Consider the following 55022-nt stretch of genomic DNA (forward strand, 5'->3'; position numbering starts at 1 on the left):
GCCACCGATTCCGCCGGACCCCCCGGCACCGCCGTCGCCGATCAGACCGGCCGCGCCGCCGGTTCCCCCGGCCTGCCCCGGTGCGCCCGACCCGCCGTTGCCGCCGTTGCCCCACAGCAGCCCGCCGGCCGCGCCGGCCTGCCCGGTTCCTGGTGCTCCGTTGGCGCCGTCACCGATCAGCGGACGACCCAACACCGCGTTGGTGGGTGCATTGAGCACCCCCCACGCCTGTTGTTCGAGTGCCTGCAACGGCGAGGCTGCGGCCGCATCAGCGGTGGCATAAGAAAGTGAGGCCCCGGTCAACGCTTGGGCGAAGGAAGCCTGCAACGCTGCCACCTGCGCACTGAGCGCCTGGTACACGCGGCCGTGGCTGGAGAACAGCGCCGCGATCGCGGCCGACACCTCATCGCCGGCGGCGGCCAGCAACCCGGTGGTCGGCCCCGCGGCGACCAGATCAGCCGACCTCAGTGCCGAGCCGATACGTTCCACACCCGCCGCCGCGGCGCTCAAAGATTCCGGTACGGCGAGGACGTACGACATGGTGGCGCTCCCATTGTGAAACCCGACCAATTTGGCGGATCATAAATGTAATACGCGGTAGCTTCGCGGACTCGATAATTGATAAACAAGAATGGTATTCCAATATCTAATTGCCATCAGCGGGGCTGAACATGCTCAGCTACAACGTATTTCGAGCGCTGGCCGCCTGAGGCTTTCCGCTGCAGAAGTATCAGAAAACAATGTGGGAAACTAGAACGGAATTTCGTCCACAGCAGGTGGGTCCGGTTGGGGAGACAATGTCCCCATGATCGAGCTCGAGGTTCTGCAAGCCGACATCACCCAACTCGACGTCGACGCAATCGCCAACGCCGCCAACACCCAACTGCGCCACGGCGGCGGCGTCGCCGCGGCCATCGCGCGCGCCGGCGGCCCCGCCGTCCAGCGGGAATCCCACGAGAAAGCGCCGATCGGCCTGGGCGAGGCGATCGAAACCACGGCCGGTGACATGCCCGCCCGCTACGTGATCCACGCCGCGACAATGGAGCTCGGCGGTCCCACCTCAGCCGACATCATCAGCCGCGCAACAGCATCGACGCTGCGCAAGGCCGACGAACTGGGTTGCCGGTCGCTGGCGCTGGTCGCATTCGGCACCGGTGTCGGCGGCTTCCCGCTGCACGACGCGGCCCGCCTGATGGTCGACGCCGTCCGTCAGCACCAACCGAAAACCCTGCAACGCGTCGTGTTCGCCGTCCACGGCGACGCCGCGGCAGAGGCGTTCACCGCCGCCATCCAGGCTTAGCCGCCGGACAGGTACCGCTCGACCGACTCAACCTTCTGAGTCATTGCGTCGGTTGCCCCGGCGCGCATGTCGGCCTTGATCACGGTGCTCACCCGGGGTGCCCGCGCCGCCACCGCCTCCACCGCCCGCTGCACGACAGCCATTACTTCGGCCCAGCTGTCGCCTTCGATCACGGTGAACATGGAATCCGTCTTGTTGGGCAACCCCGATTCGCGAACCACCCGGACCGCCTCGGCGACGATCTCGCCGACGCCTTCCCCCACACCCATCGGGGTGACCGAAAACGCAACCAGCACAGACACCTCACGAGCCTACCGAGACCGGCATGGCAGCATCGACGGTCATGCGGGTGCTCGTGCAGCGGGTCTCTTCGGCGGCGGTGGTGGTCGACGACGAAGTGGTCGGCGCGATCCGCCCGGCGGGTCAGGGACTGCTCGCATTCGTCGGCGTCACCCACAGCGACGGACCCGATCAGGCCCGCCGCCTGGCCGAAAAGCTCTGGACGCTGAGGATTCTCGACGACGAGAAGTCCGCCTCCGACGTCGCCGCACCGATCCTGGTGGTCAGCCAGTTCACCCTTTACGCCAACACCGCCAAGGGCCGCCGCCCGTCCTGGAACGCGGCAGCACCCGGCGCGACAGCCGAGCCGTTAGTAGCGGCGTTCGCCGATGCGCTTCGTGCGCTGGGCGCACAGGTCGAGACGGGGACGTTCGGTGCCCACATGCAGGTAGAGCTGACCAACGACGGACCGGTGACCGTTTTGCTGGAGCTGTGACGGGTACGTTCGCTGTATGACGACACCCGCTTTTGGATCTCTCCGCTCCGACGACGACCAGTGGGACATCGTCAGCGGTGTCGGTTACACCGCCCTGCTGGTCGCGGGCTGGCGTGCGGTGCACGCGCTGAGCGAACGGCCGCTCGTGCGCGACGATTACGCGCAGCACTTCATCAACGCGACCGCGGACCCGTATCTGACCGGCCTGCTGCAGAACCCTGGCAGCTCAGCAGACGAGACCACCTTCCCGCGTCTGTACGGTGTGCAGACCAGGTTCTTCGACGACTTCTTCACCAACGCCGCGGAAACAGGCATCGTGCAGGCGGTGATCGTCGCCGCCGGGCTGGATTCCCGGGCCTATCGACTCGATTGGGCGCCGGGGACAACGGTTTTCGAAGTCGACCTGCCGAAGGTGCTGGAATTCAAAGCGCGGGTCCTCGACGACCTGGGTGCCCAACCCACGGCGCGTCGGGTCGAGTTCGCGGCGGATCTCCGCGGCGACTGGACCGCCGGACTCACCAAGGCCGGCTTCGACCCGCACGTCCCGACGGCCTGGTCGGTGGAGGGACTGCTGCCCTACCTGACCCGCGACGCCCAAGAAGCCCTGTTCGATCGGATACACGCGAACAGCGCATCAGACAGTCGGCTCGCCACCGGCGCATTGGGTTCCCGCCTCGACGCCGACCAGCTCGCCGAACTGGAACGGTCGCACCCCGGCGTCAACATGTCCGGCGATGTCGACTTTTCCGCGTTGACCTACGACAACCCGGCGGACCCGGCGCAATGGCTGCGGGACCACGGGTGGTCGGTGGAGCACGTCCGCAACACGCTGAATCTGCAGGCCGGCTACGGGCTGACCCCGCCGCCGGTCGACGTGAAGATCGACAGCTTCATGCGCTCGCAGTACGTCACGGCCACCCGGTAACCCGCTAGGAAGCGGCCACGTGGCGGCGGTAATAGCGGCGGCCGTGCCAGCGTTGGTAGTGCCACACCGCGAACGGCAGCGGCCCCCGCGGGTGCAACCAGAACCGGTGCGGCACAGCCGTACGAGGAGCACAACGCCCCACCGAAACGTCCGCCACCACAACCCCTTCACCGTCGGATAGCGAGGCCAGCACACTGCCGTCGGCGGCGACGATCATGGTGCCGCCCTCGAACCGGCCCGAATACCCCAACGGCAGCCACGGCATACGGCACCGCACGGTGCCCGCGTGCGCCGCATGCAGAACCGGGGCACCCACATAACCGGCGAAGCTCGCCGCCGCCTGCCAGGCCGTCGCCGCGTTGCGCTGTTCCATTCGGCGAAAAGCAGCCCGGGGCCACCAATCCGGGATCGACCACCAGCCCGAACCCGTCATCGCCAGGTCAATGCGACCGCGCAGGCGACGCACCGTCTGGGTGCGCATCAACTCCCAGCACACCGCCGCACCCACCGTCAGGTCGCCGGCCTCGATCACCCCGTCGTCGTTTCCGCCGACGTAGAAAGCGTTCTCCCACATCGTCGGAAGATCTTTGTCGTGGCGGCCCGCCACGCCGTTCGGCGTCACCACCAGATACGCATTGCGCACATCTCCGTCGGTGTCGCGGATCAGCAGCGAACCGCCGATCATCACCTCGTGCCGGCGCGCCAGCGCCAGCAGCAGTTCGGTGGCCTTACCCTCGGCCGGCAGCGCCGCACCGGCCAGTTCGGGCCAAAACCCGACGCCGGTGGTGAAGAACTCCGGCAGGGCAATGGTCCGCGCGCCCGCGGCGACGGCGTCTTCAACCAGACGTTCCACACTGGCCAGGTTGGCATCCACATCGGCCGGCACTGCCTCGAGTTGAATTGCGGCACAGCGCATGAAGGCCATGCTGCCACACGCGGCTACGGCGTCAACAGGATCTTCACGTCGTCGCCGGAACGCTCCGCGGCCCGCGCGTAGCCTTTGGCCGCCTCGTCGAGAGGAAGCGTGGCGGTGAATATGCCGTCGACGTCAAGGCGACCCGACTGCAGCAACGGAATCAACTCCGGCCAGGTGCGCTGCACCGGAGCGGTGGTCCAGCGCACGGTGATGCTGCGGATCAGGCACGCCAACGCCGGGAACGGGTATGGCTGCAGATTGTGCACGCCGACCACCGAGACGGTGCCGCCCGGCCGGACCGCGAACAGCGCGTCGGTCAGGGAGGCGTCGGTTGCGACCGCGTCGATCACCGCATCGGCGCCGCGCCCGCCGGTGGCGGCCAGGATCGACTCCACCGTCGACGAGGCCACCGGCGTGGCGCCCCAGTCAACGGCACGCTGCAGCCGCCCCGGCACCCGGTCGACCGCGAAAACCGTTGCGGCGCCTTGGGCGAACGCGCTGCGCAGCGCGCACAAGCCGACCGCTCCGAGTCCGATCACCGCCACCGTGCCACCTAACGGGATGTCGGCGCGCTGCGCCGCCGCCCAGCCGGTCGCCAGGTTGTCGGTGAGCAGCAAGGCCTGCTCGCTGCTGATGCCCTCGGGAATCCGGCGGACCTGGAAGTCGGCGGCATGCACGGCGAGCAGATCCGTCTGAGCCCCAGGAAGGGCACCTCCGCCAAAGATCTGCAGACCCGAGTGGCACATCACCGGGTCGTTGGTGGCGCATCCGGGGCAGGCCCCGCACCCGGCGACCGAGGACACCAGCACCTCGTCACCGACCTTGACCGACCGCACGTCGGGGCCGGCTTCGACGACGGTGCCGATGGCTTCATGGCCCAGCGGCACCGGCTCTGCCAGCGGATAATCGCCCTCGTAGAAGTGCAGATCGGAGCCGCAGATGCCGGCGGCGCGCACCGCGACGATCACGCCGTCCGGCCCAGTCAGCGCCGGGTCGGGCCGGGTGTCCACCCGAATGCTGGCGGGCCCGTCGATGACTACCGTGCGCATGGGCTCACTTCTCCTGTCGCATAACGAAATCCGACCAATCCGGTTCGCGCACCGCGGCCCAGTATTCGTTGAGGCGCCACGGGCTGACGGTGTGGATCTCGCCGTCGGCATTCTTGAAGTACGAATGCTTGACGGCCGGGTGTGACCAGACCATCTGCTTGATCTCGGCTTGGGTCCGCTGGTGCCACTTTTCGGCCGCCTCGGCGGTGGGCTCCAGCGCCACGATGTGTTCCTCGGTCATGTGCTGAAGACACTGATCGATATAGCGCATCTGCAATTCGGACTGGAAGATCAGGCTGCCGCCGTGTGCCAGGTGCGTGCCCGGCCCGTAGAGCAGAAACAGGTTTGGGAATCCGGGCACGGTGATGCCCAGGTGCGCGTACGGCCGACTGCCCCACAACTCGTGCAGGTCAATGCCGTTGCGGCCGGTGATCTTCAGCGGCCAGAGCACGTCGGTGTGCCGAAACCCGGTGGCGTATACGATGACGTCGACCTCATGTGTCACACCGCCGTCGGTGACGATGCCGCTCGGTGTGATGCGCTCGATCGGCGTTCGGACCAGCTCGACGTTGTCGCGTTGCAGTGTCCGCAGCCAACTTCCGTTGTCCTGCAGGGTGCGTTTGCCGGTGGCCGGGTAGTCCGGCAGCACCTTGGTCAACAACTCCGAGCCTTCCGGGACCTGGCTGGTGATCCACTGGCTGAACATCATCCGGGCGGCCGCGTTGATGTCGCTGACGGCGTAGTCCTGGTCGGCGTAGTTCGGGTCGCCGCGCGCCGCGTCCAGGCCCTTGTCGGCGCCCGGCCACAACAGCAGGAAGCGATACCACCGTCCGTAGTACGGCAGGTGCCGCATCGCCCAGCGCACGCCCTCGCCGACTTCGTCGTGATACATCGGGTTGGGGAACATCCACTGCGCGGTGCGCTGGAACACCGTCAAATGCGAGACCTCGCCCGCGATCGCCGGCGCGATCTGGAATCCGCTGGCGCCGGCGCCGACCAGGGCGACCCGCTTACCCGTCAGATCCACCGAGTGATCCCAGGCCGCGGAATGAAACGACGGTCCGGCGAAGGTGTCCGCTCCGGCGATGTCAGGGATATGCGGCCGATTCAACTGACCCACGGCGGTGATCACCGCTCGCGCGCGCGCCGTGCTGACGGTGCCGTCGGCGCCGCGCAGCGCCACGGTCCAGATACCGGCCTCGTCGTCCCAGTCGGCGCCCAGAACCTCGGTTTCCCAGCGAATCGTGCCGCCCAACTTGTGTTTGGCCACCACCGCGGTGAAGTAACTCTGCAACTCGGGCTGCTCGGCGAAGAAATGAGTCCACTCGTTGTTGGGTTCGAAGCTGTAACAATAGAAATGGTTCGCGACGTCCACCCGGGCGCCGGGATAGTTGTTCTCCCACCAGGTCCCGCCGGGGCCGGCGTTCTTCTCGACGATGGTGAACGGGATGTTGGCCTGTTTGAGCCGGATTCCGGCCAGGATGCCCGATTCGCCGCAGCCGATCACCAGGACCGGGAAGTCTGCCGTGTGGTCAACCGGCAAGGCCGCCGGACGGCGCGGGTCGATTCCCTCGAGGTCCATCTCCTCCCGGGCCAGTGGCAGGTAGTCGTCGGGAACGTGTTCGCACGCAGCCCAATCCATCATTTCCCGGATGAGGTCGTCGCTCAGCGGCGGTGGTTCGGGGCAGCCGCGGTCGCGGTAATCGGTGAGCACCGCCAGCGCTTCGGCACGCGCCCGGCTCTTGTCGTCCTCTGACATGAAGCCCTGCACTTCGTTGAGGAACAGACCCATCTGTTTGAAGTCGCGGATGAACCGGGGATCGCCGGTGATGTGTACCAGCGACAGCAGCAACGTCGGGATGCTGACGTCCTGCAGCGCGGCGGCGATCTCGGGTGTGGACGTGGTGAAGGGTTCTCCGGCGTACCGGCTGCGCATCGAGTGCGATCCTTTCGGTGGATGCAATTACGCTACGCTTCGGTTCGTAATTGGCAGCCCTACGCTACCCGCGCTGTTACGCGCTGATCAAGGGCTCGTTATGGCGGCCGGCGAAGTGCGAGGATCTGCCGGTGGGTAGACGCCGCTTCGAAGACACCGTCGCCAAGATCGCACTGCTCTGCGGCATCTGCGCGGGAGGTGCGGCGGCGGTGATCGCCCTGGCTCCCGCCAGCGCGCTGTGGACGGGGTTCTTCGTTTGTGGGAGCGGGCAGCAGCTGGCCTACGGCACCGCGAGGATGACCGACAGGTCCTGGCGGACGAACACCCGCGTGACATTCCAGTGCATCGGCGACGGGGGCGGAGTTGACGCCGACCTCTTCACGATCTACGTGCTACAGGCTGTACTGGTCGCGTTCGTACTGGGCGCCCTGCTGGCCGCCGTCCGGTTGGGCTACCGGTGGCGAGATGGTCGCTGAGCGCATTCGCGAACCCGTTCTCAGCTAGTGCCGACGCCCCCAGGCTGCGAAAGAATACGAGGGCTAGTTTTCCCGACGCGCCGGAAGGTAGACACGCGATGACACCGGTCCTGACGGCTTGTGGTGGGTTTCTGCTTGCCGTGCTGTGGATGGACCTGATGTTCGACGTGCAGGTGTTCGGGCACCCTGACACCGGCGCCCCCTTGCCCGAAGCCGTGCTGGCGTCGATCGCGGGCTACTACCGCCGCGCCACCACCACCTCCCAACCGATGGGTCGGCTGATCGCCCTGGTGATGCTGATCTTGTTGAGCGCATTGGGGTTTGAGGCGGCCTACGGTCGCGACCCGCTGTGGCTGCTGGTGGCATCGGGCGGTGCGGCAGCCATACCCGTGGTCCTGGCTCTAGTGCACACCGTCCCTAGTGCGGTCCGACTGGGCAGCCGCCTCGACCCGCCGGACGTGCAGAGTCACCTGGCGCGGGCCGTGTGCCGCGATCACCTCGTCTGCTTTGTCTGCATCCTCGGCTTCGTGGCGCTGCGGGTGGCCTACGGCCTGCAGATCTGAAGGAGCGTAGTTCGAACACAGCAGACCTGGCTGGCCTCGTCGGCCAGACTGGTATTAAACTAGAACACGTTTCAATTTTTGCGTCGGTTCCGCGCCCCACAGGAGTAGGCATGCACACCGCCCTATGTGATCAACTCGGTATCGAGTTCCCGATCTTCGCTTTCACCCATTGCCGCGATGTCGTCGTCGCTGTCAGTAAAGCCGGCGGGTTCGGTGTGCTGGGCGCTGTCGGCTTCACCCCTGAGCAGCTCGAGATCGAACTGAACTGGATCGACGAGAACATCGGTGACCACCCCTACGGTGTGGACATCGTCATCCCGAACAAGTACGAGGGCATGGACGCGCACCTGTCGGCCGAGGAGCTGGCGGACACGCTGCGCAAGATGGTGCCCCAGGAGCACCTGGACTTCGGCAAGAAGATCCTCGCCGACCACGGGGTTCCGGTCGAAGACAGCGACGGCGACAGCTTGCAGCTGCTGGGCTGGACCGAGGCCACCGCCACGCCCCAGGTGGAGGTGGCGCTCAAGCACCCGAAGGTGACCATGATCGCCAACGCGCTGGGCACTCCCCCGGCGGACATGATCAAGCACATCCACGCCGAGGGCCGCAAGGTGGCGGCGCTGTGTGGCTCGCCGTCGCAGGCCCGCAAGCACGCCGACGCCGGCGTCGACATCATCATCGCCCAGGGCGGCGAGGCCGGTGGTCACTGTGGCGAGGTCGGCTCAATTGTGTTGTGGCCGCAGGTCGTGAAGGAGGTGGCACCGGTTCCCGTCCTGGCCGCCGGTGGCATCGGCAGCGGCCAGCAGATCGCCGCGGCGCTGGCGCTGGGAGCCCAGGGCGCGTGGACCGGTTCGCAGTGGCTGATGGTCGAGGAATCCTCGAACACCCCGGTGCAGCAGGCCGCCTACATCAAGGCCGGCAGCCGCGACACCGTGCGCAGCCGCTCGTTCACCGGCAAGCCGGCCCGGATGCTGCGCAACGACTGGACCGAGGCCTGGGAACAGCCGGACAACCCCAAGCCGCTCGGAATGCCGTTGCAATACATGGTTTCCGGGATGGCGGTGCGGGCCACCAACCGGTATCCCAACGAGTCGGTTGACGTGGCGTTCAACCCGGTCGGTCAGGTGGTCGGTCAGTTCCAGAAGGTGGAAAAGACCTCCACCGTCATCGAGCGCTGGGTGCAGGAATACCTGGAGGCCACCACTCGGCTCGACGAGCTCAACGCCGCCGCCGCCATCTGAGAATCAGTCCAGGTCGTCGTCTTCCTTACCGGTGAAGACCTCTTTCACCCGGTCGACGGCGTGCGTGCCGATCTCGATGGAGTTCTGCACGATGCCGCTGGCGCCCCCGGCGATGTCGCCGCGAATGATGTCGCTGGCGTGCTCGACGATGTCCGACGCTTTCTCGACGGCGTTGGTGGCAATGTCGCGGACGGCGTCTACGGCATCTTTGGGATCGAAGGCCATGGCGAGTCTCCTATTCGGTGGCGATTCATTGGCGGACGTTGAGTATGACAGTAGGCGTCGGCGTCAGTAGTCGACGAGAGTGCGCCAGTAATCCTCGGGTATCTCGCCGCCGGAGCGCAGAACTCGTGCCAGCCCGGCGGCCATCGCGATGCCGAGCAAGCCGAGCCACAATCCGGCCAGCCCGATAACCCACCACAGCGCGGTGGTCACCGCCGGCCATGGTGACAGCACCGCCAGCACGGGTGCGAAGAAAAATCCGGTGCCGATGTACCACGCGGACCCGGCGCGGTCGGACGCCAGCACGAACCGCAACCATCGCGGAATCGGGGCGTCCGCCATCGGGTCAGTCGCTCAGATCAGGCGGGAAGAACCCGGCACCGGTGAACCAGCCCTCCTGCCAGCCCTGCGCGCCCAGGCACAGCATCGGCAGACCGGCCGGCGATTGCGCCGCCACCTTCGGCCCGGGGCACGGTGCCCCGATCTGCTGGACACCGCGAAGCGGGTAGGAGATCACCCAGTAGCCGGTCGTGGCCGCCGGGAACTGGTTGGGGGGCGGGAAGTGACAGGCCTCGGCCTGGCCGCTGGGGCCACGTCCGAAGATGAAGCGTTCGTAGTTGTCACACGGCGCACCGAGCGAAGCGTCGTAATTCATCCCGGGGACGTCGCCCTCCCAACGTCCGTTGTCGGCACTGGCGACCGGCGCCACCCCGATCATCGACCCCGAGATCGCGGCGGCGGCGAGTATTTCGCGAATCATGTCTTCGCTCGTCCTTTCCTGGCACCGGTGCCCTGTTTCTCAAGAAGCATATCGTTTGCTGCAGTCGCCACAAGGCAGTACCCGAAACCGCAAGGGACTACGCTGCCGAGGACCCGGCCACCGGTCTCGTTGACCGACGCATTGATGTGCCGAAAGCTGCGGCTGAACAACGCAGGCCACTCATTGCCTCCGCGTGCTGTGCGACGGCGAGGTGCATGTGGACGGGTTTGAAATCGGGCCGGCGACCACGGTGTGTATGTCGTGGCGGTGCGGGTGGGATGTCAACCGTTCCCCTTTGCTGAGCGTGCGAGCAGGGTGCCGTCGTATCCGTCAACCAGAGATGACTGTCATCTATGGTTGACAATTTAGCCTACGGCGGGTAATTTTTTGCATGCCGGAAGCTATTGCGGCCAACCGTGAGGCCGCGACCGGTTGTTTAACGATGTGCAAGTCACTGAAAGGATTAGCAGCGATGATTCCTGTAATCGAGCGAACTGGAAATATCACCTACGCGGGTCGGCTGACCATCGTCGACCACGGCGGGATGAACAGCGATTGTCACCCGGTATTGTGCATGCCCATAACCGGCACTCAGCAGCGGCCTTGAAAGATTGTTGGACTTTCCGCCGGGTGAGGCATGGCGTTACCCCGCTGTGCCCCACCGTCGGGAGATGATTTCGCCCAGAATTTTGTCCAAGTCGCGATCAGCCTGATTGTGACTGATTGTCGAGTTCGATAGCCTTGAAGATTACTGATGTGCTGAATTATATCGACCTAGGACGGCACTTCGAACGGCAATATGAAGGCCGAGAATAATGGTAGTAAAGATAGCGCCAGCAACCGTTCAGCCGAGCCCGGATTCGGACTACCAGCAGTGCGCTCCGGCACTTATCGACAGGCGACATCGCGAGGCGTTAGCCTTTCAAGCGCCGTATGTGATCGATCGCTTGGTTCATGATCGGGTGGTCCGCAACCCGTCGCAGGCTGAGGGCCTGTTCAGCGAGTTGAAGAAGTATTTTGTGTTGTGTGCGATCAGTGCTGACGGGCGACTCGGTATGCACTCGAGAATGGTTGACCAAGCCTGGCACACCTTCATCTTGTTTACTTCAGAATACGCTGACTACGGGTACCGTTACTTTGATAGATTCTTGCATCACGCACCGAATGTCGGCGCATCCCGCATGGACTGGCAACCAGCGGCTGATTCCTACGGTGTTGATCATTGCATTTCTGACTGGCGTACGTCGCGAAATCCTAGCTTCCGGGACTTCGGTGATCGGTATCAGCAATTATTCGGAGAATCATTGCCGGCCGTCTGGTACGATGAGCTTTTTCTCACACCCTCGAGTCGCGTGATCAATGATCGAGCTGGGCAACTCAGCACCAGGATTCACGCTGGCATCGTCGAGTTGTTCGATGTCATGCATGGCCGCATCCTGTCGATCAACGCACTTGGCGGGTCCGCGCTGAATTTCATTACAAAGCACCATGACTTTTATATTCGTGAACTGGGTGACACGCTCACCGACGACGAGAAACTTGGCCTGAGCCGGGCACTCATCGAAGCGGGCGTGTTGCGGATCGCCTTTTAGCCGTCTGGATGGAGAGAGATGCCCGTCCTATGCTCTGAACGGATACCTGGGCAGCGCATCATGCTGCGTCCCCCGCAGCTCGATGATGCTGCCGAGTTGTTCGAAGGGATCACGTGTGATCCCGAGGCGGCGCGGTACATGCGGTGGGAGCCCCACACCGACGTCGGCCAGACACGCCGGATGGTCGCGCAGCGTATGCATGCCAGTGAAGGCGACCAAACGTGGATCATCGCTCTGCAGACCAGTGGCGACGTGGTCGGCTTCATCAGATGCTCGCTTTCGACGCGCGACGCCGTCGAAATCGGGTGCTGTCTGGGTCGCCGATGGTGGGGAACGGGACTGATGTCCGAGGCGTTCGGTCTCATGCTTGCCGCGTTGGAGGCGGACGCCCACGTGAAAAGGGTCTGGGCCACGTGCGATGTCGACAATTCACGATCGGCGAGATTGCTTGAGCGCTGCGGTTTTGCGTTCGAGGGCAGGCTGGCGCGCTACGGCGTATTCCCGATGCTGGGCGCGGAACCGCGCGACTGTTTGCTCTATGCGAAGGGGCTGCGGTGATCGGCTTGGACCGACAAGTGAATCAATTCAACCCGGCGGGCCGATGCGACGGCGACAGTTGGGACCCGGCAACCAGCGTCGGCGTCACCGCGACGATGGTCGCTTTATGGCGGGCGCTTGCGTCCCGGCAACCCGACGCCCTTCTTGATGACCCGTTCGCCGAACCGCTTGTGCGGGCGGTCGGGCTGGAACCATTCGCCCGCGTTCTTGACGGTGAGGTCGTGGTCGGGGCCCTCGCGACAGAGCGGATCACCTCTCGGACAAGGTTTTTCGACGACTTCTTTGCTTCCGCCGGGACCGCGATACGCCAGGCGGTGATCGTGGCGGCCGGTCTCGACAGCAGGGCTTACAGATTGACATGGCCGCCGGGGACGGTGGTTTACGAGGTGGACCGACCACAGGTTCTCGATTTCAAGACCACGACGCTGGATGCTCTCGGAGCCGTCCCAACAGTCGATCGACGCCTCGTCGGCGTCGATCTGCGGGACGACTGGCAGGCCGCGTTGCTGGATGCCGATTTTGATCCGCATCAGCCGACGGCCTGGAGTGTCGAGGGCTTGTTGGTGTACATACCGCCAAGTGCCCAAAACCAATTATTCGACGCCATCACCGTTTTGAGCGCGCCAGGCAGTTTGCTCGCCACCGATGTTATCGCCGCTCCGGACAGCTTTTTTGACCACCGGGTGCCAAGTCTCACCGAACATTGGCGGCGCATCGGCCTAGACCTGGACATGTCCAAACTGGTTTATCGCGGCCAACGGGACAGTGTTGCCGACCATCTGACTTCCCGAGGCTGGCAGGTGAGCTCCCACCCCGCGCACGAGATATACGAGCGCAACGGCTTTTCTTTTCCCATGAACACACTTGCGGGGCTCGGTGAAATGGGCTTCGCGACGGCAATGCTTCCTGAGACGTCTGGCCTGGCGGCGGCGCGCGCAGATTGAGTCTGCAGCGTTCGGCGAGGACCTGACCCGACAGTCGACCACGGCAATCTGCGATGTCGACCTGCCGCTGCACATCCTGACCCGTCCCGGGCACGCCGAGAGCTGCCTCGTGCGCAGTTCGACAGCACCCGCCCGAGAACACGTTCCAGTTCAGCTTTGGCGTCTTTTGCTCCCAGGCTTCCCATGTGTGGTGTAGCAAGGAATTATTGGCACCGGACGACCCTGTGAACACGGTTACGAGGAGTAGGCAATTGTCAACGACGCCGACCGAACCGCAAGCAAAGCCCAACCTGCCGCCCGGGTTCGATTTCACCGACCCGGACGTCCACGCCGAGCGGCTGCCGGTAGAGGAGCTGGCCGAGCTACGCCGAACCGCACCGATCTGGTGGAACGAGCAGCCCTACGGGGCGGGTGGTTTCGACGACGGCGGTTTCTGGGTGGTGACCAAACACAAGGACGTCAAGGAGATCTCGCGGCGCAGCGACGTGTTCTCCAGCCTGGCTAAGACCGCGCTCCCCCGCTACAAGGACGGCACCGTCGGCGAGCAGATCGAGCGGGGCAAGTTTGTGCTGCTCAACCAGGACGCCCCACTGCACACCCACCTGCGCAAGATCATCTCCCGCGGGTTCACCCCACGTGCCGTCGAGCGCCTGCGCGACGACCTTGCCGAGCGTGCCCGGCGCATCGTGGAGGTCGCCGCTTCGCAGGGTTCCGGTGACTTCGTCGAGCAGGTGTCTTGCGAGTTGCCGTTGCAGGCCATCGCCGGACTGCTGGGCGTTCCGCAAGAGGACCGGATGAAGCTGTTCCACTGGTCCAACCAGATGGTCGGCGACCAGGATCCCGAATTCGCCTCCAATGACGCCATCACCGCCTCGGTGGAACTGATCATGTATGCCATGCAGATGGCCGCCGACCGGGCTCAGAACCCCGGCGAGGACATCGTGACCAAGCTGGTCCAGGCCGACGTCGACGGCCACAAATTGTCCGACGACGAGTTCGGCTTCTTCGTGATCCTGCTGGCGGTGGCCGGGAATGAGACCACCCGCAACTCCATCACCCAGGGGATGATGGCCTTCACCGATTTCCCGGATCAATGGGAGCTCTACAAGCGCGAGCGCCCGATCACCACGGCCGACGAAATCGTGCGGTGGGCCACGCCGGTCACCTCCTTCCAGCGCACCGCCCTGGAGGACTACGAGTTGTCCGGTGTGCAGATCAAGAAGGGCCAGCGAGTGGTGATGGTGTACCGCTCAGCCAATTTCGACGAGGACGTCTTCGACGACCCGTTCTCCTTCAACATCATGCGCGATCCCAACCCGCACGTCGGATTCGGTGGCACCGGCGCGCACTACTGCATAGGCGCCAACCTGGCTCGCATGACGATCGACCTGATGTTCAACGCGATCGCCGACGCCATGCCCAACCTGGAATCGGTCGGCAAACCCGAGCGGCTGCGATCGGGCTGGCTCAACGGAATCAAGCATTGGCAGGTGGACTACCACACCGCGGGGACCGCTTCCGGCCAGCAATGCCCGGTAACCCACTGACCGAACAGAGACAAACATGGCCACGCACCAGGCTGTTCACGTTCAATCCGCAGGCGCGCCCCTCGAGCTCGCCGACGTCGAGACATCACCGCCCGCTCGGGGCGAGGTGCGCATCGCGGTCACCGCCTGCGGCATCTGCGGCACCGACGCGCATTTCGTCAATGGCGGATTCCCGGACATGTCGTGGCCGCTGACGCCCGGCCACGAAATCGCCGGAACCATTGCCGAACTCGGGGACGGGGTCGAGGAATTCGCGATCGGTGATCGCGTCGCGGTCGGCTGGTTCGGCGGCAACTGCAACCACTGCGACCCATGCCGCAAGGGCATTCTGATCCACTGCGCCAACGGAAAGGTGCCGAGCTGGCAATATCCCGGTGGCTATGCGGAATCCGTGACGGTACCGGCTACCGCGCTCGCCCGCATCCCCGAGGGGCTCTCCGACATCGAAGCCGCCCCGATGGGTTGCGCCGGCGTCACCACCTACAACGCGCTGCGCCACACCAGGGCGCTGCCCGGTGACCGGGTTGCGGTCCTCGGCGTCGGTGGACTCGGCCACCTCGGAGTGCAATTCGCTCGCGCGATGGGCTTCGAGACCATCGCCATCGCACGTGGCACCGGCAAAGCCGAGGACGCGAAGAAACTCGGCGCCCATCACTACATCGACTCCACCAGCGTCAACGTCGCCGAAGCTCTGCGCACCCTGGGCGGCGCCGCGGTTGTGCTTGCCACGGCCGGCAATTCGAGGGCCATGGCCGACACGGTCGGCGGGCTGCTGCCCCAAGGCGAACTGGTCACCATCGGGGTGACGCCCGAGCCGCTTCCGATCAGTCCCGTTCAATTGATAACACCGGGACTCAGCATCATCGGCCACCCCTCGGGTACCGCGAAAGATATCGAGGAGACAATGCATTTCGCCCTTCTGTCGGGGGTTCGGGCGTGGATCGAGGAGCTGCCGCTGGCTCAGGCCGCCGAAGGTTACGCGGCTTTGGAACAGGGCCGGGCCCACTACCGCACCGTCCTGACGATCTGACCAATGGCCATCGACCAGGATGCCGTGTGGGAATTCGGTGCTGCCGACGGCGATTTGACTTTGCACACTGGGGTTGCCGGGCGCGCGGCCCGGATGGGTCACCGGCTCACCATCGCGATGACCCGTTGGCAGGCAAGCGTCAGTTGGGTTGCGGGTCAACCCGACTCGGCGACTCTGGTGGTCGAGGTGGACTCGCTCGAGGTATTGAAAGGCGAAGGCGGCGTCAAAGGCCTGTCCGGACCCGAAAAAATCCTGGTGCGCTCGAATGCGCTGAAGTCATTGTCGGCGAACAAGTTTCCCGAAATCCGCTTCAACGCCGACTCGATCGAGAAGACCGAGAGCGGCTACCGGCTCAGCGGGAAGCTGCAGATCCGGGGCGCCGAGCGCGAACATGCCGTCGATCTGCGCACCGCAGAACTCGCCGACTCCTGGCGCCTGTCGCTGCAGTCCACGGTGCGCCAGTCCGACTTCGGCGTCAAACCCTATTCACTGCTGATGGGGTCGCTGCAGGTGGCCGATGAGGTGACGGTCTCCTTCACCGCTACCCCGCCCAAGCCCTGACCGGCTATTCCGGTGGGCGGCCGGGCTCCGCATATGTACCGGGAATGTGTTCGAGGACCCGGCTGAGTCGCAACGGGACGTCGGCGGGGTCGGGTTCGGGCACAGCCGACGCGGGCGGGCCTTCCGGAGCTGATTCCTCGACCTGCCCACCGGAGGTGAGCCGTACCGGCTCCTGCTGTACCGGCGGTGGGACGGGAACCCCTTGCGCGGGACGCGGAACCGGTGCGGGCGCCACCTCGGCCATCGGGGGCGTGGACTTGTGCGCCGGCTGGGGCGGAGTCGAATCCTTGCCCGGAGCGAGCTGCAGACCCAGGGCCAGCGAGACCGACGCGACGAAGGTCACCGCGGCGGCCGCCAGCGTGGTCGCCGCCCCGGCGTACTGACGTGAATGCACGGGCGTGGCGGTGACAGGCACGGCGGCACTGGCCGCGACGAGTTCGGCGTCGGTGAATTCCGTGCTCTGGGCGGCCGCCAGTGCGGCTCCACGTGCGACGGTGACCTGCGCCATGGTCTGGGCGAAGACCGGGACCGGCAGCGCATTGTCCAGCTGCCAGGAGAAGTCGCTGACGTCGTCCTGAGAACCGACCACCACCACCCCACCCGGTCGCCAGGTGCTGCGGTCGAACATTCCGGTGAGCCACGACGTCAAACCGTCGTAGCCGCCACGGACGTGCTTCACGGCGGTCTGCGACTCTCCTTCGTGGGTGTCCACCATGACGACGGTCGCCCACTCGCGTTCCAGGATGCAGACCGCGGTCTGCTCGTAGCCGATCACCGGCGCGATGGCCTGCGCGAGCGTCTCGACGGCGTCCAGCTGGCGGACGGGCACGACGTTGTCGAACCCCGCGTCGGTGAGCGCCTCGAGCAGCAGCGCGGCCTGGGCTGCGGCCTCGTCGCTCCATGTCACGCCGACCACCCGCAACCGGTGATCGACGGCGTCGGCAGCTTCCCGGACCCGCAAGACTTCGGCGGTCACCTGCTGTGCGGTGCTCACGGCACGCACCCCGTGACTGTTGTGCGAGCCTTCCGTCAGCTGCACCTCACGGTGGTCAAGGATGGTGCCGTCAGCGCCATGCCCTTCAGCCAGGACCCACCCGACGGTGGACGGCGTCACCGATAGCCCGAGTACCGTATCCAAATTTTCGCACCTCAATCGGTCCCGGGACACACCGCGCTCCGACATGCCACGGGCACCAAGGGGCGAGGTGCTGTGGCGCGGGAGTGCCTGAATTGCCCGAGATAGCTTGTCTGCAGTCGGCTTGCTCGCAGCGAGCCTACGCGTTCATCGCCGGTTCGTCTTGGTCGGTGTTCAACTTGCCGGGAAACAAGCAGGTGACTCTCAACCACCGTTGACCTGCGCGGCCGTGCACCCGAAAACTGCCCCCGCCGGGGGCGGTAAACGCCGCACAGGTTGCTCGGCAAGCCTGGCAGCACTCCGGGCGCGCGGGGCCCGCAACGCTTGCGTGCTTGCGACTCCTCCCGATGTCAACTGCGTAACGCCTGCATAACGCCGCGGCGTGTGTCGCGCTCGGGCGTGTCGGCCGCGGGCTATAACGAATGCGGTGATCCGACGAGGGGTCCGGTAACACAGTTGCTGTATCCACGGTGGTAACCGATATGGAACTGAAATGTGATTGCGTCCGAATCGACATTCTGCCCAGTCACGCGGTAAGTTCTGCCGGGAACAAAAGACATAAGGACAAGGGGCACAGGTATGACAGACGTGAGCGGGAAGATACGGGCCTGGGGTCGCCGACTCTTGGTCGGTGCGGCTGCGGCCGCGACCCTGCCGGGCCTGATCGGACTCGCCGGCGGTGCGCCGACCGCGGGAGCGTTCTCCCGGCCAGGTCTGCCAGTCGAGTACCTCCAGGTGCCGTCAGCGGCGATGGGACGCAGCATCAAGGTGCAGTTCCAGAGCGGCGGCGACAACTCGCCTGCGCTGTACCTGCTCGACGGCCTGCGCGCCCAGGACGACTACAACGGCTGGGACATCAACACCCCGGCGTTCGAGTGGTACTACCAGTCGGGCATTTCCGTGGTCATGCCGGTCGGTGGCCAGTCCAGCTTCTACAGCGACTGGTACAGCCCCGCCTGCGGTAAGGCCGGCTGCTCCACCTACAAGTGGGAGACCTTCCTGACCAGCGAGCTGCCGTCGTATCTGCAGAGCAACCGCAGCGTCAAGCCGACCGGCAGCGCTGCCGTCGGTCTGTCGATGGCCGGTTCGTCCGCCATGATCCTGGCCGCCTACCACCCCGCCCAGTTCATCTACGCCGGGTCCCTGTCGGCGCTGCTGGACCCGTCCCAGGGCATGGGGCCGTCGCTGATCGGGCTCGCCATGGGTGACGCCGGCGGCTACAAGGCGGCCGACATGTGGGGCCCGTCCAGCGACCCCGCCTGGCAGCGCAACGACCCGACGCAGCAGATCCCGACGCTGGTCGCCAACAACACCCGCTTGTGGGTCTACTGCGGCAACGGCAAGCCCACCGAGCTCGGTGGCGCGAACCTGCCGGCCGAGTTCCTGGAGAACTTCGTCCGCAGCAGCAACATCAAGTTCCAGGACCAGTACACCGCGGCCGGTGGCCACAACGCCGTCTTCAACTTCCAGAACGACGGAACGCACAGCTGGGAGTACTGGGGCCAGCAGCTGCAGGCCATGAAGGGCGACCTGCAGGGTGCCCTGGGCGCTCGGGGCTGACCCGCACGACACCGCTACTACTGCGCTTGACGGCGACCGCCGTCAAGCGCAGTAGTGCGTTGTGGGGTATCTCCGAAGGTGGCTATCCGCGAATTTCGCCGGTGACGTCGACCCACCCCGTCGAGTCGGTGCGGTGATCGGAAGTGTTGCGGCATTCTCCGTACACCCGCGCCACACCCAGATTCGCGTTGTCGTCGTCGCGGTAGATGAGCGCGGTGACCGCGTTCTTCGACACCGATCTGCTGTACGGGTGGCCGCCGGGGGAAATCCGTCCTTCCACCCAGCCATCGGCGGCCAGCGCCTTGGCCACCGCCGGCAGATAGGCGTCGGCGCGGGTATCGGCGGGAATCGTGAACGTCAGGTACACCGCGCCCTGATACGGCGGATTGTCGCGGTCCCGGCACGACATCAACAGATAGCCGGCCGACGTCGGGCGCAGCTGCGCGGCCGAGACGATATCTGCTGCCGCGCCGACGGCCTGGACCCGGCTCTGCCCGTCGGAAAGCGGCGGACCCGAAACCTTCAGAGCGTCAGCGGGTGTGGCGTGCAGTTGGTCCACGGCCAGGAATGCACCGCCGAGCACCAGTGAAATCCCGAAGGTGATGGCGAGCAGGGACCGGGCTTGTGTCGAGCGCAACCAATCTGCACGCATGCCACCATTGTTCGTCAGATCGATCTCCGAGGGAGGGCCGGGATGCCGCAGATCGCAGCCCGCGCGATCCTGGTCGCGGTTGCCACACTGTTCGTCTCCGCCGCGCCACCGGCCTGGGCGCAGGGCTCCGGCCCGCTGGCGGCTCTCGTTGACGCGCTCGCCGAGCGGTTGGCCATCGCCGAGCCGGTGGCCGCCTACAAATGGCGCGCACACGCCTTTATCGAGGATCCGGTGCGCGTCGAGCAGGAACTCACGACATTGCGCGAGGACGCCGCAACCGAACACGTCGACCCCGATTACATCGCCCGCGTCTTCGGCGACCAGATCGCCGCCACCGAAGCGATCGAATACCAACGGTTCGCCGACTGGAAGCTCGACCCGGCCGCTGTGCCGCCTGCCCCGGCCGACCTCGGCGCCGCACGGGCCACCATCGACGCCCTGAACACTAAGATTTTGTCTCAAATATCACTTAACTGGAGTTTGCTGAATTCTCCGGCATGTGCGGATTCGCTGCAGAGCGCCCGGGACCAGGTGACCCGATCGCGGGGCCTGGACAACCTGTACCGACGTGCGCTAACCGCCGCGACGGCCTCCTACTGCCCGGCTCAGCCGCCCGCCTGAGGCACCCGCCACGGCGGCGTTTGCGCCAATCTCGAAGCGGTAGACAACTGATCTCATAATTTTTTCTAGTGGGTAACGCTTTGAACACGCTCGGCGAAATGCCGGGCATGACGACCATCACAAAGCCCCTCATCAAGTCCGCGATCACCGCAGGATTCATCGCCACCGGCATGTCGTTGTCCGCCGGCACCGCCGAGGCCGACGCCATGGACTGGGAAGCCGTCGCACAGTGCGAGTCCGGCGGCAACTGGGCCGCCAACACCGGCAACGGCGCGTACGGCGGTCTGCAGTTCAAGCAAGCCACCTGGGAGGAGTACGGCGGCGTCGGCAACCCCGCAAAAGCCTCCAAGCAGCAACAAATCGCCGTCGCGAACAAGGTTCTGGCCGGTCAGGGCCCGGGCGCCTGGCCGAAGTGCGCCAGTGCCGGCGGCATGGGACCGGGGATCGCGCAGCTGCCCAAGCCCGGTCAGACGCTGACCCAGACGATCAGCCAGATCATCGGGATGTTCACGCCCAAACAATGATTATCGGCGGGCCGCCGCGTTTCGTTACAGCGGACGTGATTGGATCCTCCTATGGAGGGTTCAGCAACAGTTCATATGGCGGCGCCGGCGGACAAGATCTGGGAATTAATCGCCGATATTCGAAATACCGGACGCTTCTCACCGGAAACCTTCGAGGCTGAGTGGCTGGGTGAGGCGACCGGCCCCGAGCTTGGAGCGCGGTTCCGCGGCCACGTCCGCCGCAACGAGATCGGGCCGGTGTACTGGACCACCTGCGAGGTGACCGCGTGCGAGCCCGGTCGTGAATTCGGGTTTGCTGTACTGGTCGGCGACCGGGTGGTGAACAACTGGCACTACCGGCTCAAGCCGGCAGGTGACGGGACGGATGTCACCGAGTCGTTCCGCCTCGCACCGTCCCCCTTCAACAACGTCTACCTGCTGTTGGGAGGCTTCTTACGTAAACGTCGCAACATACGAGACATGACGAAGACGCTGCATCGCATCAAAGATGTGGTCGAAGCAGGCTGAGGGGCTGGGCGGAGATCAGATCGATGAAGTCGATATTCATCACCGGTGCGGGCAGCGGGATGGGCCGGGAAGGCGTCAAGCTGTTCCACGGCAGGGGTTGGCGGGTCGGCGGCGTCGATCGCAACGACGACGGCCTGGCCGCGCTCAGCGTGGAGCTGGGCGCCGGACTGTGGACGCGCACGGTCGACGTGACGGAAAAGGCCGCGCTGGACGCGGCGCTGGCCGACTTCTGTGCCGGCAACACCGGCGGCGGACTCGACATGATGTGGAACAACGCCGGCATCGGCGAGGGCGGCTGGTTCGAGGACGTGCCGTACGAGGCCGCCATGCGGGTCGTCGACGTGAACTTCAAGGCTGTACTGACGGGCGCCTACGGGGCACTCCCCTACCTGAAGAAGGCGCCGGGCAGCCTGATGTTCTCGACGTCGTCCTCGTCAGGCACCTACGGCATGCCGCGCATCGCCGTCTACTCGGCGACCAAACACGCCGTCAAAGGGCTGACGGAGGCGCTGAGCGTGGAATGGCAGCGCCACGGCGTGCGGGTGGCCGACGTGTTGCCGGGGCTGATCGACACGGCCATCCTCACCTCGACCCCCCAGCACTCCGGCGGGTCGGAATCGCAGATGACGCGCGAAGAACTGCAGGCTGCGGCGCCCAAACGAGGGATGTTCCGCCTGATGCCGGCGTCCAGCGTCGCCGAGGCGGCCTGGCAGGCATACCAGCATCCGACGCGGCTGCATTGGTACGTGCCGGGCAGCATCCGCTGGATCGACCGGCTCAAGGGCATCAGTCCGGAGTTTGTGCGAAACCGCATCGTGAAAGCACTGCCCAGGCTGGACCCGAAGCAGCAATAATGTCCTGGTGCAGAACCGGATGGTCGCAACGGCAGGAATCGCATTGGCAGTCGTCGGCTCCGTGTCCGGGTGTGGAGGTACCCAGATACTGCCGCGCAAGGCCGCGCACGTCACCATCGACGGCACCGCACACACCACACGTCCGCCGGCGTGCAGTCAGGTCCAGGCCTATCGGACCATCGACATTCGCGACCGGGACGGCCAGGTGCAGGCGGTGATGATGATCAGCGGTGACCGGGTGATCCCCCAGTTCGTGAAGATCCGCAATATCGACGGGTTCACCGGCAGCTACTACGAGGGCGGGGTGGGAGACGCGCACGTGGACGTCAACAAGAACTCCTACACGATCACCGGGAGCGCATCCGGCATCAACAGCAACAACCCGAACAAGGTCGTGACCACGGATTTCAAGATCAGCGCCGAGTGCTGAGCGCCTACCCATGAAAGACAGACTGCACTGGTTCGCGATGCACGGCGTGGTCCGCGGGGTCGCCAGACTCGCGGTCCGCCGAGGCGACCTGCAGGCCCGGTTGATCGCCGATCCCGCTGTCGCGGACGACCCGGTGCCCTTCTATGACGAAGTGCGACGGCGCGGCGCATTGGTCCGCAACCGGGCGAACCTGATGACGGTCGACCACCGACTCGCCCACGATCTCCTCCGGTCGGACGATTTCCACGTCATCAACTTCGGCGACAGCCTGCCAAAGCCATTGCGCTGGCTAGAAACTCGCACCCGTGATGACCGGCTGCACCCGCTGCGACCGCCGTCGCTGCTGGCGGTCGAACCGCCGGATCACACGCGCTACCGCAAGACCGTCTCGGCGGTGTTCACCTCACGAGCGGTGGCCGCGCTGCGCGACCGCGTGCAGCAGACAGCGGACGAGCTGCTGGATCAGCTGGTGGACCGGCCCGGCGGCGTCGACATTGTCGGCCGGTATTGCTCCCAGCTACCGATCACCGTCATCAGCGAGATCCTCGGTGTGCCCGAATACGACCGCCGGCGTGTCCTGGAATTTGGCGAGTTGGCCGCTCCGAGCCTGGACATCGGGTTGCCCTGGCAGCAGTACGTCCGCGTGCAGCGCGGCGTCGCCGGCTTCAACGCGTGGCTGGTGGAGCATCTCAGCCAACTGCGGCGCACCCCTGGTGACGACCTGATGAGCCAGCTGATCCGAGTCGCTCAAAGCGGCAGCGAGGACAGCTATCTCGATGACACCGAGTTGCAGGCCGTCGCCGGGCTGGTACTGGTCGCGGGCTTCGAGACCACAGTGAACTTGCTGGGCAACGGAATTCGGATGCTCCTGGACCATCCCGACCAGCTGGAGAAACTGCGTGAGCGCCCGGAGCTGTGGCCCAACGCCGTGGAGGAGATTCTGCGGCTCGACTCGCCGGTACAGCTGACGGCGCGGGTGGCCGGCCGCGATGTCGAGGTGGCCGGGCAGCCGATCTACCGCGGTGAAGTGGTGGTGATCTACCTTGCCGCCGCCAACCGGGACCCGTCGGTATTCGCCGACCCACACCGTTTCGATGTCGAAAGAGCTAATGCGGGAAAGCATCTCGCATTCTCGACGGGACGACACTTCTGCCTGGGCGCCGCACTGGCCCGGTCTGAGGGCGAAGTGGGTTTGCGCACCTTCTTCGACCGCTTCCCCGACGTCCGGGCCGCCGGTGCCGGCGCGCGGCGCAGCACCCGGGTGCTGCGTGGCTGGTCGACGCTACCCGTTCAACTCGGGCCGGCGCGGTCGATGGCCACCCGGTAGCTCAGACCTCGATCCTTGAACCCATGATCACCGTTCGGTCGGGCGGCAACCCGAAGTATTCGGCCGCATCGGCGGTGATGTACGACGTCGCGATGAACAGTCGCTTGCGCCAGGACGCCATGGTGGGCGCCGAGCCCTTGACCAGTTCGAGCTTGGACAGGAAGTAGGAAGCCTCGTCCACGGCGATCTCCCCTTCGGTCTGGCTTGGTTCCAGCAACCGAAGAGCGGCAAGGACATTCGGTGTCTCCATATAGCCGAAATGGGCGGTCACGTGAATGATGCCGTCTCTGGCGTAGCCCAGCGCGTCGACGTCGGTCCGCTCGGCGTCCGGTACCCGCGGCACCGGTAAGGTGTCGATCGCCATGATGACCACCTGCTCGTGCAGCACGTGGTTGTGCTCCACATTGGCCCGCATGGCCAGCGGCGTCGTTTCTTTGCCCCGATTCAAGAAGATCGCCGTGCCCGGCACCCGGGTGAACGGCTGCGCCCGGTGGGCGAGACCGGCTACGAACTCGCGCAACGAGCCCTCGGTGGATTCCCTTGTCGTGGTGACGATTTCACGACCGCGCCGCCAGGTGGTCATCACGGTGAAGGCGATCACCGCGATCAGCAGCGGCAGCCATGCCCCGTGCACCAGCTTCGTCAAATTGGCCGCCAGGAACAACAGGTCGATCGACAACAGCACCGCGCCGCCGCCCACCACCAGCCACCGGGGTGCCGACCATTTGATGCGCGCGACGTAGAGAAACAGCAGTGTGGTGATGCTGATGGTGCCGGTGACCGCCATACCGAAGGCGAACGCCAGCGCCGCCGAACTGCGGAAGGCGAAGACCAGGGTCAGAACCGAAACCAGCAACAGGCCGTTGACCCACGGAACGTAGATCTGGCCGATAGTCGACTCCGACGTGTGGGCGATGCGCAACCGCGGCAGGTAGCCGAGCTGCGCGGCCTGCGACGCCACCGAGAAGGCACCCGTGATCACCGCCTGCGACGCGATCACCGTTGCGGCGGTGGCAAGTAGCACCATCGGTATCCGTGCCCAGTCCGGCACGAGCAGGAAGAACGGTGCGCTGGCCGTTCTCGGGTCGCCCAGCACCAGTGCCCCTTGACCGAGGTAGCTCAGGGCGCAGCCGGGCAACACCACAAACAACCAGCCCGACGTGATGGCGCGTCGACCGAAGTGCCCCATATCGGCGTAGAGCGCCTCGGCCCCGGTGACGGAGAGGACGACCGCCGCGAGCGAGAAGAAGGCGAAGTGAAAATGACCCGCCATGAATTTGACCGCATAGACCGGTGAGAGCGCCCGCAGAATCTCCGGATGGTCCGCGATCCCGAGGACTCCGCAGCCGCCGATCGCGGTGAACCAGGCGATCATCACTGGGCCGAAAAACCGTCCGACAACAGCGGTGCCGTGTCGCTGCACGGAGAACAGCAACACGATGATCACCGCGGTGACCGGCACCACCCACGAACTCAGCTGCGGCTGAATGACTTTGATACCTTCGACGGCCGAGAGAACGGAGATCGCCGGGGTGATCATGCTGTCGCCGAAGAACAGCGCGGCGCCGAACAGGCCGAGGGCGGAAAGAGCCATCGCGGTGCGGCGGCCGCCCCACGTCCCCAGCAGCGTGATCAGCGCCATGATCCCGCCTTCACCGTGATTGTCGGCGCGCATCACCAAAGTGATGTAGGTGAGGGTGACGATGATCATGACGGACCAGAAGATCAATGACACGACGCCGTACACGTTCTCTGTGCTGATGGGAACCGGATGCGGATCCTCGGGGTTGAACACCGTCTGGATGGTGTAGATGGGGCTGGTGCCGATGTCCCCGAAGACGACGCCGAGCGCGCCCAGCATGGTGGCCAGCGCCGCGACCGGGCCGGGTCGCCGGGTGCCGGTAGCGGGTCCGGAATCTGTTTGCACGGCAACGGTCCTCGTTCGTGGTGGCGGTCTGGCGCCATGATCCTACTGGCGCGGGGCGCGCCAGCGCAGGTAACAGCTGTGGTTGACACCCGTGCGGCGGCCGAGTTAATTGACGGGTATGACAGAAGTGATCACAGCTGAGAACGTCGTGACCGGAATGTGGCAAGCGCTGTCGCGGCGGGACTGGGAGGCGGTGCAAACCTTCCTGTCCGACGATTGTCTCTACGTCGACATGCCGGTCCCCGCAGTGTCGGCTCGCGGTCCCGAGAACATCGTGACGCGGCTCAAGATCGGGCTCGCGGAGCTGGCGGGATATGAGAATCACGACGGTCTTCTGGTGTCCAACGGCTCCGACGTCATGTATGAGCACTCCGAGACCTGGACTTTCCAGACCGGCGAGCAGGGCGTGCTGCGGTTCGTCACGGTGCACAAGGTGGTGGACGGCAAAATTGCTGTCTGGAAGGACTATTGGGACTTCAACAGCCTCGCGGCGTTCGCACCGCCGCAACACTTCGAAAACCTGATGGGCGGCGACACGTCCTGGATCTTCGACGCCAGCGCCCTGGTGTAGCTGGCCGCAGCGCCGGTTCAGCCCCCTGGGCTGATCGGTCCGCGGGGATCGCCGCTGGCCAGGCGGTAGATGCGGGCGGCGTTGTGGTGGGCAATCAGGTCGACCACCCGGATGGCGTCCGCCTCGCTCCAGTCGCCGGCTTCGACGAAGCCGTGCAGCACGCGGTCGATCCCGTTGCGCCACAGGGCGGCGCCGAGGAAATGCAGTTCCGCCGGCCCGAAGCCGTCCGACGAGTACAGGATTTTCCGGAAGGGCGCGAGCTCGAGGAGCCGTGCGATGAACGCCGGCGCCCGCGCGCCCAGATGGTTCACCGTCAGCCCGCCGTCGACGTACACGTTGTTGAAGGCCTGGGCCAGGTAGCCGGCTTCGCGCTCGTAGGGGTAGCAGTGCAGCAACACGATCGGGGTGTGGCCCGAGTTGCGCAGAAAATCCAGCAGATACAACGGATTGGCCTTGCGCAGATCGCAATCGCGGTCGCCGAAACCCACATGGAATTGCAGCGGTTTGCCAAGTCGCAGCGCTTGATACAACCCGAATCGCAGCAGCACCCGATCGTGCAACCGCCCACCACCCTCGTCCCGCCAGCGTTGCGCGGCGGCCCGAACCTCGGTCGTGGGCGGCTCACTCAGGTCGCCGTCGAATCCACCCCGGTACGCCATGATCGACTTGGTGCCGACGGCGCCGGCGGCGCGGCGGTTCAAGATCTCTTCGAATGCAGACGGGTAATCTCCGCCGGCCTGCGCGGCCTGCTCGGCTACCTGCTCGAGACGCACCACTTCATAGGCGCGGCGACCGGAGATCTCGCCGAATTCGGCGAGGTCGGTTACCCCTTCGGCGAATCCGGTGTCGACCAGCCAGTTGCTCACTCCGGCGGCCGCCAGGAAGAGCCGTGCCAGTTCCGTCTCGTTGAACTGGCTGCGGCGCTCCCAATACTGCTGTGGCTCGACATGTTTGGGCAGACCGAGGACAGCGGCGCAGTGGTTGCGCACCGCGAAACCGACTTGAGTGTCGAAACCGGAATCAAAGTCGGCAAGCGGCTCGGTATTGGCCTCGTTGAGCGCGTTCTCGAAACGCCGTCGGTCCCCCCCGGTCGACCAGCAGCCGTGCACATGCTGGTCGATCAGCGCCACCTGGCGAATATGCTGCGCCAGAGCGGATTGCGTCACCGGGGTCATAGGCTCCAGGCCATCCGGAACTTGTCAGCCAGCGCGGCCGGTTCGAGGTCGCCGTAGCGGTCGTGTTCCATGCGGCGCACCGCGGTGACCATGTCGACCACCGGATCGCCGAGCAATTTCCGCATCAGCGCCGAATCGTTGAGGGCGGCTATGGCGTGCATCTGATCGTCGGGCAGCAGCCGGGTGCCGGCGTCCGCCCGGTCCGCTTCGGACAGCTGCGCCGGGTCGACCGTCGTTTCCACTGGCAACGCCGCTTCCCCGGTGATTCCGTCGAGAGCCAGCGCCAGAATCGCCGCCGAGGCCAGATAAGGGTTGGCCGAGGGGTCGACGATCTTCACTTCGACGTTGGCGCCGTGCGGATTTGCGGGTCCGCCCTCGATGAACCGCACCGCGGCCTCCCGGTTCTCGATGCCCCAGCAGGCGTAGGCTCCGGCCCAATTGCCGGGCCGCATCCGCAGGCCGGACACAATCGATCCGGCCAGGATTCCCTGGGCCTGGGGCAGGCCCCGCAGCACACCTGCCACCGCAGCCTGTCCGGCCGTCGTCATGCCGCCGGGACCGGTTCCGCCGGAAAACAACGGCCCCTCCGGCGTCACAAGCGAAAAGTGTTGATGCGCACCAGATCCCACGCTACCGGCGAACGGCGTGGGTGACAGGCTGATCCGCATCCCGTGGCGGCGGGCGGCGCGACCGATGACGATCCGCATCAGCACCAGCTGGTCGGCCGCGGTCACCGGCGGTTGCGGCGCCAGCGAGAGCTCGAACTGATTGGGTCCGTACTCGGGATGGAACTGCTCGATCACCACCCCTGCCACCGCCGCCCCGGCGAGTACGTCCCGGACGAACGCCTCGTGTTCGAGGACACCGGCCAGACCGTACTGCGCCCAGAGCGCGGCGGGCAGCCGGCCACCCTCGGGATCGACCAGCAGGAACTCGATTTCGTGACCCACCGCGGCCTTGATGCCCGCCTCTTCGAGGGCGGCCTCGATCCGGCCGAGTGTCCCCCGGCTACAGACCGGGACCGGGGTCCCGTCCTGGTGGAAGAAGCCGGCTGGTGACCATGCGAGCCCGTCGCCGATGATGCGCAACGCGGACAGGTCGATGCGCAGACGTTGATCCCCGACCACGCTGACGTCGTCGGTGAACGCGATGCCGGATTGATCGATGGCGAAGGCGTGCCAAGTCGGGCTGGCACCCAGACCGGGATCGGCGAACGTGTTGGTCCGGCGGATCGGGACGGTCTTGGCCAGCGTGAGCCCCGCCGGGTTCACTACGGTGCCGATGACGGTGTCGACGCCTTCGGCCTCGAGTTGAGCGATGGCCGCAGCGGCGAGCGGGGTGGCGGTCATGGCAGCCATTGTGCGGTGCCGGCTGTGGCCCGCCTAGGTCAGGCTCGGCTGGGCAGCGTCAGTTTGCAGGCCTGGCCGATGTCCAGGGTGCGCAGCACCCGGCCCATGCCGACCCAGAGCGCGCACGAGATCGCCAGATCGGCAAGTAACTCATCGGAGAAATGTTCGGCGGCCCGGCTCCAGAAGTCCTCATCGTCGCGCAGTGCGGTGTGATCGGTGGAGAAGCGGTGTGCGAACTCGGCAGCCAACCGCTCCTGCTCGCTGTAGCCCGGCCAGGTCCGCCACTCGGCCGCGTGGTGGTAGAGCTCCTCGTCCACCCCCGCCGCCGGCCCGTCGGCGTCGCGGGTGTTGGCACAGACGATGCATTCGTTGTTGTCGGCAATCACGGCCCGGGCGATTTCGCGGGTGCGCAGCGGCAGGCGGTTGCTGGTGTACACGGCTCGGCTGAAATTGGCCATGGCGCCGCCGAGTTCAGGGGACTTCAGGACCCAGCCGGCGACGTCGTCGTCCGCGAAACTACCGATTCGGCTCATGGGCGAGATGGTACGCCCGGCCGATCCACTCTTGAAATTCGGCGCTGCTGAGCAGCGGGCCGGGGCGGGATGCACGGTGCGGTCGGGTCACCGACTCGCAATAGCCTCCGTTGCGGTGTCCTCATTCCAATCTCGTTGCGCGATAACGCGATACGCGACCCGGCCGAGGGCGGCCTCGACCTGTGCGCGGTCGGGGCGGACCGCGAATCCGGGTGATCGGGACAGCTTGTCGGTGATCCAGGCCAGCAGCAGCGAATACACGTACTGGACCTGTTCGGAGCCCGCGGGAGTGAGCCACAACCGGTCGCCGTCGCGGGTCACATAGCCCGCGGCCACCAGCCGGTTGAACGTGGGTTCCAGTACCTCGAACGGTATCCGCAGATTGTCGCCGATGTCGGTGAGCCGCGCGGTTCCGAAGAACTGCATGTAGCGGTTCACCCGCAGCAGCGCCCACAGCGCGGCGACGTCGAGCCGGCAATCGGGCCGCAGCGCGATGCTGCGCAGCCGCACGCCCGGCTCGCCGCGCAGCATCCGCGCAATCGCGTTCTCCAGCAAGCGTTCCGGCGTATCGGTGGTCGGCATTCCGAACCCGTCACCGAGGTCGACCGCGCTGTTGTGGATGTCGCGCAACGGCACCTCGCGCAGGAACAGCGCCAGCACGAAACCGGCCGCCGCGACCGGCGCCGCGCACAGGAAGACCTGGGACAACGACTCCGCGTAGGCATGCACGATCGGGGTGGCCACGGCGGGCGGTTGGCGGTGCAGTGCGGCCGGCGAACTCACCGCGTCCCGGGGTGCGCCACTGGCCGCGAGGGCTGCGGCCAGCCGCGAGCTGAGGAAGTTGACGAACAGTGAACCGAAAATGGCCGCCCCGAACGAACTGCCGATGGTGCGGAAGAAACTCACCCCGGAGGTGGCCACACCCAGGTCCTCGAAATCGGACGTGTTCTGCACGATGAGCACCAGCACCTGCATCGACAGTCCGATGCCGGCGCCGAGGATGAACAGATAAAGCGATTGCAGCAGCGCCGACGTCGAGCGGTCCATGGTGGACATCAGCAGGAAAGCCAGAGTCATCAGCGCGGTGCCGGCCACCGGGAAGATCTTGTAGCGCCCGGTGCGGCCGACGATGCTGCCGCTGCCGGTCGAGGTGATCAACATGCCGGCCACCATCGGCAGCGTGCGCAGGCCCGACGTGGTGGCCGAGACACCGTTGACGTACTGCATAAAGGTCGGCAGGAACGTCATCGCGCCCAGCATCGCGAACCCGACGACGAAGGACAGCACACAGCACACGGTGAACACCGGACTGGCGAACAGCCGGATCGGCAGAATCGGTGCGGTTGCCCGGTTTTCCACCCAGACGAACACGCCCAGGGTGACCGCGGCGCCGGCGAACAACCCGATGATGGTCGGCGACCCCCAGGCGTAGACGGTGCCTCCCCAACTGGTGGCCAAGGTCAGGCCGGCGGCGCTCAGGCCGATGAATACGATCCCGGCGTAGTCCACCACGGGTTTGGCCGCGGTGGTGAGCGCCGGAATCGCGGCGGCCGCCACGCAGATCACCACCAGCGAGACCGGCAGGTTGATCCAGAACGCCCACCGCCAGGTCAGGTAGTCGGTGAAGTAGCCCCCGAGCAACGGGCCGACGACCGTGGTGACGCCGAACACGGCGCCCAGAATTCCCTGATATCGGCCCCGCTCGCGTAGCGGCACCACTTCACCGATCAGCGCACTGGCGGTGACGGTGATGGCGCCGCCGCCGATGCCCTGCAGGGCTCGCGATCCCACCAGCATGGTCATCGACTGCGCCAGCCCGCACAGCACCGATCCGGCCACGAAGAACAGCACGGCGGCCTGGAAGACCCGTTTGCGGCCGTACAGGTCGCCCAATTTGCCCACCAGTGCGGTGACGATCGTCGAGGCCAGCAGATAACTGGTGACCACCCACGACTGCCGTCCGGCGTCGCCGAGGTCGGCGACGATCGTGGGCAGCGCGGTTGCGACGATGGTCTGGTCGAGCGCCGCGAGCAGCATTCCGAGCACGATCGCGACGAAGATCAAGTTGCGTCGCTGGGGAGTGAGTGGCGCGCTGCCAGGCCCGGTATCGGCAGGCGCGTCAACTGTGGTGGTCGTCATTCCCGTCTTTCGGTCGGCACGCAGGCGCAAGCGCACACCTGGATGCCCCCGATCGAGTCGTCCTAACCGGCGAGCGCGCGCGGCTCTGCCAGGTCGTCCAGGTCCTGATACCAGTCGCGTTGCACCAGCACACCATCGGTGATTCGCTGCAGGGCGGCCTCGAATTCGTCGTTACCCGGCTGTTCGGCGAAGTCGGCCGACAACGCCAACCGGTCGGTCAGCCATCGGCGGATCATCGCTGACAGCGAGTCGACCTGGCGTTGCCCGGCCGGAGTGAGCGACAGGGTGTCGCCGTCGCGCAGGACGAACCCGTCCTCGAGCAGGCGGTCGAAGACCGGTTCGAGGACCGCGGGGGGCACGTGCAGATGACCGGCGATGTCACTGAGCCGCGCGGCTTCGAAGAACCGCTGGTACTGATAGATCCGCAGCACACCCCACAACCCGGCCACGTCGAGCTCGCAATCAGGTTGTTCGGCAATGTCGTCCAGTCGTACCGCGGGCGCTTCGGCCAGCAGGTGTCCCACCGCAATTTCCAGGACATCCTCGGGCGATTTGGTCCTTGGCACCGCAAAGCCGTCCCCCAGGCAACCGGGGCTGTCGTGAATTTCGTTGAGCGGACCTTCGCTCAGGAACAGCGCAAAGATGAACCCGACCAGCGCGATAAAGGCCGCGCAAAGAAAAACCTGCGTCAGCGAGCCGGCATAGGCCCGTACGATCGGAGCGGCCACATTGTGCGGGAGCCGGTGCAAGGCGCCCGGAGAATGCGCGGCCGCAGCGGACACACCGGCGGTGTTCAAGGCCGCACCAATTCGCCGGCTGAGGAAGTTCGCGAATAATGCGCCGAATATCGCCGCGCCGAAAGAACCGCCGACCACGCGGAAGAAGGTGACCCCCGAGGTGGCCACGCCCAGGTCCTCGAAAGGCGAGGTGTTCTGGACGATCAGAATCAGCACCTGCATGGCGAATCCGATGCCGGCTCCGAGGATGACCAGATAGAACGCCTGGGCGGGCCACGGCGTCGCTTCGTCCATCCGTGCCATCAGCAGGAACCCGACTGCCATCAACGCGGTACCGGCCAGCGGGAAGATCTTGTACCGGCCCGTCCGGCCGACCAGGATGCCCGCGGCCACCGACGTGGTCAGCAGGCCGAGGACCATCGGCAGCGTCCGCAGCCCCGACGTGGTCGCCGAAACGCCGTTGACGTAGCGCAGGTACATGGGCACGAAGGTGAGCGCGCCCAGCATGGCGAAACCGACGAGCAACGACAGGACGGAGCAGACCGCGAAAACGGGGCTGCGAAACAGTCGCGGCGGCAGGATGCCGGCAGCCGCCCGGCTCTCCACCCACACGAAGGCGCTCAGCGTCACCGCCGCACCGGCAAACAGCCCGATGATCGGCGCCGAGGCCCAGGGATAGTGCGTACCGCCCCAACTGGTGGCCATGATCAGCGACGTCATCGCCACGGCGATCAGCACTATGCCGAGGTAGTCAATGGCCGGCCTGGGGCGGCGGGGCAACGCGGGGATGGCGGCCGCGGTGAGCGCGATAATCCCTACCGCGACCGGCGCATTGATCCAGAACGCCCATCGCCAGCTCAGATAGTCGGTGAAGATGCCCCCGAACAGTGGGCCGGCCACCGTGGTGACTCCGAACACCGCGCCCAGGATGCCCTGATAGCGGCCCCGGTCGCGGAGCGGAAAGACCTCGCCGATCAAGGCTGCCGCGGTGACTGAAATCGCACCGGCGCCGATGCCCTGCAGCGCGCGGGAGACCGACAGCATGGCCATCGAGTCCGAGACCCCGCACAGCACCGAGCCGGCCAGGAACAGCGCGATGGAACTATGCAGCACCAGCTTGCGGCCCAGCAGGTCACCCAGCTTGCCCGCCACCGGAATGACGACGATTCCGCCGAGCAGGTAGGCGGACACCACCCAGGACTGGTGGATGGAGTCGCCCAGGTCATCGACGATGGTCGGTAGTGCGGGTACCACCACGGTCTGGTTCATCGCGGCGACGAGCACGGCGAGCATCAGCCCCGCGAATATGACATTGCGGCGTTGCGGACCGATCGAAGCGCAGGGAGATGGGGTGCCGGCGGAGGCGGTCGCCGGTGCGGTCGGGCTCGTCATCGTTGACTCCCGTCGAGGTCGGAGCCCGCGCGTGGCCCCGGATTAAGTTGGTGGCCGGGAGACGCACTGTGCCGAGTACAGCGCCTCTCCGAGTTTGTCCATCAATTCCAGCTGCGTTTGAAGGTAGTCGAGATGAAGTTCCTCGTCTGCAACGATTTTTTCTAGCAGCTGAGCGCTGGTGCTGTCTTGCTTTTCGCGACACATGATGATGCCGGGCTTCAGCCGATTCAGCACTTCGATTTCGATCGCCATATCGGCCTCGAATTGCTCCCGCAATGTCTGGCCGACGCGCAATGAGCCGATGCGCTGATAGTTGGGCAGGCCGTCAAGCAGCAAAATGCGATCGGTGATCTCTTCGGCGTGCCGCATTTCGTCGAACGATTCCGCCCGGGTGTGCTGCGCCAGTTCGGTGAAGCCCCAGTTCTCCTGCATCTTCGCGTGCAGAAAATACTGGTTGATGGCGGTCAGTTCGCTGGTCAACTGCTCGTTGAGTAGACGTAAGACGTCTGGATCGCCTTGCATGATCACTCCTACGGTGTGAAGGCTGTCAGTCGATCCGCAAGGCGGGCTGGGCTGTAGCGCGCCTGGCGGGTAGAGCGGCACGGTTGAGTGCCGGTTTCAATCTAGTGCAGCCGAGGCGACTGAGCCCACGCTTAATTGCGCCATCGGCGCGTCTGGCCGCGGCGCAATCGTGATCACCCGTTTTTACTTAGGTTAGACTCTGCTAACCGACTTAGGTTAGACTCCACTAATATGACCACACAGTACGCGCTTCCTGCATCCGCGGGTGGAGTGTGCTGATGTACGTGTGCCTGTGCGTTGGAGCCACCAATCAGACGGTGTGTGACGCCGTCGCCCGCGGCGCGTCGACATCCAAGGAAGTAGCCGCTCTGTGCGGCGCCGGTGGCGACTGCGGGCGCTGCCGCCGCACGCTGCGGGCGATCATCTCCGCTGCCCGCATGGACCAGGCTGAACTTCAGCCCGCATCGTCCGCCTAGCGCCGGCGGTTACCGAAATCCGCTAACGCCGCGGCATTGGCCTGCGCGCCCATGAGCTCGGCGAAGTGCGCGTTTTCCCGGGCCGTCGCGGCTGCGATCTCCGGCCGGATCGGTTCGACCATCGTGTGCTTGACCGCCATGAGGCTCGAAATAGGCCGGGCGGCAAGGATGTCCGCATGCCGCCGCGCCTCGGGCATGAGTTCGTCCGGCTCACAGATCCGCCACACCAGTCCCATCCGCAATGCCTCGTGGGCGTCCACCCACTCCGAGGACATCAGCAACCAGGCAGCGTTCTGGCGACCCACCAGCTGCGGCAAGAGGTACGAGGACGCCGCCTCAGGGGCCACGCCCAGGCTGGTGAAGGGGCACTTCAAGCGTGCCGTGGTCGACATGAAAGCCAGATCGGCGTAGCCGAGAATGGTGGTCCCGATGCCCAGCCCGAGGCCGTTGACCGCACAGATCAGCGGTTTGGGGAAGGCGCTCAGCGCCTCGATCAATCCGCGGAAACCGTATTTGCCGGGCGTGAAGTCGGGGTCGGAGATCATCGCCTGCATGTCGGCCAGGTCGGTGCCGGCGCTGAAGGCCCGGCCCGCGCCGGTCAGCAGGACGACCGCGACCTCGGGATCCTCGGCGGCATCCAGCAGCGCCTGGGTGGTGGCGTCGTAGAGCGCTTCGTTGAACGCGTTGAGCGCTTCGGGCCGGTTCAAGGTGAGAGTGCGAACCCGGTTCTCGTCTTCGATCAGCAGCGCCACGAATACGAAGCCTATCCGTTGCTGTACACGCGGGTCGGCGCGATCAGTACCACCGCGCGCCGCTCGTGGGCCATCACCCGGTCGTACTCGTCCCAGTTGTCGTGCGTGCCACCGGCAGCGGTGAACACGTCGCGCAGCAACAGCCGCAACTGGTCCGGACCGTCCAGCCAGGTCGCTGCGTCGTCGGGACCAGCCAGCTCAGCGCGCCCTTCCACGGTGGCCCATTGCCAGCCGTTGCGAAAGGTCACCGCCAGCTGTGGCCTGGCCCGCAGGTTGGCGAGCTTCACCTTGCCGTAGGTGGTGAAGCCCAGTACCGGTTCTCCCCCGGCGGGGTGCGCCAGCAGGCCGACGTTCACCAACGACGCCTGCACGCTACCGTCGGCCCGGACCGTGGAGACCACCGCGAGTCCGCTTTCGGACGCTGCCAGTGCCACCGCATCGTCGAGAGTTGTCATCTGCGCTTCCTTCACTCGTCCCGGAAGGGTGTCCTGATCACATAACGGCTGGTGGGCACCGTGTCGATGTTCTGGTTGGCGCCGAAGGCGGACGTGCTGGCCACCATTCGGCCCACCCGGTCCTGCAGGTCGGCGTCGTCGGCGGCGCCGAAGAATGCCTTGAGGTCGGTCACCGCCTCCAACGGGAACAACTCTTCGACGATGGCCGAGATTCCCGGCGCGTCCGGAGTGAGGGCTCGCACCACCCAGTTCTGCGTGTAACCGAAGGTGGACTGCGTCTCGATGGCCACCTGAGTGTGATTGAGCTGCCAGCGATCAAGCCAAGTCGCCTGGTCCAGCTCCGCGGGTCGTCTCAGCAGCGCGATATTGGCCAAACCCGTTGTGCGAGAGCCTGCTTCGGGACGCGGTCCCGGCAGCGGGACCGACTCGGTGACCAGGTAAGCGGCGAGTTGGTCGCATTCGGCCGCCAGCAGGCGCAGCGCGGCCGTCATCTGCTCCCCGTAGCACTGCTGGGTCCATACGCTCACCACCGCGGCGGCCGGCGGATCCAGGGTCGTCAGCGTCATCAGCGAATCGCGCACCGCGCTGTCCCGGACGTTGACGGTCAATCCGGGCAGGCCCAGCGCCGACAGCTCGTCGGCCACCGGGCCGCGCTGCCGGGCACACCAGTCGTCGCCGAACTCGGCCCCTCGCAGCACAGCGATCACCTTTTCCATCAGGCGAACCTAACCCCCGATCAGTTCGGCGACGATCCCGGCCAGTCGCCGGTACGGCTCCGCCCGGCCGGACGAGGAACGAAACACCAGACCGATCCGGCGGTGCGGGCGCGGTGCGGCGAATCGGGCCAGGCCGACGCTGCTGCGCGCGGTTTCGACCGCGACGGCGGTCTGCGGGATCAACGTGACGCCCAATCCCCCGGCGACGCACTGCACCGCGGTCGCCAGGGACGCCGCCCGTGTGTCGGCCGGCTCGGCGCGCACCCCGGCCTCCCGGCAGGCGTCCAGCGCCTGGTCGCGCAGGCAGTGCCCCTCGTCGAGCAGCAGCAGCGGCAACTCCGCCAGCACCGCCGGCGATACCCGCTGCTTTCCCGACAGCCGATGTCCGGGCGGCAGCGCCAGCACGAAATCCTCCTCGTACATCGCTATCGCGGCCAGGCCCGCAGCATCGGCCGGCAGCGCGATCATCGCGGCGTCCAGCGCGCCGTCGCGCAGCAGGTCCAGCAGACGCTCGGTCTTGTCCTCGACGACCCGCAGCGTCAGGTCGGGTAGGCGACGGGGCAGCCCGGTCAGAACGGCCGGCAGCACGTAAGGCGCCACGGTCGGAATCAATCCCAGCCGGATCGTGCCGGCCAGCGGATCGCCGGCACCGGCGGCGGCGGTGGTGAAGGCCTCCGCCGCATCGACGACGGCTTGAGCCAGCGGCAGCAACCGTGTGCCTTCGGCCGTGATCCGGACCCGTCGGGTGGAGCGCTCGACGAGCGTCGCGCCCAGCCCGGTTTCCAGGGTCGCCAGAGCCTGCGACAGCGTCGATTGGCTGACACCGAGAAGCGTTGCGGCGCTTCCAAAGTGCTGCTTCTGCGCTACCGCTGCGAAGGCGCGCAGCCCGGCCAGGGTGGGTTGGGAACTCTTATCGGGCATACCGATCAGTGTAGTGCGACAAATCACCTTTACTTCACAGCCGACCGCGGGCAACATGGTGGCAGAACCCAATAATCTTGAATGAATCCAGATAAGGAGCGCTATGTCTCTGTTAACGATCGGCCAGCAATTCCCGGCATACCAGCTGACCGCCCTGATCGGCGGCGACCTGTCCACGGTCGACGCACAGCAACCCGGTGACTACTTCACCACCATTTCCAGCGACGACCACCCCGGTAAGTGGCGGGTGGTGTTCTTCTGGCCAAAGGACTTCACCTTCGTATGTCCCACCGAGATCGCGGCTTTCGGCAAGCTGAACGACGAGTTCGAAGACCGCGACACGCAGGTGCTGGGCGTCTCGATCGACAGCGAGTTCGTTCACTTCCAGTGGCGGGCGCAGCACGAGGATCTGAAGAAGCTGCCCTTCCCCATGTTGTCGGACATCAAGCGAGAACTGTCGCAGGCCACCGGGGTGCTCAACGCCGACGGGGTTGCCGACCGGGTCACCTTCATCGTTGATCCGAACAACGAAATCCAATTCGTCTCTGCGACCGCCGGTTCCGTCGGGCGTAACGTCGACGAGGTACTGCGGGTGCTCGACGCCCTGCAATCCGACGAGTTGTGCGCGTGCAACTGGCGCAAGGGTGACCCGACGATCAACGCCGGCGAACTGCTAAAGGCATCGGCCTAACAAGGCCTAACAAGGCCTAACAAGGCGTAACAAGCCCGCGAAGGAGGAACGATGAGTGTGGAAAACCTCAAGGCCGCCCTGCCCGAGTACGCCAAGGACCTCAAGCTCAACCTTGGCACCATCACCCGCAGCACGGCGCTGAACGAAGAACAGTTGTGGGGCACCCTGCTGGCCAGTGCCGCGGCGACCCGCAACGCCCAGGTGCTGGGCGAGATCGGCGCCGAAGCGGCCGACACGCTCTCCGAGCAGGCCTACAACGCCGCGCTGGGGGCCGCGTCCATCACGGGGATGAACAACGTGTTCTACCGCGGTCGCGGCTTCCTGGAAGGCGCGTACGACGACCTGCGGGCCGGGTTGCGGATGAACATCATCGCCAATCCCGGTGTGGACAAAGCGAACTTCGAGCTCTGGAGCTTCGCTGTGTCGTCGGTCAACGGGTGCGGTCACTGCGTGGTGGCCCACGAACACACATTGCGTGAGGCCGGAGTGAGCCGGGAGGCCATTCTCGAGGCGCTCAAGGTGGCGGCTATCGTTTCCGGTGTGGCACAGGCAATCAGCGCTGCTGAGACATTGGCGGCCGTCGGCTGAGCACACCTGTGACCGGACCTGCCTGGATCGAGCATTCGATCTGGTGGCAGGTATATCCCCTGGGTTTTGTCGGTGCTTTCCCTTCGGAAACTCCGCCGGGCCCGGGGGATCACCGGTTGCGCCGGCTTGTCGACTGGTTCGACCACGCCATAGCGCTGGGCGCCTCCGGCGTCGCGCTGGGGCCGATCTTCGACTCGCGCACGCACGGCTACGACACCACCGATCACTTCCGCATCGATCCGCGCCTCGGTGACGACGACGACTTCGACCACCTCGTCGAGCAGGCGCGGCAACGGGGGCTGCGGGTACTGCTGGACGGCGTCTTCAATCATGTGGGCGTGGACTTCCCGCGTCGCGGCGACCCCGCCTCATCGGAGTGGTTCAGCGGCCGCAATTTCGAGGGCCACGACGAGTTGATCGCCCTGAACCACCGGCACCCCCCGGTGGCCGACTACGTCGTGGACGTGATGTCGCACTGGCTGGAACGGGGTGCCGACGGTTGGCGCCTTGATGCGGCTTATACCGTGCCGCAACGGTTCTGGGCCGAGGTACTGCCCAGGGTCCGTGACCGCCACCCCGGCGCGTGGTTCGTCGGCGAGTTGATCCACGGCGACTACGCCGCGGTCGTCGAAGCGGCGCGATTCGACTCGGCCACCCAGTACGAGTTGTGGAAGGCCATCTGGAGCAGCCTCAACGACGGCAATTTCTTCGAACTGGACTGGGCGCTGCAGCGGCACAACGCTTTCTTGGAAACCTTTGTGCCGCAGACGTTCATCGGTAATCACGACGTCACCCGCATCGCCAGCCGACTCGATCACCCCGCCCACCCGGCCCACGCCCTGGTGATCCTTCTGACGATCGGCGGTGTGCCCAGCATCTACGCCGGTGACGAGTTCGGCTTCCGGGGCGTCAAAGAAGAACGGTATGGCGGCGATGACGCGGTCCGTCCCGAGTTCCCCTCTCCCCCAATCCCCTTGGATGAATCCGGGGCCGAAGTCTGGGCGCTGCACCAGTACCTGGTCGGGTTGCGCCGCCGCCATCCCTGGCTGCACCGCGCGACGACCAGCGCTGTGCTGTTGGAAAACGCGCACTATGTCTACGAGACCCGCAATGGCCAGGATGCACTGCTGGTCGCGCTGAATAACGACGACGAGCCGCTGCGATTGTCGTTGCCGAAGCTGGGCAGGGCGCAGGCCCGGCTGGTCGCCGGCTCGACCGCCCCGCCCGAGGAGGTCGTCGACAACCTGGAGATCGAACCGCACGGCTGGCGGATACTTGTCCCTGACTCGGGCCCCTAACCCAGCAGCTCCACCGTCAGCGGATCCGGCTCTCCACCGTAATACTTGTCGAGCAACGCCAAGAAATCCTGGTTGTCGTCGGAGGCCCGGGCGAACAGCGTCACCGAGGAACGCAGCTTGAGGTCATCGGGCCGGCCGAAAATCTGCTCGGCCGAGCGGCCTTGGATCGCGTTGACCAGGGCGACACATTCGCGCAGTCGCGGCCCCAGCACCGGGTGGTCCAGGTAGGCGCGGGCTTCGTCCAGCGAGGCGATCCCGTAGTGCTGCGCGGTGGGGCTGCTGCCCAGCCCGCGAATCTGCGGGAACACGAACCACATCCAGTGGCTGCGTTTGCGTCCCGCCCGCAGTTCGGCGAGCACACTGTCATAGACCCGGGCCTGCGCATCCACAAAGCGCTGTAAATCGAACATCTCTCCACGGTCGCACACTGGTTAGATGAGTTGATGGCGGTCAAGCGGCAGGTGCCCAGAATTCGAGACCTCGCTCCGCTGCTGCAGTTCAAGAAACCGCAGCTCGACCGCACCACCCGTCGCCTGGATGCCGCGCTGACCATTGAGGACCTGCGCCGGATCGCCAAGCGGCGCACCCCGAGGGCGGCGTTCGACTACACCGACGGGGCCGCGGAGGACGAGCTGTCGCTTGGGCGGGCCCGACAAGCGTTCCGCGACATTGAATTTCATCCGACCATCTTGCGTGACGTCACCCACGTGAGCGCCGGCTGGGACGTCCTGGGCCGTCCGGTGGCTCTGCCGTTCGCGATCGCGCCGACCGGATTCACCCGCTTGATGCACACCGAGGGCGAGATCGCCGGTGCGCGCGCCGCTGCGTCCGCCGGCATCCCGTTTTCGCTGTCCACGCTGGGCACCACCGCGATCGAAGACCTGGTGGCCGCTGCGCCACAGGGCCGCAAGTGGTTTCAGCTGTACATGTGGCGCGATCGCGAGCGGTCCATGGAGTTGGTGCGCCGGGCGGCCGATGCGGGTTTCGACACCATGCTGGTGACCGTCGACGTTCCGGTCGCCGGGGCGCGGCTCCGTGATGTGCGTAACGGGATGTCCATACCGCCGGCGCTGACGTTGCGCACGGTGCTCGACGCGGTGCCTCATCCGCGTTGGTGGTTCGACCTGTTGACCACCGAGCCACTGTCGTTCGCGTCCCTGGATCGCTGGTCGGGCACCGTCGGGGAATACCTGAACACCATGTTCGACCCCAGCGTCACCTTCGAGGACCTGGCCTGGATCAAGTCGAAGTGGCCCGGCAAGCTTGTCGTCAAAGGGATTCAGACCCTCGAGGACGCCCGAGCCGTGGTCGAGCGCGGCGTGGACGGGATCGTGTTGTCCAATCATGGCGGGCGCCAACTTGATCGGGCGCCGGTGCCGTTTCATCTGCTGCCTCTGGTGGCTCGCGAATTGGGCGGTGACACCGAGATTCTGATGGACACGGGCATCATGTCCGGCGCCGACATCGTCGCGGCCATCGCCCTGGGCGCGCGCTGCACGCTGGTCGGGCGGGCCTACCTCTACGGGCTGATGGCCGGCGGTGAGGCCGGTGTCCGGCGGGCGGTCGAGATCCTGCACAGTGGCGTCATCCGCACCATGGCACTACTTGGAGTGAGCTGCCTGCAAGAACTTTCGCCCAGTCACGTCACTCAACTGCGGCGGCTGGGGCCGTGATAACCCGGTTGCGCACCAGGTCGTTGAACGCCTGACCCGGTCCGACGTAGTCGAACAGAGCCGGCGGGTAGTGGGTGATGTACATGGTGCGCCGGCCGCCCGCGCCGGTCGGCCCGGGTGAGGCGTGCATCAGATCCTGCACGTGCACGGTGACGTCGCCGGGCGCGGTGTCGACGCTGACGACCGGAACTTTTGCCAGCCGCTGTTCCCAGCGGTAGTGGATGGCCTGACCGTGGCTGCCGGGCACGACCCACAGGTTGCCCGAGGCGGCGTCCGACCCGGTGAGCTGGATGCCGACGCTGACGGCAGGGCACATGATCGCGTGGCCGCCCATGCCGCAGTCCTGGTGCCAGGGAATGTTCGACAGCCCGCTGGTCTTTCCCGGCACTTTGAGCAACACCGCGCTGCCCTCCATCCGGTCGGGAGCCGCCCGCAATTCAGGGTCGATCAGAGTGCCGAGCCTGCGTACCCGTGGATCACCTTCCAGCGCGGCAAGAACCGGCGAGCGCAAGGTGGCGTACACCAACCGGCACAGCGCCCTCGCTCCGTCTTCGGCGCTGACCCACCAGGATTCGTCATCACCGGGGCGGGCTCGCGCTGCCAGCCGGTCGATCTCGCGGTTGGCCTCCCGCATCTCGTCGGCACTGAAAACCGAAGCGACATGCAGAAAACCCATCGTTTGCAGCTGGGCCGCCAGTTCGGCGTCTTCGGCGTCGAGGGTGAAGGTGGCGGCCGGGTCGCGGCCGTGGAAATCGGCGCGGGCCGGGTCGTACGGCGGCACACCGGCATGCAGGTATCGCAGGATCGGGTCCCAGTCCGCAAGCTGCTCGAATCCTCCTCGCTCGAAAGCGAGTTCGTTGCTCAGCAGCAGGTTGATGGCGGTGCGGACCTGCCCCACCAGGTCGGCCCAGGCCTGCCGGGACAGGCGAACCACGACGGGGCTGTCGGCCGGTGCCGCGGCGACGCCGATGGTCTCTTCGGCGACGGAATATGTCACAGCGTCGTCGTCGACCAGGAAGGTGACCGCAGCCGTCGGGCCGAGCTGTTTCGCTGCCGATGCCAGGATTTCGGGGTCGGGTGTGAGCGGCACCACCCGATTATCGCGCGGGACGGCTGGCGAGTCGGAACAAATCCGGACCCAGCTGGGTTTAGCGAAGCAGACTCAACTTTTGGAGGATTGATGGCTGAAGCCACATCGGTTCCCGTGCTGTTCGTCACCGACACCATCGTCTTGCCCGGAATGGTGGTGCCGATCGCACTGGACGACGCCGCGCGGGCGGCAATCGACGCTGCGCGGGCAAGTGATTCGGGGCAGTTGCTGATTGCGCCCCGTCTCGATGACCGCTATCCGTCACACGGTGTGATCGCGAAGATCTTGCAGGTGGGGCGCGTGCCCGGGGGCGCCAGTGCCGCCGTCGTGCGGGGTGAGACCCGCGCCCAGATCGGGGCCGGAGCCTCCGGACCCGGCGCCGCGCTGTGGGTGGAGGTGACCGAGGTCGCCGAGACCGAAGCGACCGACGAGAGCAAAGCACTGGCCGCGGAATACAAGAAGGTGTTGCTGGCCATCCTGCAGCGTCGCGAGGCCTGGCAGATCGTCGACTACGTCAACAGCCTGACCGACCCGTCGGCGCTGGCCGACACGGCCGGGTACGCCTCGTACCTCAGCGACGTGCAGAAGCGGCAGTTGCTGGAGACCGTGGACGTGGCCGAGCGGCTGCGTGTGCTGATCGACTGGACCGGCGAGCACCTGGCCGAGACCGAGGTGAACGACAAGATCGCCGAGGACGTCCGGGAAGGCATGGAGAAGACGCAGAAGGAGTTCCTGCTGCGCCAACAGCTGGCCGCCATCCGCAAGGAACTCGGCGAGGAGGGACCCGACGGATCTGATGACTACCGGGCCCGCGTGGAGGCTGCCGAGCTGCCCGAGAAGGTGCGTGAGGCGGCGCTGCGCGAGGTCGGCAAGCTGGAACGTGCCAGCGACCAGAGCCCGGAGAGCGGCTGGATCCGCACCTGGCTGGACACCGTGCTCGACCTGCCCTGGAACGTGCGGACCGACGACTCGACGGACCTGGCGGGCGCCCGGGCCATTTTGGACGCTGATCACCACGGGCTGGACGACGTCAAGGACCGCATCGTCGAATACCTGGCCGTGCGGACCCGGCGCGCGCAGCGCGGCCTGCAGCTGGTCGGCGGCCGCGGTTCCGGTGCGGTAATGGTGCTGGCCGGTCCCCCCGGGGTCGGCAAGACCTCGCTGGGCGAAAGCGTGGCCCGGGCGTTGGGCCGCAAGTTCGTCCGCGTCGCCCTCGGTGGTGTGCGTGACGAGGCGGAGATCCGCGGGCACCGGCGCACCTACGTGGGCGCACTGCCCGGCCGCGTCGTGCGGGCCATCGGTGAGGCGGGTTCGATGAATCCTGTCGTGTTGCTGGACGAAATCGACAAGGTCGGCTCCGACTACCGCGGCGACCCGAGTGCGGCGCTGCTCGAGGTGCTCGACCCGGCGCAGAATCACACCTTCCGCGACCACTACCTGGACCTCGATCTGGACCTGTCCGACGTGGTGTTCCTGGCGACCGCCAACGTGATCGAGAACATCCCTTCGGCGCTACTGGACCGCATGGAGCTGGTGCAGATCGACGGCTACACCGAGGACGACAAGGTCGCCATCGCCCGTGACTACCTGCTGCCCCGGCAGCGGGAACGTGCGGCGCTGACCGCCGACGAGGTGACGGTCACCGACGCCGCGCTGCGCAAGATCGCAGCCGACTACACCCGTGAGCCCGGAGTGCGGCAGTTCGAACGGCTGCTGGCCAAGGCGTTGCGCAAGGTGACCACCAAGCTCGCGGCCGACAGTGAGCCGATCACCGTCGACGAGCCGGATCTGGTGGGCTACCTGGGCCGTCCGCGCTTCACGCCGGAATCTGCCGAGCGCACGGCGGTGCCCGGGGTGGCCACCGGCCTGGCCGTCACCGGCCTGGGCGGCGATGTGCTCTACATCGAAGCCGGAGCGACCGACGGCGAGCCCGGATTGCAGCTCACCGGTCAGTTGGGTGACGTGATGAAGGAGTCGGCACAGATCGCACTGTCCTACGTGCGCTCGCATGCCGAAGCGTTGGGCCTGGATCCGAAGCTGCTTGACCGGCGGATTCACGTGCACGTGCCCGCCGGTGCGGTGCCCAAAGACGGTCCGTCGGCCGGGGTCACCATGGTGACTGCGCTGGTCTCGATGGCCACCGGGCGCCAGGTCCGCTCGGACGTCGGCATGACCGGCGAGGTCACGCTGAACGGCCGCGTGTTGCCCATCGGCGGTGTCAAGCAGAAGCTGCTTGCCGCCCAACGGGCAGGGCTGTCAACGGTTTTCATTCCGGCCCGCAACGAGCCGGATCTGGATGACGTGCCCGCCGAAGTGCTCGCGGTGCTCGACGTGCGGCCGATGACGGATGTCGCCGAAATTGTGGCCCAGGCGCTGGAACCTGCTGCCCAGACGCAAACGGTCGCGGCCTGACCCCGCGCCGGCAGCTACTGCGCCGTTCGGCGAAGCTGGCAACTGTCTGGGAGCTTGCTGAAAAAAATCCGGCCGAAGACGTTTTCGCCGTGCCGTGCCGGGTAATTCAGCTTGAGGGTCGAGGGAAACAACTGAACAACACGTCAATGCTGTTGCGCTGCCCGCGTGGCAGTCTCACCGCAAGACAAGGAGTTCGCATGAAGCTCAATAAGTTCGCAGCCGCCGCCGCGATGGCCGCCGGCCTCGGGTCAGCGGCACTGGGAATCGGTTCGGGTCTGGCTCAGGCCGATCCGGGCCCCAACATTCCCGGTCCGAACATCCCGGGTCCGAACATCCCGGGTCCGAACATCCCCGGTCCGAACATCCCCGGCCCGAATGTTCCGGGACAGGGTCCGGGCCAGGGCGTGCCGGGCTTGCCGGCCGGCTGCATCGGACCTGGCGCCAACTGCTACGGGCCGGGCACCCCGCTGCCTCCCGGACAGAACGGATTCCCGCCTCCGGGGCACTACAACGACCCAGTTCGTTACGGGCTCCCGGCCACTTACACCCTGCCGAACACCAACGTGACCCTTCCGGTCGTGTTCAACCCTGACCTCGGTCAGTGGGGCGTCCAGACGGACACTGGTTTCCAGGTCGTCACCCCCGTCGGCGGGGCCGCAGGCCAAGCCGGCGGCAGCGGCAGCGTCGGCTAAATCCAGCGACTGAAAACCGCAACGTGGCAGCCGCCCCCGAAAGGGGGCGGCTGTTTTCGTTGCAGTGATTTCCGCCGACGAGGCGCTATGGTGCACAAATGGCTGTGCTCTTACGCAAGATGCTCGGGATCGGCAAGTTGCCCGCCGACCTGCGGGCCGAGATTCAGGCTGAGAACGTCGTTCACTTGGCCGAGTTCGTTCCCGTGACCTTCCGATTCACCGGCTCGGTGCCCGGCAAGGTTTCCAAGGGCAACATCCGAAGCTATGTCGGTGCTCTGGCGATCACTTCTCAGCGGGTGGTAGGCACCTTGTCGACGGTGCCGCGGTTGGCGGGCCGCGCCCTCGACGTGCGCTGGGATGAGCCCGATCAGGGACCCGTTCACGCCGAATTCTCTGCCGAAGGCCTCAGCCTTGATGTCGACATCAGCGAGGTCGACGCGAAGTTCTCCGGCCGATTGACACTCACCTACAAGACCGCCATCCCAGAAGCGGTGCTGACCACCATTCCGCGGCGGGCCTTGTCGTTCCACGTCCCCCGGGAATGGGTGCTACGCGCACTCGGAGTTCCGGTGGCAAAATCAGCGCGGTGAGCCTCAAACGGCAGGTCGTGCACCGCGTCCAACGGTTGGTCGTGAATCCGCTGGGCCGCAAACTGCCGGTCACCATGCTGGAGACGACGGGGCGCAAATCGGGTCAGCCCCGGCTCACGGCCGTCGGCGGGCGGGTTGTCGGCAACCAGTTCTGGTTGGTGTCTGAGCATGGCGAACATTCGGACTACGTCCGAAACCTCAAGGCCAACCCGGCCGTACGGGTTCGCATCGACGGCGAATGGCGCAGCGGTACCGCCCACCTGATGCCAGAGGACGACCCCTTGCGGCGGCTGGGAAATCTGCCACGTCTCAACAGTGCCGTCGTGCGCCTGATGGGCACCGACCTGTTGACCATTCGAGTGGACCTGGACTGAGCCGGTCGTGGCCTACGACACCGACCTCGCCAACCGGATCCGTGAGCTGCTGGCCGGCGCGCGGACCGACGAGAAGCAGATGTTCGGTGGGTTGGCTTTCCTGATCGGCGGCAACATGGCGGTGGCCGTCAGCAGTCAGGGTGGCCTGCTGGTGCGGGTGCCGCGGGACGACACCGACAAGCTGCTCAAGCAGGCGCACGTGAGCCCGATGGTGATGGCCGGCCGGGAAACCCGCGGCTGGCTTCGGGTGGCGCCCGAAGGTGTGAAAACCAAACGCCAGCTTCGCAATTGGGTGACGCGCGGCGCCGATCATGCCCGCAGCCTGCCGCCCAAGTGACAGCATGCGTTTGCGTTGCGGCGGTGCGGGTACGCCGCCGCTATGGACGCTTACGAGCGGCGGGTTAGACGGCTGCTCAAGGTGGCCGGCACCACGTATGCGGAGCAGGCCGGCATCCGGCTCGACGCCGCGATCGCGGTGCGCGCCGCCAAGGAACTGTTCACAGCCGGGCTGCGCACGAGCTCCGTCACCCGGTTGACCGGCATCGCCGAGCACGTGCGTACCGGCTTCGGCGGCGATCTGCGCGGTACGCGCCTCGCTGCACGACGCGGTGCGCTTGCGGGTAACCGGTTGACTCGATGACCGTGCGAATAGGCACCTCTGGGTGGTCGTATGACCACTGGGTGGACGTGCTCTACCCGGTGGGACTGCCCTCGGCGCGGCGGTTGCGCCGTTACGTCGAGGTCTTCGACACGGTGGAGCTGAACGCCAGCTTCTATCGCTGGCCGAAGGAGTCGACATTCGCCGGATGGCGCGACCAGCTCCCCGCCGGGTTCACCATGTCGGTGAAGGCCCACCGGGGCCTCACCCACTACCGCCGGCTCGGCTCCCCGGAACCGTGGATCGAGCGGTTCGAACGCTGCTGGAAATTGCTGGGCGACCGGCACGGAGTGTTGCTGGTGCAATTGCATCCCGGCCAGCAGCGCGACGACGCCCGGCTCGACTCGTTCTTGGCCAGTGTGCCGCCGTCCATCCGGACCGCGGTGGAGCTGCGGCATCCGTCGTGGAACGATCCGGCGGTGTTCGCACTGCTGGAGCAGCACCGCGCCGCGTACGTCGTGATGAGCGGCGCCGGGCTGGCGTGTATCCCCCGCGCCACCACCGACCTGGTGTATGTCCGGATGCACGGCCCCGGCCAGGACGCCATGTACACCGGTAGCTATTCGAACGACGAACTCAAGGGCTGGGCCGATCGCATCAACGAGTGGACCGGTGAAGGCCGCGACGTGTGGATGTACTTCAACAATGACCTGGGCGGACATGCGGTGCGGAACGCGTTGACGTTGCGGGAGCTGGTGAGTCAACGCGGGTAATGATCCGGGCCGATGATGTCGGGGGGATGCTGGGCCTGCAGCCGTTCCCGCTCGGCGCGCCGACGCTTGATCCGAAGCCGCGCGTCGACCGGCATGACGACCAGCTCATCGCACAGCAGATAGTAGACGTCGTCCACGGCGTCGATCAGATCGGCCGCTACCCGCCGAGCTCCCAACTCCCGCAACGTCATTCGCAGCTCATGGGTGAACCTGATGGTGGTGTCGTGGGCCAGCTCCCGCGAGTTGCGCGCGCTGTCGGCCAACCGCTGCGCCAGCGAGCCGGGGGGTGAGGGCACCTCGGGCCCGGTGGCGGCCTCGGCGGCCATTGCCAACAGCAGTGCGGGGTCGTCGCCGAACGTCGGATTAGCCAGCTCGGCCTCGCCCCGTCCTCGGTGCCGCAGCGCGGTGACGGCAGCGTCCATCGCCGCGGCGGCCGCCGGGGACAACGCCCGGATGCTGCCGACGTTGCCGTCGGCGGCCAGTGCGCACAACGGTGGGTCGGCGCGCAGCACCGCCGCGAGCGCCCCGATTTCGGAGGCGATTCGTCGGCTTTCCATGATCACGCCGACACCGGAGATCCCGGATCCCCCGCGGGTCCGTTCCAGGGCCGCCGCCGTGATTCCGGAATCGATCACCCACAGTCCGGTCAAAATCCAGCCCTGATGAATGCGGTCGCGCAACAGCCGGATTCGGACTTCCAGGGCCGCGTCGGGCAACGCGGCCAGCGCCTCGCCGTCGAGGTGTTCCTGCGTCGCGGCGGCGACGTAGGCCTGGGTGTCGGTGCGCAGGTGACGCAACAGCGCCAGCGACCGCGCCGTGACGACCGCCTTGGCGACCGATCCGCGCGGGCCGCCGGTCAGTTCTGGCCGCCCGAACGGCAGCAGCTCAGCGGCCGGCGGCTCTGCGCCGAGGGTCTGCTGAGCCACCGCATGTTCGTCCCAGCCCGGCAATTGTGCCGCCGCGATGATGTTCGCGGACACCCCGACGTAAGGGCGGTGACCGAACACCGCGATGGCTCTGTTCGCCCATTCCTGCGCCACCACGTCACCCAGCGCCAGTACCCGCCCCATCGCCTGCCCGGCAGCGCGCAGTCCGCTGCATTGCACGTCCAGCGTGATGGGGGTCAGCGGACCCGGCAGCGCGCCGGTGAGGCTGGCCGTGCTGAAGACCGGGAACCGAGGGTCGACGCGGTCGTCGAACTCTCCTTCCATCCCCTCGGGAGCCACGCTGCGCAGCGGAGTGTCGTCCGACGCGGCCGACCGCGGCAGGGGTTCCACCGGTAGCGGGAACTGCCCTGACCCGGTGGTCGCGCCCCTGGGATCAAGCTTGCGGCCGACCAGGCCGCGGCCGGTGTCCACCACCGCGTCCAGCGCCAGCCACCCGTACTGGAACTTCCAATCTTCCTGTGCCGCACTGATATCCAAGTCAGGCACCAGGTTCTCCCAGCCGCGGACCCCGTGCAGGCGCAACCGGGGGTCCACGGATCGCAGCACCCGCCAGGCGGTGATCAGGTTGGTGGTGTCCGGAGTCGCCAGGTCGACGGCGCCGCAGCGGTCGGTGCTCACCGCCCCGACCAGGAAGCGGACCAGGTCCTCGATGTGCAGCACGCGGACGGGGCGCGCGGAGACCTTGGCACGCATCAGCGCGGCGACCGTGCGGCAGGTCATCCAATCGAGCTGGCGGCCCAGCAGCGGTGCGATGCGAATGACCAGGCTCGGCGCCCAGCCGGTGGATATCAGCGTCTCTGCGGGGCGGTACAGCTCCGCACGCCCGGCGGCTTGCGACACGAACAGCAGCCGGGCGCCGGCTCGCGCCGCCGCGTTCGCCACGTGCGCGACGCCGGTGATGCCCGCCCCGCCCGGAGCGCTGGTGTCTACCGGGGCCAGGTGAATCACGGCGTCGGCGTCGGCGGCCAGCTGCATCAGCACCGGGTGGTCCAGCGAGGCGCAGACGAAATCGACATGAGGGTCGAGGTGGTCATGGGTGTAAGGGGCGATGCCGCTGACCGTGTGACCGGCCGCGACGAGCTGGCGCGCGACGAACCGCCCGACGGTGCCTGCGGCGTCGGTCAGCAGCACGTGCACGTAGCGTCACCTCCCCGGGATATGCACACGACAATAAGCACGCCGGCCTGCCTTGCGCACTTTTGAGTCTGTACCGTGACCCGTCCGGTTTACTGCAGTTTCGCGGTGCCGTCAGCGGCGACGGCCACCTTGGCCCCGGCGATGTCGTCGCGCACTGTTTCCGCCGCGGCGGCGGGATCGGTGATCACCGCAAGAACGCGGGCGTCGTCGGGCGTTCGGACGGCCAGGAACGCCTTCTCCGGCTGTCCGTCCCGATCGAACGGCGTCGTCCACGATTCGACGGTGCCGGTGCCCTCCCACTCCACCAGCCCGACTGTGGTGGGTTCCCGATCCACCTCGGATTGAACGTCCTCCCAGCGATATTCACTGGTGCCGGGTTCGGTGCTGTAGACGCCGAAGCTGTGCTTGGTCAGGTAACCGCCGTTGGCAGTGATCAGGCCCCGCCGTCCCGGGTTTGCGGTGAGCAGTTCGGCCATCGTGGCGATGGAGTGTGTGACGTAGTTGCTCCACGGTCCGCCGGCGAAGGTGAGGCCGCCGGTGACGGTCAGCGGGCGCGCTGGATCGTCGGTGGCCAGGCCCAGCTCGGCGGCGGCGACTTGGACGGCCGACGGAAAGCAGGAGTACAGGTCGACGTAGTCGGCGTCGTCGATGCCCACACCGGCCAGTTCGAGTGCCCTGCGTCCGCCGATCCGGATGGCCGGCGAGCGGTGCAGTTCGCCGCGCTCGGCGATGGCCGAGGTGTCGTGGGCGTCGGTGCCGGCCTGCGGGTACACCCAGCGTTCCTCGGGAACCCGCAGCTTCCTGGCCTGCTCGACCGAGGTCAGGATCAGCGCAGCGCCCTGGTCGACCATGTTGTTGGAGTTCATCAGCTTGGTGTAGGGCCAGCTGATCATCCGGTTCTGCGGGCTGGGTTGCCCGATTTCGGCCGGGGTGTGGCGGCGTCGGATCCAGGCGTGCGGATTGTCCGCCGCGACGGCGCTGAAACGCGCCCACAGTTCGCTGACCCGCTTGCCGTGCTCGGCCACGGACTCGCCGCCGGCAATGCGCAGCGCCTGTTCGAACAGCGGATACACGAAGGCGGGCCGGTCCAGCTTGATCCGGATCTCGGCGTCACCGGCCATCGGCACGTCGTCACCGGCGACCTCGGGCATCGGCACGGAGTTGTCCTGCTCGGTCCACACCAGGCGGCGGCCCTGTTTCTTCAGCGCATTGCGGGTGCGCCAGGTTTCGGCCGCCGAGATCAGCACCACCCCGGCGCGGCCCTGCTGGATGTCCAGGCAGGCCTGGTTGACCAGCGACTGCGGCGTGTTGCCGCCGACGCTGCTGTAGCTCGCGGCGAACGTGGCCAGGCCCAGGCGTTCGCCGAGCAGCTGACCGGGGTTGCGGTAGTGCGCCGACAACATGTGCACCACGCGGATGGAGACCGGGATAGCCCGCAAGGCCTCGACGACGGCGGCGTCCGCGGCGTCCCGGGTGGCGGTGACCATCAGGTCGACCGGCTCGATGGACGGTCCGTCGGGGTTTGGCTCGTCGCGGTGGTTGACCTGGCCGTAGCCGATCAGCACCGGAGTCCTGGGGTCCACGGGCATAGGTCGAACTTATCGCGACGGGCTCAGGCCGGTCCGGTCCGGTAGATCGATTTCAGCGTCCGGTAGGCCTCGAGTCCCTCCGGGCCGAGCTCGCGGCCCATCCCGCTGGCCTTCACCCCGCCGAACGGGGCGCGCACGTCGAGGGCATAGTCGTTGACCCCGATGGTGCCGGTGTGCACGGCACGGGCGACGGTGGTCGCCCGGTCGACGTCGGTCGACCACACGGTGCCGGCCAGGCCGAACTCGGTGTCGTTGGCCAGCGCGATCGCCTCGTCGTCGCTGTCGTAGCCGCTGATGGTCAGCACCGGGCCGAAGACCTCCTCGCGGGCCAGCCGGTCGGTGTTGTCGACGTCGGCGAACACCGTGGGCGCCACGAACCAGCCCCGCGGTTGGTCCTCGGGCACCGAGCCGCCGGCCACCAGCCGGGCGCCACTGTTCTTGCCGACGTCGATATAACCCAGGACCCGGTCGCGTTGGCGTGAGCTGACCATCGGGCCGATCTCGGTGCCCGGGTCCAGCGGATCACCCACCGCCATGCTGTCGGCCAGCGCCGCGACCGCGTCGACGATCTCCTCGTAGCGGGATTTAGGCGCCAGGATGCGCGAGCTGAGATGGCAGGTCTGACCGTTGTTGACGAAGGAGGCGTTACGCAGGCCGCGGATCGTCGCGTCCAGGTCGGCGTCGTCGAGGATGATGGCGGCCGACTTGCCACCCAGTTCCAGGGTGACCGGTCGCATCAGGCGCCCGCAGGTCTCCGCGACCAGTCGCCCGGTCGCGGTCGAACCCGTGAACGCGACCTTGTCGACACCGGGATGAGACACCAGGCGGGCGCCGACGGCCGGACCGCCCGACACCACGTTCAATACCCCGGGCGGCAGGCCGGCTTCCACTGCAGCCTCGGCGAAAACCAGTGCGTCCAAAGCGGTTTCGGGCGACGCCTTGAGTACCATGGTGCAACCCGCGGCCAGCGCGGGCGCCACCTTCATCGCGGCCAGCGCCTGCGGGTAGTTCCAGGGCACGATCGCGCCGACGACCCCGACGGCCTCGCGTCGCACGATGGTGTGCCCGGTGACGCTGGGCCGAATCTCCTCGATCGGTACCTCGGTGACCAGTTGCGCGTAATAGCGCAGTAGCAGCGCCGGGAACGCGCCGTTGGCGCCGCGCGACAGGCGGATGGGCATGCCGTTCTCCCGGGTCACCAGCTCACTGGTTTCCCTGGCACGTGCCTTGAGCGCGTCCGCCATCGCGTTCAGGATCCCGGCGCGGTGTTCGGGTGAGCTGGCCCGCCAGTCGGGCAGGGCCCGGCGCGCGGCGGCGACGGCGGCGTCCAGGTCGGATTCGCTGACGACGGCGCCGGCGCCGAGCGGCTCGCCGGTCGCCGCTTCCACCACCGGTTCGGCATCGTCGGCGGTCCGGAACTGGCCGTCAGCGAAAAACTGTGCGGTTGAAGATGTCACGGGCCTGCCTCCGGTTCGTCCGCTGCGAACAGTACGCCTTCGTCGATCCAACGCTGCACCTCGTCCGGGCTCATCCCGAGCAGCCGCGCGCAGATCGCCCGGGTGTCCTGGCCGGGTTGCGGGGCCGGGCGTTGCGGGGCGGGTGGGATATGGCGAAACGGAGCCGGTCCGGTCTCGGCGGGCAGGACACGCGCGATCAGCGGATGTGTCATGTCGCTGAACAGCTTTCGCTCGATCAGTTGCGGATCTTCGAGGATGTCGGGCGGCCGGTTCATCGGGCCCGCCGCGAGGCCGGCATCCTGCAGCATCTGAGCCGCCTGCACCGCTGTACGTGCGCCGGTCCACCGCTTGAGCTCGGCGACCAACTTGCCGCAATCGTCGGCCGGCTGGACCAGAAGCGATGCCAGACAATCCCATTCAGCTTCGGTGCCGATGGACACCACGCACCATTCGTCGTCGCCGGCGCACGGGCAGACGGCGTGCACGCTGGTGTCGGCGTGGACCTCGGCCATACCGGCGGCCAGCGCGGCCTCGGTGACGAACAACGTGTCGAGTTGGTTGACGACAACCTCCGCCTGCGAGATGTGCACGTGGGCGCCCTGACCGGCGCGGTCACGGCGGATCAGGGCGGCCAGTGCCAGAGTGGCCGCGATACGCCCCACGACATGGTCGGGAAAAATCGTCGTCGCGTCATAGAACGCGTGCCGTGCGCCGTCGGCGGGGGCGTCATCGGAGGTCCAGGCGCGGGTGGCGCCCGTCGTCGCCCGCACCAAAGGTCCGTAGCCCAGCCGGGTGCTCCATGGGCCGGTGTTGCCGAACGCGCTGCTGCCCGCGAGCACGATCCGCGGGTTGAGCGCGACCAAGGTGTCGTAGTCAAAGCCAAGGGAGCCAAGGGTTCCCGGCTTGAAGTTGGCGAACACCGCATCGGCCTGGGTGACGAGCCGGGAGAAAATCTCCTTGCCTTTCACGCTGCGCAGATCGATGCCCAGGGCGCGGTGATTGCGGTGGGTCCAGGCGAACGACTCGCTCATCGCGTCGCCGGCGCGGGCCTGCCGCAGACCGTCCGGGTACTCGGCGGATTCCACCTTGATGACATCGGCGCCCAGGTCGCCGAACAGCCGGCCCAGTTCGCCGCCGGCGACGATGATGCCGAGGTCCAGGATCCGCAGGTTTCGGAAGGGGTAATCCCCGGCCGCGCCCGAGGTTGGCGGTGCCGGCGCGGGGTCGGCCGTCCAGCGCGGCTCGTCGTGCCCGACGGTGGGCGCCGGTGTCCGGAAACCGCAGTGCTCGCCGTCGACGACGAAATAGCCGGTGGGCACCGGGGTATGTACGCCCGGCACCAGTTCGGCGTCGGTGATTGCCCCGACCTGCTCAAAATGCTCCGACGCCAGAATCCTGGCGGGGGTGAGCACCGCCGCGATGGGCACCCCGTGTGCCTGTCCG

The 55022-nt window shown here is 66.5% G+C and carries 59 protein-coding genes (1 of these 59 running past the window's edge); 32 read left to right on the forward strand and 27 right to left on the reverse strand.

The genetic code is table 11. The features are described from left to right. The coding region (locus AWC08_RS05385; protein ID WP_142283421.1) for a PE family protein at positions 1–540 on the reverse strand (540 nt) is incomplete at its 3' end. A 265-nt stretch (positions 541–805) separates the two neighbouring features. Between AWC08_RS05385 and AWC08_RS05390 the strand changes: the two genes are divergently transcribed. Then, positions 806–1300, forward strand: coding sequence for a macro domain-containing protein (locus AWC08_RS05390; protein WP_069433698.1), 495 nt, complete (start codon positions 806–808; stop codon positions 1298–1300). Here AWC08_RS05390 and AWC08_RS05395 read toward each other — a convergent pair. Next, positions 1297–1602 (reverse strand): MTH1187 family thiamine-binding protein, encoded by a 306-nt coding sequence (locus AWC08_RS05395; RefSeq protein WP_065135901.1) that lies wholly within the window; start codon positions 1600–1602, stop codon positions 1297–1299. The two genes, AWC08_RS05390 and AWC08_RS05395, sit on opposite strands and share 4 nt — an antisense overlap. 41 nt (positions 1603–1643) lie before the next feature. Between AWC08_RS05395 and dtd the strand changes: the two genes are divergently transcribed. Both dtd and AWC08_RS05405 read left to right on the forward strand, forming a co-directional pair. Then, a complete protein-coding gene (gene dtd, locus AWC08_RS05400) occupies positions 1644–2075 on the forward strand; it encodes a D-aminoacyl-tRNA deacylase (protein WP_069433697.1) in 432 nt (143 codons plus the stop codon). A 16-nt stretch (positions 2076–2091) separates the two neighbouring features. After that, positions 2092–3000, forward strand: coding sequence for a class I SAM-dependent methyltransferase (locus tag AWC08_RS05405; RefSeq protein ID WP_069433696.1), 909 nt, complete (start codon positions 2092–2094; stop codon positions 2998–3000). A gap of 4 nt (positions 3001–3004) precedes the next feature. On the opposite strand, the gene AWC08_RS05410 is transcribed toward AWC08_RS05405, so the two are convergent. From AWC08_RS05410 to AWC08_RS05420, 3 genes are read right to left on the reverse strand one after another with little or no spacing between them, the layout of a single operon-like run. Then, entirely contained in the window at positions 3005–3916 is a 912-nt protein-coding gene (locus AWC08_RS05410; RefSeq protein ID WP_069433704.1) for a carbon-nitrogen hydrolase family protein, read from the reverse strand. A 23-nt stretch (positions 3917–3939) separates the two neighbouring features. Then, positions 3940–4965 carry a zinc-binding dehydrogenase gene (locus tag AWC08_RS05415; protein ID WP_069433695.1) on the reverse strand — a complete coding sequence of 342 codons (1026 nt, stop codon included), beginning with the start codon at positions 4963–4965 and terminating at the stop codon, positions 3940–3942. A gap of 4 nt (positions 4966–4969) precedes the next feature. Beyond that, complete coding sequence (locus AWC08_RS05420) at positions 4970–6901, reverse strand: flavin-containing monooxygenase (RefSeq protein ID WP_069433694.1); 1932 nt, start codon at positions 6899–6901, stop codon at positions 4970–4972. Between the two features lie 131 nt (positions 6902–7032). Here AWC08_RS05420 and AWC08_RS05425 point away from each other — a divergent pair, with 131 nt between their 5' ends. The 3 genes from AWC08_RS05425 (at position 7033) to AWC08_RS05435 (ending at position 9181) form a co-directional block, all read left to right on the forward strand. Continuing rightward, positions 7033–7377: a hypothetical protein gene (locus AWC08_RS05425; RefSeq protein WP_142283422.1), complete on the forward strand. Its 345-nt coding sequence runs from the start codon at positions 7033–7035 to the stop codon at positions 7375–7377. Between the two features lie 98 nt (positions 7378–7475). Next, positions 7476–7940 (forward strand): hypothetical protein, encoded by a 465-nt coding sequence (locus tag AWC08_RS05430; RefSeq protein ID WP_069433693.1) that lies wholly within the window; start codon positions 7476–7478, stop codon positions 7938–7940. A 110-nt stretch (positions 7941–8050) separates the two neighbouring features. After that, positions 8051–9181, forward strand: a complete 1131-nt coding sequence (locus AWC08_RS05435; RefSeq protein WP_065135908.1) for a nitronate monooxygenase — start codon at positions 8051–8053, stop codon at positions 9179–9181. Positions 9182–9184: 3 nt separating this feature from the next. Here the strand turns inward: AWC08_RS05435 and AWC08_RS05440 are convergent, their stop codons facing one another. From AWC08_RS05440 to AWC08_RS05450, 3 genes are all read right to left on the reverse strand, one after another. Next, on the reverse strand, positions 9185–9406 hold the full coding sequence (locus AWC08_RS05440) for an Rv1893 family protein (RefSeq protein ID WP_065135909.1): 222 nt from the start codon (positions 9404–9406) through the stop codon (positions 9185–9187). A gap of 63 nt (positions 9407–9469) precedes the next feature. Then, positions 9470–9745, reverse strand: a complete 276-nt coding sequence (locus AWC08_RS05445; RefSeq protein WP_069433692.1) for a hypothetical protein — start codon at positions 9743–9745, stop codon at positions 9470–9472. A gap of 4 nt (positions 9746–9749) precedes the next feature. Next, on the reverse strand, positions 9750–10163 hold the full coding sequence (locus AWC08_RS05450) for a hypothetical protein (protein WP_069433691.1): 414 nt from the start codon (positions 10161–10163) through the stop codon (positions 9750–9752). 815 nt (positions 10164–10978) lie between these two features. Here AWC08_RS05450 and AWC08_RS05455 point away from each other — a divergent pair. The 6 genes from AWC08_RS05455 to AWC08_RS05480 all read left to right on the forward strand — a co-directional run bounded on the left by AWC08_RS05455 (position 10979) and on the right by AWC08_RS05480 (position 16395). Beyond that, positions 10979–11755, forward strand: coding sequence for a glycine-rich domain-containing protein (locus AWC08_RS05455; RefSeq protein ID WP_142283423.1), 777 nt, complete (start codon positions 10979–10981; stop codon positions 11753–11755). 60 nt (positions 11756–11815) lie between these two features. Further along, on the forward strand, positions 11816–12313 hold the full coding sequence (locus AWC08_RS05460; protein WP_232007859.1) for a GNAT family N-acetyltransferase: 498 nt from the start codon (positions 11816–11818) through the stop codon (positions 12311–12313). Between the two features lie 95 nt (positions 12314–12408). Continuing rightward, on the forward strand, positions 12409–13257 hold the full coding sequence (locus tag AWC08_RS05465) for an SAM-dependent methyltransferase (protein WP_083271145.1): 849 nt from the start codon (positions 12409–12411) through the stop codon (positions 13255–13257). 251 nt (positions 13258–13508) lie between these two features. After that, positions 13509–14804, forward strand: a complete 1296-nt coding sequence (locus AWC08_RS05470) for a cytochrome P450 (protein ID WP_069433688.1) — start codon at positions 13509–13511, stop codon at positions 14802–14804. Between the two features lie 16 nt (positions 14805–14820). Beyond that, on the forward strand, positions 14821–15834 hold the full coding sequence (locus AWC08_RS05475; protein WP_065135914.1) for an alcohol dehydrogenase catalytic domain-containing protein: 1014 nt from the start codon (positions 14821–14823) through the stop codon (positions 15832–15834). 3 nt (positions 15835–15837) lie between these two features. Next, positions 15838–16395: a YceI family protein gene (locus tag AWC08_RS05480; protein WP_069433687.1), complete on the forward strand. Its 558-nt coding sequence runs from the start codon at positions 15838–15840 to the stop codon at positions 16393–16395. A gap of 4 nt (positions 16396–16399) precedes the next feature. Here the strand turns inward: AWC08_RS05480 and AWC08_RS05485 are convergent, their stop codons facing one another. Continuing rightward, the gene (locus AWC08_RS05485; protein ID WP_065135916.1) at positions 16400–17533 is read right to left on the reverse strand and encodes a DUF7159 family protein; all 1134 of its coding nucleotides are present in this window, start codon (positions 17531–17533) and stop codon (positions 16400–16402) included. Positions 17534–18109: 576 nt separating this feature from the next. Here AWC08_RS05485 and ag85B point away from each other — a divergent pair. Beyond that, positions 18110–19090, forward strand: coding sequence for a diacylglycerol acyltransferase/mycolyltransferase Ag85B (gene ag85B, locus AWC08_RS05490; RefSeq protein WP_065135917.1), 981 nt, complete (start codon positions 18110–18112; stop codon positions 19088–19090). 82 nt (positions 19091–19172) lie between these two features. On the opposite strand, the gene AWC08_RS05495 is transcribed toward ag85B, so the two are convergent. Next, positions 19173–19742 (reverse strand): hypothetical protein, encoded by a 570-nt coding sequence (locus AWC08_RS05495; RefSeq protein ID WP_083271142.1) that lies wholly within the window; start codon positions 19740–19742, stop codon positions 19173–19175. Positions 19743–19784: 42 nt separating this feature from the next. Between AWC08_RS05495 and AWC08_RS05500 the strand changes: the two genes are divergently transcribed. From AWC08_RS05500 to AWC08_RS05525, 6 genes are all read left to right on the forward strand, one after another. Then, positions 19785–20363: a chorismate mutase gene (locus AWC08_RS05500; RefSeq protein WP_069433686.1), complete on the forward strand. Its 579-nt coding sequence runs from the start codon at positions 19785–19787 to the stop codon at positions 20361–20363. 107 nt (positions 20364–20470) lie between these two features. Then, a complete protein-coding gene (locus AWC08_RS05505) occupies positions 20471–20887 on the forward strand; it encodes a transglycosylase family protein (protein ID WP_069433702.1) in 417 nt (138 codons plus the stop codon). 51 nt (positions 20888–20938) lie between these two features. Next, on the forward strand, positions 20939–21394 hold the full coding sequence (locus tag AWC08_RS05510; RefSeq protein WP_065135919.1) for an SRPBCC family protein: 456 nt from the start codon (positions 20939–20941) through the stop codon (positions 21392–21394). A gap of 23 nt (positions 21395–21417) precedes the next feature. After that, positions 21418–22248 carry an SDR family oxidoreductase gene (locus tag AWC08_RS05515; protein ID WP_069433685.1) on the forward strand — a complete coding sequence of 277 codons (831 nt, stop codon included), beginning with the start codon at positions 21418–21420 and terminating at the stop codon, positions 22246–22248. 7 nt (positions 22249–22255) lie between these two features. Beyond that, on the forward strand, positions 22256–22678 hold the full coding sequence (locus AWC08_RS05520; RefSeq protein ID WP_065135921.1) for a lipoprotein LpqH: 423 nt from the start codon (positions 22256–22258) through the stop codon (positions 22676–22678). 10 nt (positions 22679–22688) lie between these two features. Further along, complete coding sequence (locus AWC08_RS05525; protein ID WP_069433684.1) at positions 22689–24005, forward strand: cytochrome P450; 1317 nt, start codon at positions 22689–22691, stop codon at positions 24003–24005. A gap of 1 nt (position 24006) precedes the next feature. Here the strand turns inward: AWC08_RS05525 and AWC08_RS05530 are convergent, their stop codons facing one another. Next, positions 24007–25866, reverse strand: a complete 1860-nt coding sequence (locus AWC08_RS05530; protein WP_083271144.1) for a potassium transporter Kup — start codon at positions 25864–25866, stop codon at positions 24007–24009. A gap of 193 nt (positions 25867–26059) precedes the next feature. On the opposite strand from AWC08_RS05530, the gene AWC08_RS05535 reads away from it, so the two are divergent. Beyond that, positions 26060–26503 carry a limonene-1,2-epoxide hydrolase family protein gene (locus tag AWC08_RS05535; RefSeq protein WP_065135949.1) on the forward strand — a complete coding sequence of 148 codons (444 nt, stop codon included), beginning with the start codon at positions 26060–26062 and terminating at the stop codon, positions 26501–26503. Between the two features lie 17 nt (positions 26504–26520). Here the strand turns inward: AWC08_RS05535 and AWC08_RS05540 are convergent, their stop codons facing one another. The 6 genes from AWC08_RS05540 to bfr form a co-directional block, all read right to left on the reverse strand. Beyond that, positions 26521–27678 carry an amidohydrolase family protein gene (locus AWC08_RS05540; RefSeq protein ID WP_069433682.1) on the reverse strand — a complete coding sequence of 386 codons (1158 nt, stop codon included), beginning with the start codon at positions 27676–27678 and terminating at the stop codon, positions 26521–26523. Then, entirely contained in the window at positions 27675–29027 is a 1353-nt protein-coding gene (locus tag AWC08_RS05545) for a type I glutamate--ammonia ligase (RefSeq protein WP_069433681.1), read from the reverse strand. The genes AWC08_RS05540 and AWC08_RS05545 overlap by 4 nt, the downstream gene beginning before the upstream one ends. A gap of 38 nt (positions 29028–29065) precedes the next feature. Continuing rightward, on the reverse strand, positions 29066–29560 hold the full coding sequence (locus tag AWC08_RS05550; RefSeq protein WP_065135951.1) for a carboxymuconolactone decarboxylase family protein: 495 nt from the start codon (positions 29558–29560) through the stop codon (positions 29066–29068). Positions 29561–29647: 87 nt separating this feature from the next. After that, a complete protein-coding gene (locus AWC08_RS05555; protein WP_069433701.1) occupies positions 29648–31699 on the reverse strand; it encodes an MDR family MFS transporter in 2052 nt (683 codons plus the stop codon). A gap of 62 nt (positions 31700–31761) precedes the next feature. After that, complete coding sequence (locus AWC08_RS05560) at positions 31762–33828, reverse strand: MDR family MFS transporter (protein ID WP_069433680.1); 2067 nt, start codon at positions 33826–33828, stop codon at positions 31762–31764. Between the two features lie 42 nt (positions 33829–33870). Further along, on the reverse strand, positions 33871–34350 hold the full coding sequence (gene bfr, locus AWC08_RS05565) for a bacterioferritin (RefSeq protein WP_065135952.1): 480 nt from the start codon (positions 34348–34350) through the stop codon (positions 33871–33873). 278 nt (positions 34351–34628) lie between these two features. Here bfr and AWC08_RS05570 point away from each other — a divergent pair, with 278 nt between their 5' ends. Continuing rightward, positions 34629–34826, forward strand: a complete 198-nt coding sequence (locus AWC08_RS05570; protein WP_069433700.1) for a (2Fe-2S)-binding protein — start codon at positions 34629–34631, stop codon at positions 34824–34826. Here AWC08_RS05570 and AWC08_RS05575 read toward each other — a convergent pair. The 4 genes from AWC08_RS05575 to AWC08_RS05590 are packed head-to-tail and all read right to left on the reverse strand — an operon-like array spanning position 34823 to position 37670. Further along, the gene (locus AWC08_RS05575; protein WP_069433679.1) at positions 34823–35578 is read right to left on the reverse strand and encodes an enoyl-CoA hydratase/isomerase family protein; all 756 of its coding nucleotides are present in this window, start codon (positions 35576–35578) and stop codon (positions 34823–34825) included. The two genes, AWC08_RS05570 and AWC08_RS05575, sit on opposite strands and share 4 nt — an antisense overlap. Positions 35579–35589: 11 nt before the next feature. Continuing rightward, positions 35590–36033, reverse strand: coding sequence for a PPOX class F420-dependent oxidoreductase (locus AWC08_RS05580; RefSeq protein ID WP_069433699.1), 444 nt, complete (start codon positions 36031–36033; stop codon positions 35590–35592). Between the two features lie 11 nt (positions 36034–36044). Then, positions 36045–36749 (reverse strand): EthD domain-containing protein, encoded by a 705-nt coding sequence (locus tag AWC08_RS05585; protein WP_069433678.1) that lies wholly within the window; start codon positions 36747–36749, stop codon positions 36045–36047. Positions 36750–36758: 9 nt separating this feature from the next. Further along, a complete protein-coding gene (locus tag AWC08_RS05590; protein ID WP_069433677.1) occupies positions 36759–37670 on the reverse strand; it encodes a hydrogen peroxide-inducible genes activator in 912 nt (303 codons plus the stop codon). A gap of 103 nt (positions 37671–37773) precedes the next feature. Between AWC08_RS05590 and AWC08_RS05595 the strand changes: the two genes are divergently transcribed. From AWC08_RS05595 to AWC08_RS05605, 3 genes are read left to right on the forward strand one after another with little or no spacing between them, the layout of a single operon-like run. Continuing rightward, positions 37774–38361, forward strand: a complete 588-nt coding sequence (locus AWC08_RS05595; RefSeq protein WP_065135930.1) for a peroxiredoxin — start codon at positions 37774–37776, stop codon at positions 38359–38361. Between the two features lie 51 nt (positions 38362–38412). Continuing rightward, entirely contained in the window at positions 38413–38949 is a 537-nt protein-coding gene (locus tag AWC08_RS05600; RefSeq protein WP_069435617.1) for an alkyl hydroperoxide reductase, read from the forward strand. Then, positions 38946–40247 carry an alpha-amylase family glycosyl hydrolase gene (locus AWC08_RS05605; RefSeq protein ID WP_069435618.1) on the forward strand — a complete coding sequence of 434 codons (1302 nt, stop codon included), beginning with the start codon at positions 38946–38948 and terminating at the stop codon, positions 40245–40247. Before AWC08_RS05600 ends, AWC08_RS05605 begins: the two co-directional genes overlap by 4 nt. On the opposite strand, the gene AWC08_RS05610 is transcribed toward AWC08_RS05605, so the two are convergent. Continuing rightward, a complete protein-coding gene (locus AWC08_RS05610) occupies positions 40244–40657 on the reverse strand; it encodes a DUF1810 domain-containing protein (RefSeq protein WP_065135933.1) in 414 nt (137 codons plus the stop codon). The genes AWC08_RS05605 and AWC08_RS05610 overlap by 4 nt on opposite strands. 33 nt (positions 40658–40690) lie before the next feature. On the opposite strand from AWC08_RS05610, the gene AWC08_RS05615 reads away from it, so the two are divergent. Further along, complete coding sequence (locus AWC08_RS05615; protein WP_085087502.1) at positions 40691–41920, forward strand: alpha-hydroxy acid oxidase; 1230 nt, start codon at positions 40691–40693, stop codon at positions 41918–41920. Here the strand turns inward: AWC08_RS05615 and AWC08_RS05620 are convergent. Further along, positions 41892–43010 (reverse strand): phytanoyl-CoA dioxygenase family protein, encoded by a 1119-nt coding sequence (locus AWC08_RS05620; RefSeq protein ID WP_142283424.1) that lies wholly within the window; start codon positions 43008–43010, stop codon positions 41892–41894. The genes AWC08_RS05615 and AWC08_RS05620 overlap by 29 nt on opposite strands. Before the next feature lie 90 nt (positions 43011–43100). On the opposite strand from AWC08_RS05620, the gene lon reads away from it, so the two are divergent. The 7 genes from lon to AWC08_RS05655 all read left to right on the forward strand — a co-directional run bounded on the left by lon (position 43101) and on the right by AWC08_RS05655 (position 48449). Further along, positions 43101–45422: an endopeptidase La gene (lon, locus tag AWC08_RS05625; protein ID WP_069435471.1), complete on the forward strand. Its 2322-nt coding sequence runs from the start codon at positions 43101–43103 to the stop codon at positions 45420–45422. Positions 45423–45619: 197 nt separating this feature from the next. Next, positions 45620–46114 carry a hypothetical protein gene (locus AWC08_RS37335; protein WP_174900757.1) on the forward strand — a complete coding sequence of 165 codons (495 nt, stop codon included), beginning with the start codon at positions 45620–45622 and terminating at the stop codon, positions 46112–46114. 98 nt (positions 46115–46212) lie between these two features. Next, positions 46213–46704: a hypothetical protein gene (locus AWC08_RS05635; protein ID WP_065135936.1), complete on the forward strand. Its 492-nt coding sequence runs from the start codon at positions 46213–46215 to the stop codon at positions 46702–46704. Further along, the gene (locus AWC08_RS05640; protein WP_083271432.1) at positions 46656–47078 is read left to right on the forward strand and encodes a nitroreductase family deazaflavin-dependent oxidoreductase; all 423 of its coding nucleotides are present in this window, start codon (positions 46656–46658) and stop codon (positions 47076–47078) included. The genes AWC08_RS05635 and AWC08_RS05640 overlap by 49 nt, the downstream gene beginning before the upstream one ends. A 7-nt stretch (positions 47079–47085) precedes the next feature. Next, positions 47086–47415: a TfoX/Sxy family protein gene (locus AWC08_RS05645; RefSeq protein WP_065135938.1), complete on the forward strand. Its 330-nt coding sequence runs from the start codon at positions 47086–47088 to the stop codon at positions 47413–47415. A gap of 42 nt (positions 47416–47457) precedes the next feature. Next, entirely contained in the window at positions 47458–47718 is a 261-nt protein-coding gene (locus AWC08_RS05650; RefSeq protein ID WP_085087499.1) for a hypothetical protein, read from the forward strand. Next, on the forward strand, positions 47715–48449 hold the full coding sequence (locus AWC08_RS05655) for a DUF72 domain-containing protein (RefSeq protein WP_065135940.1): 735 nt from the start codon (positions 47715–47717) through the stop codon (positions 48447–48449). The genes AWC08_RS05650 and AWC08_RS05655 overlap by 4 nt, the downstream gene beginning before the upstream one ends. Here AWC08_RS05655 and AWC08_RS05660 read toward each other — a convergent pair. The 4 genes from AWC08_RS05660 to AWC08_RS05675 form a co-directional block, all read right to left on the reverse strand. Then, complete coding sequence (locus AWC08_RS05660; RefSeq protein WP_069435049.1) at positions 48437–50533, reverse strand: Rossmann-fold NAD(P)-binding domain-containing protein; 2097 nt, start codon at positions 50531–50533, stop codon at positions 48437–48439. The two genes, AWC08_RS05655 and AWC08_RS05660, sit on opposite strands and share 13 nt — an antisense overlap. Positions 50534–50622: 89 nt before the next feature. Further along, positions 50623–52122: an acetyl-CoA acetyltransferase gene (locus AWC08_RS05665; protein ID WP_069435048.1), complete on the reverse strand. Its 1500-nt coding sequence runs from the start codon at positions 52120–52122 to the stop codon at positions 50623–50625. A gap of 23 nt (positions 52123–52145) precedes the next feature. Next, positions 52146–53579, reverse strand: a complete 1434-nt coding sequence (locus AWC08_RS05670; RefSeq protein WP_069435047.1) for an aldehyde dehydrogenase — start codon at positions 53577–53579, stop codon at positions 52146–52148. Then, positions 53576–55022: the 3' portion of a CaiB/BaiF CoA-transferase family protein gene (locus AWC08_RS05675; RefSeq protein ID WP_069435046.1), read on the reverse strand. 908 nt of this gene lie beyond the right edge of the window; the window shows 1447 of its 2355 coding nt (coding positions 909–2355); its start codon lies off the right edge, out of view — the gene reads right to left on this strand; it ends in the stop codon at positions 53576–53578. Before AWC08_RS05675 ends, AWC08_RS05670 begins: the two co-directional genes overlap by 4 nt.

This window comes from Mycobacterium gordonae (assembly GCF_002101675.1).
GTDB classification, from domain to species: Bacteria; Actinomycetota; Actinomycetes; order Mycobacteriales; family Mycobacteriaceae; genus Mycobacterium; species Mycobacterium gordonae.

What these genes read in the sequence shown, in the direction of transcription:
- AWC08_RS05410 (WP_069433704.1), bottom strand. Translation starts at nt 3,916, where the DNA reads ATGCGCTGTGCCGCAATTCAACTCGAGGCAGTGCCGGCCGATGTGGAT.
- AWC08_RS05530 (WP_083271144.1), bottom strand. Translation starts at nt 25,866, where the DNA reads ATGCTGGGCGCGCTCGGCGTCGTCTTCGGGGACATCGGCACCAGCCCC.
- AWC08_RS05480 (WP_069433687.1), top strand. Translation starts at nt 15,838, where the DNA reads ATGGCCATCGACCAGGATGCCGTGTGGGAATTCGGTGCTGCCGACGGC.
- AWC08_RS05585 (WP_069433678.1), bottom strand. Translation starts at nt 36,749, where the DNA reads ATGGAAAAGGTGATCGCTGTGCTGCGAGGGGCCGAGTTCGGCGACGAC.
- AWC08_RS05595 (WP_065135930.1), top strand. Translation starts at nt 37,774, where the DNA reads ATGTCTCTGTTAACGATCGGCCAGCAATTCCCGGCATACCAGCTGACC.
- AWC08_RS05475 (WP_065135914.1), top strand. Translation starts at nt 14,821, where the DNA reads ATGGCCACGCACCAGGCTGTTCACGTTCAATCCGCAGGCGCGCCCCTC.
- AWC08_RS05465 (WP_083271145.1), top strand. Translation starts at nt 12,409, where the DNA reads ATGGTCGCTTTATGGCGGGCGCTTGCGTCCCGGCAACCCGACGCCCTT.
- AWC08_RS05545 (WP_069433681.1), bottom strand. Translation starts at nt 29,027, where the DNA reads ATGACCGCCACCCCGCTCGCCGCTGCGGCCATCGCTCAACTCGAGGCC.
- AWC08_RS05590 (WP_069433677.1), bottom strand. Translation starts at nt 37,670, where the DNA reads ATGCCCGATAAGAGTTCCCAACCCACCCTGGCCGGGCTGCGCGCCTTC.
- AWC08_RS05450 (WP_069433691.1), bottom strand. Translation starts at nt 10,163, where the DNA reads ATGATTCGCGAAATACTCGCCGCCGCCGCGATCTCGGGGTCGATGATC.
- AWC08_RS05610 (WP_065135933.1), bottom strand. Translation starts at nt 40,657, where the DNA reads ATGTTCGATTTACAGCGCTTTGTGGATGCGCAGGCCCGGGTCTATGAC.
- AWC08_RS05580 (WP_069433699.1), bottom strand. Translation starts at nt 36,033, where the DNA reads ATGACAACTCTCGACGATGCGGTGGCACTGGCAGCGTCCGAAAGCGGA.
- AWC08_RS05615 (WP_085087502.1), top strand. Translation starts at nt 40,691, where the DNA reads ATGGCGGTCAAGCGGCAGGTGCCCAGAATTCGAGACCTCGCTCCGCTG.
- AWC08_RS05495 (WP_083271142.1), bottom strand. Translation starts at nt 19,742, where the DNA reads ATGCGTGCAGATTGGTTGCGCTCGACACAAGCCCGGTCCCTGCTCGCC.
- AWC08_RS05570 (WP_069433700.1), top strand. Translation starts at nt 34,629, where the DNA reads ATGTACGTGTGCCTGTGCGTTGGAGCCACCAATCAGACGGTGTGTGAC.
- AWC08_RS05525 (WP_069433684.1), top strand. Translation starts at nt 22,689, where the DNA reads ATGAAAGACAGACTGCACTGGTTCGCGATGCACGGCGTGGTCCGCGGG.
- ag85B (WP_065135917.1), top strand. Translation starts at nt 18,110, where the DNA reads ATGACAGACGTGAGCGGGAAGATACGGGCCTGGGGTCGCCGACTCTTG.
- AWC08_RS05550 (WP_065135951.1), bottom strand. Translation starts at nt 29,560, where the DNA reads ATGAGCCGAATCGGTAGTTTCGCGGACGACGACGTCGCCGGCTGGGTC.
- AWC08_RS05555 (WP_069433701.1), bottom strand. Translation starts at nt 31,699, where the DNA reads ATGACGACCACCACAGTTGACGCGCCTGCCGATACCGGGCCTGGCAGC.
- lon (WP_069435471.1), top strand. Translation starts at nt 43,101, where the DNA reads ATGGCTGAAGCCACATCGGTTCCCGTGCTGTTCGTCACCGACACCATC.
- AWC08_RS05560 (WP_069433680.1), bottom strand. Translation starts at nt 33,828, where the DNA reads ATGACGAGCCCGACCGCACCGGCGACCGCCTCCGCCGGCACCCCATCT.
- AWC08_RS05650 (WP_085087499.1), top strand. Translation starts at nt 47,458, where the DNA reads ATGGACGCTTACGAGCGGCGGGTTAGACGGCTGCTCAAGGTGGCCGGC.
- AWC08_RS05635 (WP_065135936.1), top strand. Translation starts at nt 46,213, where the DNA reads ATGGCTGTGCTCTTACGCAAGATGCTCGGGATCGGCAAGTTGCCCGCC.
- AWC08_RS05510 (WP_065135919.1), top strand. Translation starts at nt 20,939, where the DNA reads ATGGAGGGTTCAGCAACAGTTCATATGGCGGCGCCGGCGGACAAGATC.
- AWC08_RS05435 (WP_065135908.1), top strand. Translation starts at nt 8,051, where the DNA reads ATGCACACCGCCCTATGTGATCAACTCGGTATCGAGTTCCCGATCTTC.
- AWC08_RS05405 (WP_069433696.1), top strand. Translation starts at nt 2,092, where the DNA reads ATGACGACACCCGCTTTTGGATCTCTCCGCTCCGACGACGACCAGTGG.
- AWC08_RS05655 (WP_065135940.1), top strand. Translation starts at nt 47,715, where the DNA reads ATGACCGTGCGAATAGGCACCTCTGGGTGGTCGTATGACCACTGGGTG.
- AWC08_RS05540 (WP_069433682.1), bottom strand. Translation starts at nt 27,678, where the DNA reads ATGACCCCGGTGACGCAATCCGCTCTGGCGCAGCATATTCGCCAGGTG.
- AWC08_RS05665 (WP_069435048.1), bottom strand. Translation starts at nt 52,122, where the DNA reads ATGCCCGTGGACCCCAGGACTCCGGTGCTGATCGGCTACGGCCAGGTC.
- AWC08_RS05430 (WP_069433693.1), top strand. Translation starts at nt 7,476, where the DNA reads ATGACACCGGTCCTGACGGCTTGTGGTGGGTTTCTGCTTGCCGTGCTG.
- AWC08_RS05445 (WP_069433692.1), bottom strand. Translation starts at nt 9,745, where the DNA reads ATGGCGGACGCCCCGATTCCGCGATGGTTGCGGTTCGTGCTGGCGTCC.
- AWC08_RS05390 (WP_069433698.1), top strand. Translation starts at nt 806, where the DNA reads ATGATCGAGCTCGAGGTTCTGCAAGCCGACATCACCCAACTCGACGTC.
- AWC08_RS05640 (WP_083271432.1), top strand. Translation starts at nt 46,656, where the DNA reads ATGGGTGCTACGCGCACTCGGAGTTCCGGTGGCAAAATCAGCGCGGTG.
- AWC08_RS05415 (WP_069433695.1), bottom strand. Translation starts at nt 4,965, where the DNA reads ATGCGCACGGTAGTCATCGACGGGCCCGCCAGCATTCGGGTGGACACC.
- AWC08_RS05440 (WP_065135909.1), bottom strand. Translation starts at nt 9,406, where the DNA reads ATGGCCTTCGATCCCAAAGATGCCGTAGACGCCGTCCGCGACATTGCC.
- AWC08_RS05600 (WP_069435617.1), top strand. Translation starts at nt 38,413, where the DNA reads ATGAGTGTGGAAAACCTCAAGGCCGCCCTGCCCGAGTACGCCAAGGAC.
- dtd (WP_069433697.1), top strand. Translation starts at nt 1,644, where the DNA reads ATGCGGGTGCTCGTGCAGCGGGTCTCTTCGGCGGCGGTGGTGGTCGAC.
- AWC08_RS05515 (WP_069433685.1), top strand. Translation starts at nt 21,418, where the DNA reads ATGAAGTCGATATTCATCACCGGTGCGGGCAGCGGGATGGGCCGGGAA.
- AWC08_RS05505 (WP_069433702.1), top strand. Translation starts at nt 20,471, where the DNA reads ATGACGACCATCACAAAGCCCCTCATCAAGTCCGCGATCACCGCAGGA.
- AWC08_RS05500 (WP_069433686.1), top strand. Translation starts at nt 19,785, where the DNA reads ATGCCGCAGATCGCAGCCCGCGCGATCCTGGTCGCGGTTGCCACACTG.
- AWC08_RS05455 (WP_142283423.1), top strand. Translation starts at nt 10,979, where the DNA reads ATGGTAGTAAAGATAGCGCCAGCAACCGTTCAGCCGAGCCCGGATTCG.
- AWC08_RS05420 (WP_069433694.1), bottom strand. Translation starts at nt 6,901, where the DNA reads ATGCGCAGCCGGTACGCCGGAGAACCCTTCACCACGTCCACACCCGAG.
- AWC08_RS05460 (WP_232007859.1), top strand. Translation starts at nt 11,816, where the DNA reads ATGCTGCGTCCCCCGCAGCTCGATGATGCTGCCGAGTTGTTCGAAGGG.
- bfr (WP_065135952.1), bottom strand. Translation starts at nt 34,350, where the DNA reads ATGCAAGGCGATCCAGACGTCTTACGTCTACTCAACGAGCAGTTGACC.
- AWC08_RS37335 (WP_174900757.1), top strand. Translation starts at nt 45,620, where the DNA reads ATGAAGCTCAATAAGTTCGCAGCCGCCGCCGCGATGGCCGCCGGCCTC.